Source organism: Dyadobacter sp. 3J3, assembly GCF_009801115.1.
GTDB lineage: Bacteria > Bacteroidota > Bacteroidia > Cytophagales > Spirosomataceae > Dyadobacter.
The window spans coordinates 57,672-115,342 of the sequence record NZ_VTOL01000008.1; the positions used below are offsets into that span (position 1 = coordinate 57,672).

52 protein-coding genes (2 of these 52 cut by a window edge) are annotated in these 57,671 nt (G+C 39.6%); 16 read left to right on the top strand and 36 right to left on the bottom strand.

Translation table 11 applies throughout. From position 1 onward, the window contains the following. Positions 1-232, top strand: partial view of an SDR family oxidoreductase gene (locus FZF08_RS17725; protein ID WP_159471184.1) — the 3' end only. 590 nt of this gene lie to the left of the window's left edge; 232 of the gene's 822 nt are visible here — the last part of the coding sequence; the start codon falls outside the window, past its left edge; its stop codon occupies positions 230-232. Positions 233-486: 254 nt separating this feature from the next. On the opposite strand, the gene FZF08_RS17730 is transcribed toward FZF08_RS17725, so the two are convergent. The 9 genes from FZF08_RS17730 to FZF08_RS17770 form a co-directional block, all read right to left on the bottom strand. Next, a complete protein-coding gene (locus tag FZF08_RS17730; RefSeq protein ID WP_159471186.1) occupies positions 487-684 on the bottom strand; it encodes a hypothetical protein in 198 nt (65 codons plus the stop codon). 27 nt (positions 685-711) lie between these two features. After that, positions 712-1,056 carry a hypothetical protein gene (locus FZF08_RS17735; RefSeq protein WP_159471188.1) on the bottom strand — a complete coding sequence of 115 codons (345 nt, stop codon included), beginning with the start codon at positions 1,054-1,056 and terminating at the stop codon, positions 712-714. A 509-nt stretch (positions 1,057-1,565) separates the two neighbouring features. Next, a complete protein-coding gene (locus tag FZF08_RS17740) occupies positions 1,566-3,962 on the bottom strand; it encodes a GAF domain-containing protein (protein WP_159471190.1) in 2,397 nt (798 codons plus the stop codon). Positions 3,963-3,966: 4 nt separating this feature from the next. After that, complete coding sequence (locus tag FZF08_RS17745) at positions 3,967-5,223, bottom strand: NAD(P)/FAD-dependent oxidoreductase (RefSeq protein WP_159471192.1); 1,257 nt, start codon at positions 5,221-5,223, stop codon at positions 3,967-3,969. Between the two features lie 11 nt (positions 5,224-5,234). Further along, complete coding sequence (locus FZF08_RS17750; RefSeq protein ID WP_159471194.1) at positions 5,235-5,831, bottom strand: TetR/AcrR family transcriptional regulator; 597 nt, start codon at positions 5,829-5,831, stop codon at positions 5,235-5,237. An 18-nt stretch (positions 5,832-5,849) separates the two neighbouring features. Then, positions 5,850-8,984, bottom strand: a complete 3,135-nt coding sequence (locus FZF08_RS17755) for an efflux RND transporter permease subunit (protein ID WP_159471195.1) — start codon at positions 8,982-8,984, stop codon at positions 5,850-5,852. Positions 8,985-9,048: 64 nt separating this feature from the next. Next, the gene (locus tag FZF08_RS17760) at positions 9,049-10,143 is read right to left on the bottom strand and encodes an efflux RND transporter periplasmic adaptor subunit (RefSeq protein ID WP_159471196.1); all 1,095 of its coding nucleotides are present in this window, start codon (positions 10,141-10,143) and stop codon (positions 9,049-9,051) included. Positions 10,144-10,166: 23 nt separating this feature from the next. Continuing rightward, positions 10,167-11,498: a TolC family protein gene (locus FZF08_RS17765; protein WP_159471197.1), complete on the bottom strand. Its 1,332-nt coding sequence runs from the start codon at positions 11,496-11,498 to the stop codon at positions 10,167-10,169. Between the two features lie 154 nt (positions 11,499-11,652). Next, positions 11,653-12,270, bottom strand: coding sequence for a TetR/AcrR family transcriptional regulator (locus FZF08_RS17770; RefSeq protein ID WP_159471198.1), 618 nt, complete (start codon positions 12,268-12,270; stop codon positions 11,653-11,655). A gap of 391 nt (positions 12,271-12,661) precedes the next feature. Here FZF08_RS17770 and FZF08_RS17775 point away from each other — a divergent pair, with 391 nt between their 5' ends. Further along, the gene (locus FZF08_RS17775; protein ID WP_159471199.1) at positions 12,662-13,357 is read left to right on the top strand and encodes a hypothetical protein; all 696 of its coding nucleotides are present in this window, start codon (positions 12,662-12,664) and stop codon (positions 13,355-13,357) included. Next, the gene (locus FZF08_RS17780; RefSeq protein ID WP_159471200.1) at positions 13,272-13,937 is read left to right on the top strand and encodes a hypothetical protein; all 666 of its coding nucleotides are present in this window, start codon (positions 13,272-13,274) and stop codon (positions 13,935-13,937) included. Before FZF08_RS17775 ends, FZF08_RS17780 begins: the two co-directional genes overlap by 86 nt. A gap of 138 nt (positions 13,938-14,075) precedes the next feature. Here FZF08_RS17780 and FZF08_RS17785 read toward each other — a convergent pair whose 3' ends face one another. From FZF08_RS17785 to FZF08_RS32335, 17 genes are all read right to left on the bottom strand, one after another. Next, entirely contained in the window at positions 14,076-14,912 is an 837-nt protein-coding gene (locus FZF08_RS17785; RefSeq protein WP_310590605.1) for a virulence protein RhuM/Fic/DOC family protein, read from the bottom strand. Between the two features lie 422 nt (positions 14,913-15,334). After that, positions 15,335-15,478 carry a tyrosine-type recombinase/integrase gene (locus FZF08_RS32325; RefSeq protein ID WP_200837119.1) on the bottom strand — a complete coding sequence of 48 codons (144 nt, stop codon included), beginning with the start codon at positions 15,476-15,478 and terminating at the stop codon, positions 15,335-15,337. Positions 15,479-15,564: 86 nt separating this feature from the next. After that, the gene (locus FZF08_RS17790; protein WP_200837120.1) at positions 15,565-16,380 is read right to left on the bottom strand and encodes a site-specific integrase; all 816 of its coding nucleotides are present in this window, start codon (positions 16,378-16,380) and stop codon (positions 15,565-15,567) included. Continuing rightward, on the bottom strand, positions 16,377-16,580 hold the full coding sequence (locus FZF08_RS32330; RefSeq protein ID WP_159471736.1) for a helix-turn-helix domain-containing protein: 204 nt from the start codon (positions 16,578-16,580) through the stop codon (positions 16,377-16,379). The genes FZF08_RS17790 and FZF08_RS32330 overlap by 4 nt, the downstream gene beginning before the upstream one ends. 12 nt (positions 16,581-16,592) lie before the next feature. After that, the gene (locus FZF08_RS31595) at positions 16,593-16,841 is read right to left on the bottom strand and encodes a helix-turn-helix domain-containing protein (protein ID WP_200837121.1); all 249 of its coding nucleotides are present in this window, start codon (positions 16,839-16,841) and stop codon (positions 16,593-16,595) included. A gap of 1,292 nt (positions 16,842-18,133) precedes the next feature. Beyond that, positions 18,134-19,000, bottom strand: coding sequence for a nucleotidyl transferase AbiEii/AbiGii toxin family protein (locus FZF08_RS17805; RefSeq protein WP_159471201.1), 867 nt, complete (start codon positions 18,998-19,000; stop codon positions 18,134-18,136). Next, on the bottom strand, positions 18,997-19,653 hold the full coding sequence (locus FZF08_RS17810) for a hypothetical protein (protein ID WP_229216583.1): 657 nt from the start codon (positions 19,651-19,653) through the stop codon (positions 18,997-18,999). Before FZF08_RS17810 ends, FZF08_RS17805 begins: the two co-directional genes overlap by 4 nt. A 590-nt stretch (positions 19,654-20,243) precedes the next feature. After that, positions 20,244-21,278: a PD-(D/E)XK nuclease family protein gene (locus FZF08_RS17815; RefSeq protein ID WP_159471202.1), complete on the bottom strand. Its 1,035-nt coding sequence runs from the start codon at positions 21,276-21,278 to the stop codon at positions 20,244-20,246. Positions 21,279-21,400: 122 nt separating this feature from the next. Continuing rightward, positions 21,401-23,431 (bottom strand): protease Lon-related BREX system protein BrxL, encoded by a 2,031-nt coding sequence (gene brxL / locus FZF08_RS17820; protein WP_159471204.1) that lies wholly within the window; start codon positions 23,429-23,431, stop codon positions 21,401-21,403. Positions 23,432-23,440: 9 nt separating this feature from the next. Next, on the bottom strand, positions 23,441-25,954 hold the full coding sequence (gene pglZ / locus FZF08_RS17825; RefSeq protein WP_159471206.1) for a BREX-1 system phosphatase PglZ type A: 2,514 nt from the start codon (positions 25,952-25,954) through the stop codon (positions 23,441-23,443). Beyond that, positions 25,954-29,346 (bottom strand): BREX-1 system adenine-specific DNA-methyltransferase PglX, encoded by a 3,393-nt coding sequence (gene pglX, locus FZF08_RS17830; RefSeq protein ID WP_159471208.1) that lies wholly within the window; start codon positions 29,344-29,346, stop codon positions 25,954-25,956. Before pglX ends, pglZ begins: the two co-directional genes overlap by 1 nt. An 89-nt stretch (positions 29,347-29,435) precedes the next feature. Next, positions 29,436-30,068, bottom strand: a complete 633-nt coding sequence (locus FZF08_RS17835; RefSeq protein ID WP_159471210.1) for a hypothetical protein — start codon at positions 30,066-30,068, stop codon at positions 29,436-29,438. Next, positions 30,055-31,341, bottom strand: coding sequence for an AAA family ATPase (locus tag FZF08_RS17840; protein WP_159471212.1), 1,287 nt, complete (start codon positions 31,339-31,341; stop codon positions 30,055-30,057). Before FZF08_RS17840 ends, FZF08_RS17835 begins: the two co-directional genes overlap by 14 nt. After that, entirely contained in the window at positions 31,338-34,877 is a 3,540-nt protein-coding gene (gene brxC / locus FZF08_RS17845; protein WP_159471214.1) for a BREX system P-loop protein BrxC, read from the bottom strand. Before brxC ends, FZF08_RS17840 begins: the two co-directional genes overlap by 4 nt. Beyond that, the gene (locus FZF08_RS17850; protein ID WP_159471216.1) at positions 34,861-35,454 is read right to left on the bottom strand and encodes a DUF1788 domain-containing protein; all 594 of its coding nucleotides are present in this window, start codon (positions 35,452-35,454) and stop codon (positions 34,861-34,863) included. Before FZF08_RS17850 ends, brxC begins: the two co-directional genes overlap by 17 nt. Continuing rightward, positions 35,447-36,085 (bottom strand): DUF1819 family protein, encoded by a 639-nt coding sequence (locus FZF08_RS17855; protein WP_159471218.1) that lies wholly within the window; start codon positions 36,083-36,085, stop codon positions 35,447-35,449. The genes FZF08_RS17850 and FZF08_RS17855 overlap by 8 nt, the downstream gene beginning before the upstream one ends. A gap of 19 nt (positions 36,086-36,104) precedes the next feature. Next, on the bottom strand, positions 36,105-36,419 hold the full coding sequence (locus tag FZF08_RS32335) for a helix-turn-helix transcriptional regulator (protein ID WP_159471220.1): 315 nt from the start codon (positions 36,417-36,419) through the stop codon (positions 36,105-36,107). 177 nt (positions 36,420-36,596) lie between these two features. On the opposite strand from FZF08_RS32335, the gene FZF08_RS17865 reads away from it, so the two are divergent. The 4 genes from FZF08_RS17865 (at position 36,597) to FZF08_RS17875 (ending at position 38,851) form a co-directional block, all read left to right on the top strand. Then, a complete protein-coding gene (locus FZF08_RS17865; protein WP_159471222.1) occupies positions 36,597-36,947 on the top strand; it encodes a helix-turn-helix domain-containing protein in 351 nt (116 codons plus the stop codon). A gap of 397 nt (positions 36,948-37,344) precedes the next feature. Then, positions 37,345-37,473 (top strand): hypothetical protein, encoded by a 129-nt coding sequence (locus FZF08_RS32060; protein WP_255463645.1) that lies wholly within the window; start codon positions 37,345-37,347, stop codon positions 37,471-37,473. Positions 37,474-37,510: 37 nt separating this feature from the next. Then, entirely contained in the window at positions 37,511-38,200 is a 690-nt protein-coding gene (locus tag FZF08_RS17870) for a HupE/UreJ family protein (RefSeq protein ID WP_159471224.1), read from the top strand. Positions 38,201-38,212: 12 nt separating this feature from the next. Next, the gene (locus FZF08_RS17875; RefSeq protein WP_159471226.1) at positions 38,213-38,851 is read left to right on the top strand and encodes a hypothetical protein; all 639 of its coding nucleotides are present in this window, start codon (positions 38,213-38,215) and stop codon (positions 38,849-38,851) included. A 365-nt stretch (positions 38,852-39,216) separates the two neighbouring features. Here the strand turns inward: FZF08_RS17875 and FZF08_RS17880 are convergent, their stop codons facing one another. The 10 genes from FZF08_RS17880 to mnmE all read right to left on the bottom strand — a co-directional run bounded on the left by FZF08_RS17880 (position 39,217) and on the right by mnmE (position 47,777). Next, positions 39,217-39,768 carry a hypothetical protein gene (locus tag FZF08_RS17880; protein ID WP_159471228.1) on the bottom strand — a complete coding sequence of 184 codons (552 nt, stop codon included), beginning with the start codon at positions 39,766-39,768 and terminating at the stop codon, positions 39,217-39,219. Between the two features lie 240 nt (positions 39,769-40,008). Next, positions 40,009-40,536 carry a hypothetical protein gene (locus FZF08_RS17885; protein WP_159471230.1) on the bottom strand — a complete coding sequence of 176 codons (528 nt, stop codon included), beginning with the start codon at positions 40,534-40,536 and terminating at the stop codon, positions 40,009-40,011. After that, entirely contained in the window at positions 40,529-41,227 is a 699-nt protein-coding gene (locus tag FZF08_RS17890) for a hypothetical protein (RefSeq protein WP_159471231.1), read from the bottom strand. The genes FZF08_RS17885 and FZF08_RS17890 overlap by 8 nt, the downstream gene beginning before the upstream one ends. Next, on the bottom strand, positions 41,224-41,580 hold the full coding sequence (locus FZF08_RS17895; protein WP_159471232.1) for a hypothetical protein: 357 nt from the start codon (positions 41,578-41,580) through the stop codon (positions 41,224-41,226). The genes FZF08_RS17890 and FZF08_RS17895 overlap by 4 nt, the downstream gene beginning before the upstream one ends. Before the next feature lie 286 nt (positions 41,581-41,866). Further along, positions 41,867-43,075, bottom strand: a complete 1,209-nt coding sequence (locus FZF08_RS17900) for a virulence-associated E family protein (RefSeq protein WP_229216584.1) — start codon at positions 43,073-43,075, stop codon at positions 41,867-41,869. A gap of 107 nt (positions 43,076-43,182) precedes the next feature. Then, positions 43,183-43,521, bottom strand: a complete 339-nt coding sequence (locus tag FZF08_RS17905) for a helix-turn-helix domain-containing protein (RefSeq protein WP_159471233.1) — start codon at positions 43,519-43,521, stop codon at positions 43,183-43,185. A 51-nt stretch (positions 43,522-43,572) separates the two neighbouring features. Next, a complete protein-coding gene (locus FZF08_RS17910) occupies positions 43,573-44,670 on the bottom strand; it encodes a hypothetical protein (RefSeq protein ID WP_159471234.1) in 1,098 nt (365 codons plus the stop codon). 3 nt (positions 44,671-44,673) lie between these two features. Further along, on the bottom strand, positions 44,674-45,801 hold the full coding sequence (locus tag FZF08_RS17915; protein WP_159471235.1) for a site-specific integrase: 1,128 nt from the start codon (positions 45,799-45,801) through the stop codon (positions 44,674-44,676). Position 45,802: 1 nt separating this feature from the next. Further along, on the bottom strand, positions 45,803-46,153 hold the full coding sequence (locus tag FZF08_RS32340) for a helix-turn-helix domain-containing protein (protein WP_159471236.1): 351 nt from the start codon (positions 46,151-46,153) through the stop codon (positions 45,803-45,805). Between the two features lie 268 nt (positions 46,154-46,421). Continuing rightward, positions 46,422-47,777 carry a tRNA uridine-5-carboxymethylaminomethyl(34) synthesis GTPase MnmE gene (gene mnmE / locus FZF08_RS17925; RefSeq protein ID WP_409012664.1) on the bottom strand — a complete coding sequence of 452 codons (1,356 nt, stop codon included), beginning with the start codon at positions 47,775-47,777 and terminating at the stop codon, positions 46,422-46,424. 280 nt (positions 47,778-48,057) lie between these two features. Here mnmE and FZF08_RS17930 point away from each other — a divergent pair, with 280 nt between their 5' ends. The 9 genes from FZF08_RS17930 to FZF08_RS17970 all read left to right on the top strand — a co-directional run. Further along, positions 48,058-48,639: a 7-carboxy-7-deazaguanine synthase QueE gene (locus FZF08_RS17930; protein WP_159471742.1), complete on the top strand. Its 582-nt coding sequence runs from the start codon at positions 48,058-48,060 to the stop codon at positions 48,637-48,639. Further along, positions 48,639-50,540, top strand: coding sequence for an OmpA family protein (locus FZF08_RS17935; protein WP_159471238.1), 1,902 nt, complete (start codon positions 48,639-48,641; stop codon positions 50,538-50,540). The genes FZF08_RS17930 and FZF08_RS17935 overlap by 1 nt, the downstream gene beginning before the upstream one ends. A 182-nt stretch (positions 50,541-50,722) precedes the next feature. Beyond that, the gene (gene trxB / locus FZF08_RS17940; RefSeq protein ID WP_159471239.1) at positions 50,723-51,691 is read left to right on the top strand and encodes a thioredoxin-disulfide reductase; all 969 of its coding nucleotides are present in this window, start codon (positions 50,723-50,725) and stop codon (positions 51,689-51,691) included. Positions 51,692-51,776: 85 nt separating this feature from the next. Continuing rightward, entirely contained in the window at positions 51,777-52,853 is a 1,077-nt protein-coding gene (locus tag FZF08_RS17945) for a M23 family metallopeptidase (RefSeq protein WP_159471241.1), read from the top strand. Positions 52,854-52,919: 66 nt separating this feature from the next. Beyond that, on the top strand, positions 52,920-53,651 hold the full coding sequence (bshB1, locus tag FZF08_RS17950) for a bacillithiol biosynthesis deacetylase BshB1 (RefSeq protein WP_159471243.1): 732 nt from the start codon (positions 52,920-52,922) through the stop codon (positions 53,649-53,651). A gap of 257 nt (positions 53,652-53,908) precedes the next feature. Beyond that, on the top strand, positions 53,909-54,466 hold the full coding sequence (gene msrB, locus FZF08_RS17955) for a peptide-methionine (R)-S-oxide reductase MsrB (protein ID WP_159471245.1): 558 nt from the start codon (positions 53,909-53,911) through the stop codon (positions 54,464-54,466). A 313-nt stretch (positions 54,467-54,779) separates the two neighbouring features. Continuing rightward, positions 54,780-55,952, top strand: coding sequence for a DUF4856 domain-containing protein (locus FZF08_RS17960; protein ID WP_229216585.1), 1,173 nt, complete (start codon positions 54,780-54,782; stop codon positions 55,950-55,952). Between the two features lie 76 nt (positions 55,953-56,028). Further along, on the top strand, positions 56,029-57,177 hold the full coding sequence (locus FZF08_RS17965; protein WP_159471247.1) for an imelysin family protein: 1,149 nt from the start codon (positions 56,029-56,031) through the stop codon (positions 57,175-57,177). Positions 57,178-57,189: 12 nt separating this feature from the next. Next, on the top strand, positions 57,190-57,671 hold the 5' portion of the coding sequence (locus tag FZF08_RS17970) for an HTTM domain-containing protein (RefSeq protein ID WP_159471249.1). The gene runs 868 nt beyond the window's last position; the window shows 482 of its 1,350 coding nt (coding positions 1-482); it begins with the start codon at positions 57,190-57,192; its stop codon lies beyond the right edge, outside the window.

Below are 57,671 nucleotides of genomic sequence, written 5' to 3' on the forward strand. Positions count from 1 at the left end.
AGATTATGACATCATAACTTCAAAAGTTGAAGCTACACTTAACGCTGCAAAAAAACAGGGAGCGACCGCCAATCCAATGACTGTTGTGAATACAATTTACGACCTGGCTTCTGGAAAAAATAAAAACTTTCGAACTATTGTGGGTAAGGATGCCAAGACAGTTCTGCTTTTACGAAAAGTCCTTCCAATAAAGAATTTTCTTAATTTACTTGGGAAAAAATTTACGTCTTAATAGTAAATACAGCTGTATATATACCGAAAAGAAGCGCAGCAGCTAACAGATTTTCTGCAAAAGTGGGGAATTTGTACTAAATTTGAGCATTGGATTTCTATTAAAAATTTGTGTTAAATTCAACTTTTGTGCTTCGATTTCCCCACGTTCGCAAAGCTCCAAAACAGGTAATGACCTAAAACGGGCTTGCTGACATTTTCAATATATTAAATATCAATTGATATGGCTTTAAAAGATTATTACAAATAAGTTTATTATTTGCCGGCATCAGCCTTGAAGCAGCGCTTTAAAAGTTCTGAATGGATGTGTGACCAATAAATTTTTAGCTCATCGTCTCTTTTACCGCGTCCTGGTTCTTTATGCCTGAAGAGTTTAAACAAGGCTGCCTGTTTGATCGCTGTGGTTAATACCGTTACCGTTATTTTCTCACCTTTTATATCTGTAATTTGCATGGCAATGGTATTTTGATTTCAGAAAAGTCAAATTTGTTGGTTATCACCTGATTCTGCCAGTGGTTCCAAATGAAAGGCAGGTTGACCGTCTGCGGTAAAAAGATACTCGTTCGCCATAATTGTTTCGGCCACGCTTTGTTCACTGGTCACATATTCATACTCCTTTTGCGGGTTCTTATACAAATAATCATTCAGTTCTTCTGCCGTCTTTTGAAACCAGCTTTCCAGATTGGACAAAGCAAGGTCGATGTTGGAGAGATTTTTGGATGATTGATAATTCCAATTTATCCCGGCTGCAAAGATCCAATCCCTGTATACCTGTATACGTCCGCTAAAATTTAAATGTTGCCAAGCTGCATTTCGAAGAAACAAAAGGCATATCGGTGGATAGCGAAAACAATAGCGCCAATGGCTGAATATACCAAAATTTAAACAAGGATCATGGCTTTTTCTCGTTTAAGCAGCGTAAACTGGACCAAACCAGATGTACCCTTTGCTTAGTTTGCAACAGGCTAAAAATTGAGTAAAGGCCATGAAATTAAGGATCAGACCTGTGTTTTGGGAAGAAAAAATACCCATTTAATCGTATTCAAAACAAACGCTTCTCTATGAAATCCTTCTGAATTACCTTTGTTGCATACCCTACTAAATCATCGGCAAATCTATTTTCTTTGTCCAATAACGCTAGCACTCGTAATGAATCCGTACATATTTTCGCGGTAATGGTAAACTTTGATTTGTGATTTAAGAACATGCTAGCGGAGAAAAATGATAGGTCAATGAGCGAGTCAAGCTTGGAAATCGATAAATAAGTTTTGGAAGTTAATACCTAGAGCCCAGTATTTTGAAGGATCATCAATTGAAAAATAATATTACAGTCATTAATGGTTAATTACAACACCAATCCGTAATGCTTTCAAACCGGAAACTCCTTGAAGTTCTTCAAGTTCAAGATACTCCAGATCGTCTAATAGTACATTCTTTGCCTGAAGGAAATGAACGTAGTCTAAATAATCATTGACTGCTTTTTCATTAAAATATACCATCGCAATTTTTCCTGGCTGTGTAAGCCGCTCTCCTGTTTCTCTGATGCGGACCTTATCAATCCTTTTTTTGATAACCTGGTAGCGAATATTATATGAGCCTTCTACATCAAAGCGTCTTTCATCTTCACGGAAACAAATGTCTATACAACCCGAATTAATAAAGATCAGCTGTGTCGTTTCGAGTGGCTCTTCCATTTCAGATAGCAGTTCATGGCTCATATTTACGATCGAGGACATAGAGCTCAACTGCCAAAGTTTCACATTTTCAAGATATAGGTTATTGAATTTCTTTTCGGGTTCGATAGACTGACCAATATAAATGTCGTATTCAACGCCATCTGTCCTGAATTTTTCAAAATATGCCGGATAAAATGGCTGTATCTCCGTTTTAAATTGGTCTAGCCTACCGCTTACCATAGCATTGATTAACTGCATTGATTTTTCAAAGGCTCTACGGTGTGCATAAGCTATTCCATTTTCTGGCACAAGACTCTCAAAATAATCTGCAACAATTCTTTTTAACTCATCAGATTTTATCTTTTGTTTTTTATGATTTTTGATCTGGGACGAGGGATTGTCTTTGATAAAATGATGGAGAAAAGGGTGTATGTCACTATCAAGAAATTCATTAATCCTAGTCTCATCAATTTGACTCGTATTCAGCGAGATTTCGTCCAGTATTCCTTTGCATCGGAAGGCCAGATGGTCAGCGAGTGGCAAACCGGGCTTTCGGTTCAACCTGAAAAAAACTGTGATTAGCATATTAAACTGCAACACCATATCCTGTCTGAGCACTTTGTTTCTTCCGGAAGTCGAATTTTTTATATCAATTGCTCCGTACAATGGATATACATTTTTAAACGTAATTTTTTCATTCGATACCGTAAAATTTGCGTTGCTATCTCTGAGAAATTGCCATGCTGTTTCCTTGAATTTCCATTGGACCGACTGCTGAATGGAGGTGTATTTTTCCTTTATGACCGCTTCTACCTTAAAGTCAAATTCATCAGTAACACTTTTAAATATCCTCGAAATCAGAGGAGTTGCAGGATGAAGCCTGGATAATATCCGCTCGTCCAATAAAATTTCGTCTGTTGAATATACCTCAAGTAAGCCAACAACCTCTGCATCATTATAAATAGGCATTATAGCATGTGACTGTACCCCTGTATTTTTCATCGCTGCAACATATGCTTCCATCTGGTTATCGAATGTAATATCCGATAGGAACATGATCCTTGGATTTTCGATAAAATGCCTGGCAGACAAAATGTAAAACTCCTCAGTATCCTCATCTGGGATATCAACAGAAATCTGCTTGCTATGAAAGATAGTTTTCCTGTCAATTATCAATTTGCCATTCAGCCGCAGAACGGGAATAAACCCAAGATGTACGCGCTGATCCCCTATCAGTATCTTCAAAGAATCTGTGACGCGGCGGTAAAAGACACTTTTTTCAAGATTCTGATTTTCAAATATAGCAGTCTTGATAGCCTCAATAGTATATTCAACTGTAATATCCATCAAACTGATAACAGAAATGCCTTCAAAACGAAACAGGTCAAGAGGAAGATACGCTGAAAGCAGGACAATATCCTGATCATCATGCCATAGCTTTTGTAGGACGTCAGGGCTGACATCAGGAAGTTGTCCCACCGCAAATACCTCCGTGAAGCGGTTGTCAATGTTAACTCGGAAATACCTTGGTAAGCCGTTTTTATTTTCGTGAATGGTGATGACAAAATGGGTGTCCTCCAAAGGTACTATTCCAAATAAGTGTTCAAGTATAAACGCGTAAATCATGAGCAGATTATCCCTGTCAGGAAAGCTGACTGATGCATCGCTGATCATTTCGCTTTTGACCTTACCTGTTTGCTGATCTGTAACCAGGTTATAAAAGCTGTCTGTTCCGTAGAAAACAATGGGGCTCAGGGGTACACCGATAGCCCATACAATATTTTCCTCCTGGGAAAGTGATGGCAGCAGCAAATTGTAAACAATTTTAAGCTGTTTTTTAAATTCCAGTGTCTGTTGAATTGGCAGAATTTCTAAAAATCCAGCTTCAGCCGTAAGCAATTCAACGGCCGTTTCAAGATAAAGGTTTCGTAGAGAAGGCTCGCCTTTTGCCACGACCTTGACCCAGTTTATAAATTTCCGAAAACAGACCGAAGAAGCTCTGGAACTACCTTCCTGGGCAGAGCTATTGGATATATCCAAAGTGATAGCCATCATAACGTTAATCGTTTTTAGGTCTGATAATCATTCTTAGCGACTGGTCCTTTGTGAAAAATGCTATGGCCCAGTTAAACAGGGTTTTTGCTCGGTTTCTACGATGCGTTAAGGAGAATAAATGAATAACCAGCCATATGATCCAGGCAATAAATCCTTTCAAATGAAGCCTTGGCCTGGAAAGGTCTACGACAGCTTTGCTTTTGCCAATCATAGCCATTGAGCCTTTATCAATGTAGGTGAATGGAATCAGGCTTTTTTGCTCGATAAGGTTAATAAAGTTATGACCCAGGTTCTTTCCCTGCTGGATAGCTACCTGCGCTACCTGTGGATGCCCGTTAGGAAATGAATAGTCTGAGGTTTGCAGGCACGCATCTCCAATGGCGTAGATATCAGGTGAGCCAATCAATTGATTATAGGCATCCACCCAAAGCCTGTTGCCACGGCCATAGGCTTCCTGAGGGATTCCCTCAATTTTTTGCCCTGTCACACCCGCAGCCCAAATTAAGTTAGAGCTGGCTATGCTTTCACCATCCGAAAACATTACCCAATCGTTCTGATAATCAGTTACGTGACAATTCAGTTTGACTTTGACTCCCATCTTGGTTAGGGCTTTGTAGGTATCCTGTTGAGATTTCGGGCTCATCGGTGAGAGCAGGGCTTTCCCACCATCAACCAGGTAAATTTCGGCGTTGATGTCTTCCAGCTCAGGATAATCTTTCTGAATGATACTGTTTTTCATTTCAGCAAACATCCCTGATATTTCTACACCGGTCGGGCCGCCACCAGCAACTACAATAGTGAGCAGTTTTGTTTTCTCCGCCCGATCGGTGGTGATTGAAGCCTGCTCGATGCGTTGCAGCAGTTTGTTGCGCATATCCAATGCATCGTCCAGGGTTTTCATCGGGATCGCATTAGCCTGCACATTTTTCATATCAAAGAAATTAGTGACTGTCCCACAGGCAAATATCAGACAATCATATTCGAGCTCACCACTAGTTAGCAGGACTTTATATTGGTTGGGAAAAACCTTTACAAGTGTACCTAACCGGAAGTGAAAATTCTTGGTTTTCCGCAAAAACATCCTGAACGGGTAACTGATGCTGGAAGCTTCCAGAAAGCAGGTGGCTACCTGATAGATCAGCGGCGAAAAAAAGTGATAGTTGTTTTTGTCTACCAACGTAATTTCAAACCCAGTTTCGTTACTTAACTTTTTGGCGAGGTTGATGCCAGCGAAACCTCCACCGATGATTACGATTTTCATATAACTGAATTTTAAATCTGCGAGGACATTTCTGGCTCCGTAATAATAATGCTTCTATCTTTTAAAATCCCCAGAAGAAAAAAATGCCCGATATAACGAAAGATTTGTTCCCTGTTTTCCTGTGGCAAACTTTTATCACTGATCGCATTCTGCATTTGCCAGCAGTAAAGATTAACCAGCATCCTGCTATCCATACTTCGTACGAATACATTTTGATTTTTGCCCGACTGAATCACTTCCATCATTTTTGAGAGGAATTCCGTTTGGATAAAATGACTTAATAGCCGGAACGCGTTATGGTAGTACTTTTTTAGACCATGGAAAAAGGGCGTTGAAAAGAGCTGCGCGATTTGCTGTGCACTTTTCAACAGATTCAGCATTTGTGTAAGAGGCTCCTGTTCTTTTAGTGCAGTGCCCAATAGCTGCCCACTTTTATCAATCAGACTTTCTACGACCGCCTCAATCAAAAGATCCTTGCTTTCAAAAAGCTGGTAAAGCGTTTTCTTTGAAATACCGCAGGCCGATGCAATATCCTGTGTCGACACAGCCTGCGTACCCATTTGGTTAAAGAGTACGCAGGCCGCGTTTATAATTTGTTGTCTTCTCATAACACAAGACCCGATTTGTTAGTGAGCAACTGCAATCTTGCTAACCGTTTCTTCTTTTTTCGGAAACTTTTCCCGCCATTTATCTCCAATGCGGTCAACACAGTAGTAGACAATCGGAACCAGAAAGACCGTCAGACAAAGGCTGGTTGAAAGACCTCCGATGATTACCCAGGCCAAACCATTTTTCCATTCACTCCCAGCCGTACCGCTCAGCGCTATCGGAAGCATACCGATCACCATCGCCAGAGTGGTCATCAAAATCGGGCGCAGCCTGGTAGTTCCGGCAGAGATCAACGCAGTCCAGGTGCTGTCACCATGTTCTTTTCGCTGATTCGCGAAATCAACAATTAAAATGGCATTTTTAGATACAAGACCCAGGAGCATGATCATTCCCAGAATTGTAAAAATACTCATCGACGATTTTGTTAACGCCAGGATAAGAAATACCCCCAGAAACGCCACCGGAATGGCAAACAATACCACGAATGGATAAATAAAATTGTTATAAAGTGCAACCATGACCAGGTACATCAAAAGAACAGCAGCAATGATAGCGACAGCCAATGAGCCAAAGGCATCGCCCTGGCGTTCTGCATCTCCACTCCACCGTATATCAATACCTGCCGGTAAAGGTTTCTGCACCAATGATGTTTTGATGCGCTCGACCAATACTCCTGATGTTAAACCCAAAACTCCGCTTTTCACTGTCACCGAAGTGCGTCTGTCTTTGCGTTCCAATACGCTTGGGCCACTTCCCTGGGTAACATTTGCGAATTGTGTAAGCTTGACAGATTTGCCCGAGTCATTAATGAAATTGATGTTTTTCACATCTTCGACATCGTGCTTGTTGAAATCATCGAACTTGACCCTGATGTCATATTCGTTGTTACCGAAACGGTATTTGGCATCATCGTTTCCAGCGTAAGCATTCTGGATGGCTGCGCCAACATTGTAAATGTTCAGTCCCAGCTGTCCCATTTTTTCGCGGTCAATGTTGACTTCTACTTCCGGGTTTCCGGATTCTACGCTTAAACTTGTATTGATCGCTCCGGGCATAACGGCGATGCGTTTTTTCAGATCATTAGCCGCTTCCATCAACTGCTGCGCATTTTCTCCATTCAAAACAATCTGGATCGGATCACCTCCATTCACCATGCTCACCATGCTTGGGCTTACCTTTACACCTGCAAAATGCCGTGCAATGTCCTGACTTTTATCAAGCATCAGTTTTTCTGTTGAAGTACTTCTTAGGGTTTTATCAATCAATGTAACGGTGAGTTCAGTTTTGTAATCAGAGCCGACACCCGCGACGATTGAAGAAGTACTGCTGCCGGCCACGTTACTGAAAACGGTAACCACATCGGGCTGTTTGCGCATGTAATTTTCAATTTGAAGACTGCGCAGGTTATTTTGTTTGACAGTCAGGTTTTTGTCAAATTCCATTGCAAGACGGAATTGGCCCTTATCACTCTGGGTCACAAATTCACTCCCGATCACACCCATATTCATCACCACGCCGATCAAAATAAAAAGCGAAATCACAAAAGCGCCCATGATCATTTTGTGTTGTAAACTCCATTTCAAGGCACTGGTATACCAGCTTGTCAACCCTTCAAGCAATTTTTCAAACCATATCAGTGGCTTGTGAAGCCATTTTTTGTTATCCAGAATCGTGATTTTCCCGAAACGGGAAGAAAGCCAGGGAGTAAGCGTGTAACATACAAATAAACTCATCAGCGTAGCAACGACAATAGTAAGTGAATACTGGCGAAGCACAGAACCTATCGTGTTTTGGATCAGGCATAACGGCCCGAACACTACGACGTCAACCATGGTGATGGCCATTGCCGAAAAGCCGATCTCATTTCGTCCGTCCAGTGCAGCCGTCCGCTTGTCTTTGCCCATGTGCAGGTGCCTGTGGATGTTTTCGAGCACCACAATGCTGTCATCGACCAAAATACCGATTACCAGCGAAAGTGCTAAAAGTGTCATCAAATTCAATGTAAAGCCAAAAAAATACATGGCGATAAACGTCGAGATCAAAGAAGTTGGTATAGCGACAAGTACAATCAGCGAATCTCGTATACTGTGTAGAAAAAGCAGCATGATGGCCGATACGAGCAGGACGGCAATGACCAGATCATGTACCACGCCATCAGCTGCGTCCAGGGTATAATCTGCTGCATCGTCGGCGATGATAAATTTGACACCTTCCTTCTGATATTTTTTCTCAATGTTCACGATTTTTTTCTTTACCTCGGCACTGATGGCTACGGCATTGGCGTCTCCCTGCTTTTTTATCAGTATACCAATTCCGTTCAACCCATTGTAGCGAAAAATGGAAGCCGGATCTTTTGTCACGTCAGAAACGGTGGCAATCTCACTGAGTTTTACCGGACTTCCCGCCACAGGAAGCGAAACGGTCAGGTCGTTTAACTGGTCAATTGATGTAAATTTTCCGGTTAGACGCACTGTCATTTGTCCATCCGTTTCCGATTTTACTTTCCCAGCCGGAAATTCAACATTGGCGTTATTGATTGCCTGAGTCACATTCAGAATTGAGATCCCATAGTAATCCAGTTTATCCTTCTTTACGTTCACCTGAATTTCCCGCTCCTGACCGCCGATAAGCGTGATTTCACCAACGCCGGAAATCTGCTGAAGCTGGGGATTAATCTCATTTTTCATGACATCATAAAATGCAGCATTGGTCAGTTTTGAGGTGGTAGCAAGCTGCATGATTGGAGAATCACTTGGCGTGATTTTGGAAATGCTCGGTGTTTTCACCTCGCTGGGCATATCCCCCAAAATATTATTGATCTTGCGTTGCACTTCCTGTTCTTTGTCGCTGATTTTACTACCCACAGTGAATTCGGCCGTGATAATTGAATTACTTTCCAGCGATTGTGAAGAAACAGTTTTTATCCCATCTACACTACTGAGGACATCTTCAATTTTTTTGGTTACGGTCTGTTCTACATTGACAGGAGCAGCACCGGGATACCGGGTTATGATGACCAGTGCCGGCTGGCTCATATCCGGCAGCAGTTCATAGCTGAGTTTGCCGTAGCAAAACAGCCCGCCTCCAATAAGGACCGTAAAAATTACGATGATCAATGAAGGACGTTTGATTGAAATTTCTGTTAATGACATTTTTCTATCGTTTATTGACTTTATAGAATTCAAATTTGATCACCACACGAGGCTGTGTCTCCCGTTATTTTCCTATGGTTACTTTCGAACCATTCGTTAGATTAACCAGACCTCCTGACACTACAAGCTCGCCCGGTTTCAGCCCCTGGATTACCTCGATACGCGTTTCGTTACCGCTACCAAGTTCAATGTCAGTAAGTTTTGCAACTCCGTTTTCCAGCACATAAACCTGCGGTTTAATGGATGACCCTATCAGCGCAGACCTCGGAATAGTGAGTGCACTGGCAGAAACATTATGGTCTAATGAAACGCTTCCGTACATACCTGATTTCAATGCTGATTTGCCATTGGCAACCAGTATTTTGACGGTAAAATTGTGTGCGGCATCTGCCTTGGCAGCGACCATATCCACTTTCCCTGTAAAAGAAGTACCCGGATACACATCCGAGGTAACGTTAATGACTTGCCCGTTATGGAACTGCGAAATGTTTTTTTCAGGCACGTTGATCTCTAACTTCAAGGCACTGATATCGGTTAGTGTTGCCATTTGCGCGCCCGGCGAAACGATAGCGCCAAGGTCAAAGTTTCGGCTGGTAACAATGCCGCTGAATGGAGCTAAAATGGTGTATTGACTGATCTGTTTTCTGAGTTCTTCGATCTGGGCATTTGTTGTAATGATATCAGTTTTCGCATTATCCATTTGCAGACTTGTGACACCGGATGGTGCCTGTTCGTAACGTGCCAATGTGCCGGCAGCCTTGTCATAACTTGCCTGCGCCGAATGAAGCTGCGCCTGAAGTAATCCATTATCTAGCTGTGCGATAATGCTTCCTGATCTGACAAAATCACCCTCCTGAACGTTAACCTTGATGACTTTCCCGGATGTTTCCGAGCCAATAGTAACTTCCCTGTTTGGGCTAAACGAGCCCGTGAACGATGTATTTTGTTCAAAGGCTCCTGCCTCTACGGTATCTACCTGTACCAAAACTGCTGTGTTGACATCCGGATGATATACCTTTGCCTCCACTTCTTTTTTATTGTTGGTCAGCGTGAAAGCCACCAGGGCAACCAGACAACCTGCCACAACAACAGTAAGGATGATTTTCGTCGTTCTGTTCATTTTATTATTGGGAATGGTTTGTATTTTGGAAAATTTCAATTTTAAATAAGTTTGGATACCTCTTACGGAAGTAAAGTGCCCTGGGCCTTTTTGAGATTTAGCTCTGCTTGTTTGATGTTGATAATCGCTGTCACAAAATTGTTTTGCGCAGTTTGCAGATCTGTTGTCGTATTAATCACATCACTTACTTTTACCAGGCCACTTTTGTACTGCTGGTTTATATCTACCATGACTTTCTTTGCAAGTGCCAGGTTCCTTATTTGGTTTTGATAAGTGATTAGATTGCTGCGAATATCTGCATTGGCGTCTGCGACATCTTTCTCACTTTGCTGAATAGTTTGCTCTGCCTGCACATCGTACTTCTTAATTTCAATCTGTTTCTGACGCGCCCGGTATTTGATACTGAACCCATCAAAAATCGGATGACTGAACTTGATGCCAACAGCGGAGGACTGATAAAACTTGTCATTTATATTTTTGAAAGGGTTGGCATTCACGTAATACCCCGAAAGCCCGGAGTTGGCATAAAGCGAAATGGTCGGCAGAAAGCCCGATCTGATATTTTTGTATTGCAGCTCAGCCACTCTTCGGTTCTGCATCACTTGCAAATAATTCGTCTTTTGCATGGCGTTAAAATCTATAGCAGTTGCAGCCGTCAACTCGCTCTCGCCAAAGCTGTCCACAACCAAAGGCTCGCTTAGCGGGATATTCATCAGAATTTTTAAAGCATTGTAATACTTTTCCTTGCTATTCTGCATTCCTTCAAGATTAGCCTTGCTGTTGTCGCGTGTAACAGTCAGACGGTCTACATCTGTTTGTGTTGCAAGTCCTGCTCTTAATTGTTCGGTGGTACTGCTCAGTAATGCTTCGGTATTGCTTAGGCTTTGACTGGTCAGTTCCTCCTGTTTCAAAAGTGACTGGATGTTGTAGTAAGCAGCCGCAACATTATATACAAGATCTTCCTGACTGCTTCTGATCTGAAGCTGGTTTCCGTTTACAAGAATTTTTGCGGCCTTCAATGCAATGATTGCCGACGGGTTGTATATATTTTGCGTCAGTTCGGCAGTGACAGATTTCGTCTGTGCAACCCCAAGACGTGCCGCAGTATACGTTCCGGCTGGTCCACCAAAAGTTTCTGCCGGTATCACCGTCGCCTGTACCTGCGGAGCGTACTGGTAAGAGCCTTTTGCACTGATATTGGGAAGTAAAGAGCTGTAAGCCTCACCAATGGATGCATTGGTTTTATCCAGGTCAAGCGCGTCTGCTTTAAGTTGAAGACTTTGTTTCAATGCAATTTCGGTACACTGTTGAAGCGTATAAGTCTGCTGTGCGCTAGCGATACTGGGCATGACTAAAATGTATGCGACAGCGATATTTACCAATTGTTTTATCATGACTTTTTTGTTTGATTTTTAATTTAGACTTTTTTGTCGAATTGGTATTACAGTAATCCGGCTTAACGGAAAATTAAAATTGATTTACAGGGATTTAACTAATAGTAAATATTGATATTTTTGTTCGACATTTTTGTCGATATCAAGGCAAATTTTAAGGTTTGAACGCGGTTTCCAAAAAATTAAGCACGTAGACTTTGCGATCACGCAGCAAATTAAGGTAGGCCTCATCCGAAAGCTCCAATATAGACTTGAACATGGCCATCCCTGCAAAAGGAAACATGCATACTGACAAGAGCGTAACAAAAATCTGCTTAGGATCTCCAACAATTTCACCTGCTGCCACAGCTTTTTCAATAGCAGAAGTAAGTACGTTTGCCGGATCCTCCATAGCAGTGGCACTTTTAATGATTTCTTTTAAGATACCTGTGTTGTTATTAAACTCATTCAGCATGAAAATGTCAATTTCCGGATTCTCAATGGCGCTGTCCATGTAGTTAGTTGCGAAAAACTGCATACGCTCCGTAATGGTCATATCAGTATCGTGACTTTGGATAATCCTTTTGGTGACCTCTGCAAAAAACTCTTTCCACACTTCCGAAAACAGTTTTTCCTTGCTTCGAAAATAATAATGAAGGGCAGTACGTCCTATGCCAGCTTCATCAGCAATTTCCTGCAGCCTTGCACCTGCAAGTCCCTTTTTTAAAAACACTTTTTTTGCAGCGTTCTTAATCAATGTCTCTGTGTCGATACTTACTTCGTGGTGCAACATATTTGTTTGACATTTTTGTCGAACACAAAGGTGATTTAAATTTTTGACTTCTCCAAATTTTGTCAAAATAAAGTTGGGTCCTGAGAAAATAAAATATCAAGGTGTTTAAAATCAGCAACTTGTTCAGTTCTTCTCATAAAACGTTAAGATCAATTTTTTGCAGATATCAACTGAAGACTTCTATCGTATTCAAAAGAAAAAACTGGAAAGTTGTGCAGATACTGCTTACTCAATTCCAGAACATCGCTGGCCATCGGCCGGGAATTCATTTTACCAGTGTAGAAGGTGGAGTAGTAAATGGTGATGGTGATGACCCATTAATTATCACGCAAAAGTCAGTACCAAAAAGCAATACAGACTTTTCCAAAAAAATCCTCCGTCCAAACACTTATTGTCTAGTAAAGAAGTCATATTTCAAAGCGAAACCTTGGTTAAGCAGTTTTTGGTTTCCGGTCTCATGTCGATGACAAGAATTCAGCCTAATGGCAATCCAATGCTCAACGAACAGGTCTGGCCCAAGTTTTTTTCAAAGCCATGCAATGAACTGGTTAAAAGCGATTTTAGGGACAACTCCGATTTCACATTTTTTGTATCAGGCAAAGCTCAGGGGCACTTTCTGAGTGACAGTCCCGCTTGGGCAGACATTTCTGATCGCCTGAGTGACACTTCAGCTGTGGATAGAATCGCAGGGCTACTGCTCGATGATCAAAAAGAAAGAGGTGAAACAGAATTTTATTACTACACATTTAAAAAAGATGTCAATGATCTTCAAAATGTAATTGAGCGGAATTTGGTTCGGTTTTATGCATATGGAAAGGTAACAGTACTTGCATCTGAGGGGATCGAGTATTCCGGAAAAGCCTATTTTATGAAAAGTACATTAAGACTGTCTTTGGTGAATCAACTTGGCGGTTTTCTCGAAGTATTTCTCAAATTAAACGGAGATAAATCTAGTATGCAACGTCCTGATATATTATATGGAGCGTCATTGTGGCATTCAGATGATCGAATACAGGCTAAAACCGTGGTTTTGTCCAGATCCGGAGTCAGTAAATTTGACCCTAAGGCCAATTTTTTTTGGATTTGATGAAGAAAAACACTTTAAAGATCTAAAGGCAGAGGATGTCTTAACGGGAGGTTTGATCAGCTACATTCGAGGTCAGTACAACAGATTTTTGCACTCACCAAAAGAGCCTTTGCCAAATCTATTTCGTCCTCGGGATAAAACATCTAGGCAGTTTCATTTTTTTATAGCTTGTTTTTATGGCTATGGTTTAAACTTGCATCTGGGTGAAAAACCCTATATAGATGATGAGGAGTTCCAAATCATCCAGGGCCACATCAAAAATGCATTTATTCATGGTTACAGTGTACGCTTCGCAGGACTTGAAAATTCAAAAAATATTGATTTGAAAAGCCCAGCTTCTATTAGAAAAGCCTATTTAAATCAATTTTCCCCTCAGGAATCGCAAAATGGTAAAAGAGACCAACTTGCAAAAAGTGCTATCAAAAAGATCATTTCCCAAATTCAGGAAATTGCAGAGGAGCAGGAATTTTTGGTTTCTGCTTTTAACTCGGGTGGACCTCTGGCTAACGAGGAGTTGTACGGTTATGCCAGCTTATTATGGCCAAGTTTACTGCCCAAACGGGACGAAACTGAATCCTAACCGGTACATAGTGATATATACATCAGTCAGTATTACATTTTTAATAGTGCCCGGTTTAATTATCAGGCTTGTATGCGTTTATTTGTATACTGATATTCACGCATTTGAAGCCTCCCCTAGGTTTTGAGTGAGAAAAAATTAGTGCTGATTTCTGTTTAATACACTGATAATAAGTTTTTTAACAGTATCCATTTCTTCTGCTTTGCTTGACTCGGCAAAAAGGGTCAAACTGGCAAGTGCTTCATTACTTACTATTGGATTACCATCAATCGACTGTAACAAGCCATTTTCTTTTAGAAATAGCAAAAAACATGCGGCTGCAATTCGTTTATTTCCATCTACAAAAGCGTGATTTTTTATAACCAGGTAAAGTAAGGTCGCAACCTTTTCTTCAATCGATGGATAAAAATCGACTTCGCCAAAACCCTTACTTACTTGTGCTATTGAACTTTGAAAACTATCATCTTTTGCTTTTCCAAAAATGGTGGAGTCAAATTCAGTTCGCATCGAAATTATTATATTCTCATAGTCTGACACATCAGGAAACTTTGCTACCCGTCTGTTTATACCCCTTTCATCCAATCGCTCATGGTCATAATCATCTAATAGTCCGAGTCCTTTTGAAAACTCAGCAAGCCATTTAAAATCTGTCTCGCCTGCCTTGGTTTCTATGACGCGGCTCAGTATTCTGATTCCATCCTTTAAAGTCTGAACTTCCTTTTGCTTTCGGGCTAGTCGTTTTTCGTTGACTGCATAACCATGAAAAAGATAATCTTTGAGACGCTGCGTAGCCCATTGTCTAAATTGTGTGGCTTTTGCAGAATTTATCCGGTAGCCTACCGATATGATGACATCCAGGTTATACAAATTCATCTTTCTTTTTTTCCCATCAGCCGCAACCTGTTCCAAAATGGAACAGGTTGCGGCTGGGTCTAATTCATTCGCCTTATATATATTATTGACATGCTTAACAATAGAAGGGCGCTATACAGTAAAAATTTCAGCAATAGCGTGTGCATCCAACCAGACCGTATCTTCTCCAAAACTTACCGATATTTGGGTTTGACCGTCGTTATTTCGATATATTTCTATTTAATTTCCCATCTAATAACAGATAAACAATTTTACAATAGTCAAAGGGCAATAATGTCGTCAGAGCTAAACTGGGGTACAATTTTCATAATTCCGGGGAATCTTAGTATACCAATTTCATCATAAGTTAAAAGCAAAACGCATAGCTGTAAATCAGGTCACAATTAGCACCGAATCTAAATTTTCTGCATCTCTCACTTAGGTAAATCTCGATGGCAGCGTTAAGCAACGAATAGCCCGTCCTTTTCGAAATCTAGCTTAATTCTGTGTGATGCATCTCGTTTCAGTTTATCAACAATTTTCACTTAGATCATCGTGGTTTTGATATCCCGGTGTCCTAGCAGCTTCGAGACTGTTACAATATCTGTCCCTAAAACCAATTGAAGGGTTGCGAAGGTGTGCCGGAAACAGTGAAATGTAATATGCTTATTAATTCCGGCTGAACGCAACCAGTCTGGGAAGATCCCGTCGACAAGATAATACTTTAATCCCTTGAAAACTTTACCCTCTGCTTTTTGCCTAGTAACGAATAGGCCTAATCCGTAATTGGCAAAAATTCAGCGCTTCCTGTTTTGTCCGTAGAGAACTGGATGTAACGATTTCCCTCAGATCCCCTGAGTTCCTTCGATTCCAGCGTATTGATATTAGAAAACCTCAATCCGGTCAAGGCTGAAAAAAACGAAGCTTTTTTAACGACTTCTAATTCGCATTTGGTGTTGGCCAATTCTTGAAGTTCATCTAAAAACAAAAATTCACGATGCGTATCTTTCGGAGATATACTTTCAACCATTTCACCAACGTTGCTGGACAAAAGACCTTTTTTGTAAGCTTCCTTTAAAACGGTTTTAAATTTTGCGAAATAGCTAACCGCTGTATTTTTTGCAATCTTTCTCCCAGTCCTGCCAATACCCGGAGCCGACAATAAGTAGTCTGAATACTCTTCACAAAATGTCTCATTTATCTGCGGAAAAAGCACTTTCTCTCCCGCAAAGCTTTTAAAATAATTAAGAGCCATCCTCCAGTTCTCAGAATAAGTAGATTTCCGCTTTGCCTTTTGATCTTCAAAAAAACTCACGAAATCACCATTGCGCATTCGTCCCGATAAGAAATCGAACCGCCTGTTTTGGACTTCCAGCTGACGACGAGCCCGTATTGTTTCGGCCAGCTCCATCGTTTCCTTGTTATGCAGCTTTTCAAGCTCGGTTTTGGGCTTCTCGTAAACGTAAATTTTCAAATAATGCTTTCGGGTCAACACCCCGGTATCAGGATGAACCACAGGAGGGTATATATCAAGAAACAAAGTGTTTCTGCCCTTCCCAATTGCTTTTCGTCTTAGTGTTACCTTGCTCACTTTCCACCTCCCTTCGCTAAACGATACGCCTTATCTATATGACTTTTGGAAATGTAGATTTCCTTCCCCTCCTGAAATTTAGGATTTTTTTTCCTGTTTACCATACTATAAACAGAGTCCCTGGAAACACCAAAAGCAGATATAATCTCCTCAACAGTGTAGCAGTTAGTTTTGGATAACTGCTCTTCAGTCGATTCAATTTTCTTGACCGCTCATACGGCCAATTCCGGAAGGTCAAAAAGAGCAAGTATTACACTTCGTGAAACTCTGGTCTTTCTTAATCCTAAATTTATCGCCTTTAACCTGCCGGATCTTATCATGAGATGAACAGCCTTTGTCGAGCACCCTAAAATGAAAGCAGCATCCTTTGCTGTCAGCAACTCCTTGTTCAATAACTCGGTTTTTGGCTTGTCTTTTATTGACTGAGTTTCTTTGTTGCTTGCCAAGATCTTGGTTTTCATTTTTTCATGCTTGGCATTTCTTCGGCGCAATTTATAATTACGCTTGGCACAATCAACCCCGCAAAACCGCGTCACTGTCGAGCATTGCCGTAAATTCTTTACTGCAATGCTCGCAGATCCTTGTGATACTAATATTGGAGCTCATAGGATGACATAAGGCTATCTAAGAGTAAATAAGATGATTTAAGGGTAAATAAGGGAAGTAATCTCTCCCCTATTTGTTACTTGTCAAAATTTTAAATCTTGAGAGACAAATAGGGGACAAAAATAACAAAATTGATGCAAAAATCCAAAAAGAAAGGATTTGAAAATTCTAGCTAAATAGCTAATTTTCAAATCCTTATATAGTTTTATTATGTGTTATTTAGGCTTGTTTTAGGCTTTCACTTGCCGATACAATATGTATTAGTCCCTAATAATGAGATATTTAAATACAGTAAGGTACAAATTAGGTACAAAACAGGTTTAAAGGCGTATTTTTCTCTTCATGTATTATCTGACATTTGGTCTAAAATTACATCCCTTATGTCGGATTTTTGAAACTTAACTATTCATCAGAATGGAGCTTACTCTCAAATGTAATGCCATTCTGTGTGTTATTTTTCGTTGATTAGCTTTATCTTAAATTTGAGAAGGGCACTGTTTGGCTTACACAAAAGTTGATGGCTGACCGTTTCAGTCAACAGTGCCTAATACTAATATGCACTTTGGCAATGTATTCGATGACGGTGAGCTGACAGAAGTGGCAACTATTAAGGATTTCTTAATAGTTCGAATGGAGGAAAAAAGGGCAGTAGTATGGAAACAGGAATATTTTAAATGATCAAGAGCTTATACTGAAAGCAACTATTCCCATTTTGGGAATGGCTTAGATTGAAGAAAGCGTTGGATCGTTAGGCAATTGGACAATTTTTAATCTGGAAATTATTCGATCAATTGAACATAGATTAAATTCCAGTAAAACCACGAAGTTTAGAATTTAGGCGACCTAGCGACTTATTCCACAAGTACACTTATATAATCGGATTACTATAAAACATAATAATGAGGAAGTGCTGGAAGCAATCGAACCACCGAGGATTTCTCGGTGATTCGGCATAAGTAAAAGACAAAGTCAATATTTACCCTCAATGACAAAACTGCTACGCAGCGTGGCAGTTTTGTATCTGCCACTTGATATCTTTCAAAGAGAATTTTTATATTCCTCAAATTACGTGGGAAGAAACCGATCTGGAAATTCCATTTTCAAAGCAGCAAAAAGGGGTTTAAATTCACCTCAGCCAGTTCCTTTTTTAATTTCCCTTTCCAGAATCGACTTTAATTTGTGAAGTCAGATCATGAAAATATTGTGCGTTCCATATATCTAAAACACTTGAATCAGATATAAATCTCCGGATGTCATCCTTGATCCTCAAAAAATTTACCGAATCTATTTTGTCGTTTAGTAACGGCTGGAACTGGGATTCATTCATTACCTCTTCATTCCAGTCACCGCTGTCTCTTGCTCTGGACGCCAAGTGCGTTAGATTCAACTTTACTCCCTTTCTGATATACCATTCCATGTCATACCAGTCACGGCCCTTTACATTGTCCTTCCACTTCCTGTACAGCAACGCATGCATTTTACCGGCAAAAAGGTCCGAAATACTGAAACACTTTACATAAAAAGAAAATGGTTTAAGCAGAAGCTTTTCTTCCGTTTCAAAACCCAGAGGCGGCATCGTATCAACTTCCAGCTTGATTTTAATATTTGCAGTTTGCCCCAATCCCTGCTGCGGCACAACACTTTCCAGGACGAGCTCTTTCCAAATCGTTTCAGATTTTAGGAATGCCGAATCAATATTGGTTTTAACTGCTTTCTGTTTTTCTTTGATTGATACCTGCATCCCCAACGCTTCGAACTCCTGGACAATTGCCGGAAGATATCCGTTGATCGAAAAGTTTGGGTTAGCCTGAAGAAGCGAAAAATCCAGATCCTCTGAAAATCGGTTTAAGCCATAAAAGATGCGGAGTGCCGTACCTCCGTAAAATGCTGCCTTTTCAAAAAAACCTGCCCGGTAAAGGCCGGCTAAGGCCACTTCCTGCATGATTTCTCGCAGTGCCTGTGTTGCCTGTTCCTTGTTAGAAGGGCTGTAACTATCCAACCAATCTTTGATCATAATGTCCTAATTACGCTAATAATCATTGTCAAACTTTCCCGTTTAGGTGAATCTTCCAGCCATGTTTCCATCGTTTCCGTATCCAGGTGTCTAAGCTGATCTTCATCCATTCTCAGATTTTCAATAAGGTAATCGCCTGCCAAAGTTTTGCTTCTCAACTTTAAGCCTGTAGTATTGATTACTTTGTCAAATAAAGCTTTTTCCGGCGAGGCGATCAGGATGTTCTGGTTTTCTGCGATCTGAACCTGACGAATTCCAAAACTGTAATAAGGTAGCAGCAAACGTGTATAGCTGAAAGTTCCTGACAATGTATTAAACTGGCGTGAGGCTTTGGTTGTTGCAGATGATATTTCAAAGACCTGTTCAGGAATCAATCCATAATAAGATAATGCACTGTCAAATGACACGTAGCTTGGCCCCAGTAGGTGATTTGCCAGTAGAAACGGCTCCGTTCTTTTTGAGCTGAGCTTCGCAGTTGGCAGGTAAATTCCCTTCTTAACAGATTCAATAATTCCTGCCGAAATCAGCTCATGTATTTTATCGTTGGGCCGCTTATAGCCTTTCAACAGCGACAACAAAAGTTGGTGGGTTATTGGCTGGGCAGAAAACTGTCTTATGCTTTGTAGCAGATCCATGTACAAATATAGTAACATAATCGGAAATATTCCGATTATCGTGACTTAAATAGACAATTTATATTAATAATCGTTTTTTTTATAAAAACCGTATTTACCATATATTAAAAGCTTCGGCGACATTGCCGGCTTAATTCTAGATCGTCTGGTACATACTTCTTATAGAACCGAAATAAAGGGGGACCCCGCTCGGGGAGATATTTAGAAAAAAAAACGGCAAAATTGTCAGTCCATCAGAATCTCCAGGACCAAAAACTAAATTAGGGGGCAGTATGCCGGGTACCGGGGTAAGCATGACCGGACTGTCCAACTTTCAATGAATTAGTCACTTTACAAACATTTTTTAGTTAAGCTAAGTAAATTGCCATACTTCAATATTAGTACACTGCAAAGCAGCAAGGATATTAGAACATTCGTATCTAAGAATATCGATTTCGAATATTAAGCTAATATGAACATAAGTTACTGACTATAATAAATTTAACACATAATCTATTCAACTTTTATGTCACAAATACCTAATATTTTTGTGACATAAATACCACCATTTTTAAAAGGAATAAAAAACTATCAGCGCGCAATCTGAAAGTATGAAAACAGAAGATTATCTATACAATCCACCTAACTCCTTCTTTCTCTGTGTCAGCTATGTAACTCTTAAAAATCTCAAATTGTTCTTTAAACCAGTTACCTATTACAAGCTCAGCCTCTTTTGAATTCAGTAAATCGGAAATCTTTCTATGGAGAAAAATTACCATTCCGTTGTCTATCTTCAAGACCGACAAGCGTTTGCGATTGGCAATTCGCTCCATTTTTTCGAAATTAGTATTCGTCTGATCGACCCATATGTCTACAAAAATGCTTGGAAGTTCAAAATCGAATCCAAATTTCATATCGGAATACCCTTGACCTTCTAAAACCCTTTCGTACCGGTAAAAAACTTTGTTTTGGCTGAAAACCTCCTTCAATTTTAATCCGTTGATTGGAGATTTGCCTTTATTGAAAGATTCAGAAAAATGCGATTTAGATTTTTCCAAATGCTCTCTCAAGACGCTCATTGAATCCCGGATATTTTTATATACGACGAAGTCTTCCGCTGAAAAAACCATTCTTTGACTCATACCTTTTGCTTGAAGTAATTTTAAAAAATCATCTACGTACATATCCTCTCTGAACTGAAACAACAATTCGTAAATCTCGTACCATCTTAATTGCCTAAATGTAACCTTCCAATCTTCTATTTTAGGATCGTAGTTTTTTGTGCAGTACACGAGTAATCTCTGACCCTTAATCTGATACTCTTTTTCAAAAGTTTTTTCATTTAGCAGAATGCTTTGGTAGCTATTTAATTGCCTTTCATTCTCCACGGAGTTTACCTTACTTTCAAAAAAACATAGACTATCTGTTTGTTTCCCTTTTAACACAATGTCGATAATACGTGGGAGATCATTAATTGGATAATACTTCTTTTGTGTCGCTACTTGATAGTCATCGTCAGACAAACCCAAATGATTGGTAAATACTTTTTGAAAGCCTTTATTTCTATCAAGTATTTTGGCAAAGATCTCAGTGACGAAATCTTCCAACGGAGTTCGCCCAATTCTGCTTTCTTTTTGATACAGAGAAAGGAGGCCATTGAACATAAAGTATGAAAATAAAATTGTGGTACAATTCGGTAACGCCTACATTTGGGGGCTCAAACTAATTAACCGTACTATCTCTCTTTGTTTATCTTTATATGAATCGTTCAATCATATATTTGTCCCTACCCCAGCCCCATTGCCTTAAACGCAGCATCAACTGGATCTGAATACACAACCAAGCTAAATTTGGAAATTAAATCTGCCGGAACTTTGCCAAGCTGAACCATGTCTACCACAGGTATCAATATTTTTTTTGCGCCGCTGTCTGCTGCAACTTGCAAATGTTCCCCCAGATTATCGGAGCCTATAATTGCTCCTCCTATACTCATTGACCCTAAAATAACCAGCTGCGAAAGCAATGGCCGCTCTGTAATCGAGGATATGATCGAAAGCAGGATTGCAAGTTCCAACCCTTTTGTATTACCAATTCCATTTAAATCTGATGCTTTCAAGTGGAATTCAAAATCACTGTACTTTGCGGTTTGTGTAACACGGTTCAAATTGGAACGAACGTAGTTCACTGCTTCTTTAAGTTCTTCCTTGATGGCCGTTCCGCCGCCAAATCCGGTATCACTGATTTTACCGTTTCCCGGCATTCGCTGAATATCCAACCGGAATAATCCCTTATGACCCGAATCAGCATTTTGTGCTACGGCATACACTGTGCCAGCTGGTAGGTCTCCTTCCGGAATCAATGACTTTCCACCACTTTCTGGCACACCTACAAAATGTTCTTCATTATCTTCCAGATCTATAAAGCTGAAATGGACATCGTAAAACTCCATCCCTCCTATCTTTTTCAATTGCTCTTTGATCCTTCTTCTCCCTACAAGAGCATATTCCAGGCATTTCCTAAGCTCGTCTTTGGTAAATTTACCATCTGGAAATAAGAGTTTCACCAAACCACTCACCGTACGCTTGACCGCAATGGAGTCTCTCTGGTTCAGATCTTTGCCCAAGCGGAAATATTGGCTGATAACATCTGAAAAGTTATGTTTACGTAACTCTCTGAGACATTCCGCGTAGTAATCAGATATGAATCCGTAGGCATTGGTGAAAAATTCTGGACGCATTTTGGGAACCTCCCAGCCCGGAAGGTAATGATGGAAGCGGTCAAAGAATGCTGAATCAATCATATCTTTTGGAAATGGAGCAAGTAGATGGCTGGTTTTTACCAGGTTCTCGATTGAGCCGTTGATGTTTCCAACAAATACCATGGATGCATCCGCATTGATACTTTCCTTACCTCTGCTGAACGATCCGTTGGCCATAAATCCTTTCATGATCTGGATACCGTCTTTATCCTTCATGCTGATACCCGACACTTCGTCAAAAGCGACCACATCCCACATCCCTACCAAACCCACCGTACGGCTGCTCATGTTGTAAAACAAATTGGCAACCGTTGTTTGCCCGCCAGAAATTAGAATAGAGTATGGAGAGATCTCATCATATACATAAGACTTCCCTGTCCCTCTTGGCCCCAGTTCACAGATATTATAATTCTTTTCAACAAAAGGAATCATGCGGGCAACCAGATGCCACTTGGTCTTTTCGTCCAGGTTGACAGGCTCCATGCCCACACTTCGGCAAATCACATCAATCCATTCTTCTAATGTAAAGTCTTTTCGATGCTGTAAAAATTCAGTAATGTCCGTCTCCGGCATTTGAATCGGTTTAAGCTCTACAATTTTGAAAGGGGAATCTTTGGAGTTTTCATCATACCAATATTCCAATGTGAGGATACACCAGATCCCGCCTGACAAAAGCTTTTCATATTTGCGGATATAACCGTCGTCAATGATTACGTTTTTCAGATTAATACTTGAAAGCCATCCATCATACCGGTCTGCTTTCTCATTTAATTTGGCAGAAACCTTATCTATGATCTTAAAACGGCCTTTTTCCTTAATTTTGGCTTTTATTTTTTCCGATTCATCCGGACGCACATAATTCTCAGAAAGTATCTTTTTTACCTTTTGAATACCATCCTGAATCGTAGCTTCATCATCCGTCGCACAATACATTCCGAGCAGGTATTCTAGTACATAAACCGGAACATTGGCTCCTTCCTTTATCTGTTTTGTTAAATCTTTCCTGACAACCTTACCAGTAAACGAGTCATTCAGCTTGCGGTCTAATGCATCCATCATTCTAATATTTTAAAATTCATCAAACTCACTGCTGAATGCAATCAGCATGCGGTAAGGAAAATTTCTGTATGTTTTAAACTGATTTGTTCCTTCTATTTGCTCTTCCAGTTTCAGCGAAACATCTTCTCCATTATGTTTTGACGCTTCCGGAGTAAAGAGAAATCCTTGCCTTTTTTCCCTTGCAATGGTATCATTATCTGTACTATTAAATAACAAAGTGACAATTGTTGAAAGCAATTTGTCAGATTTCGAGTAAAATCCGGCTCGTATTTGTCGGGACTGCACTTTATCGGCCACTGGTTGCTTTTGGTAAAAGTTAACAGCAAAATTATTGCTGGTGATATTAGACGACCCGCTGATGATGTCAACTTCCACCTGTTCAATATCACTTTTACGTGCTTTGTTAATTTCAAGTACTGGAATCACAATTTCCTGCAAGCTAGACCCGCCATGCACAAAACGGCTACCCGCTCCTTGGATTCGAATGCGGTTAATGGACTTTGGTATCAGCACTTCAGTGTCATCAGCCAATCCGATTTGACTACCCTTCCATTTTTGTACAGATGGGTGTTCAACCAAATCTTTTCCGATAACAAATCTCCTGCTGCTTTTATATACATTTCCTGCGGGTATGAAACTGGTAAAGTCCGTTTCATCCAGCCGGTTATGTTGGTACAAATAACCATGATCGGCCGTCAAGATCATGTTGTAACCATTCATATTATTGATATGCTTAATGATTTTAAACAAATAATCGAATTCGGTTGCGGTGGCTTCAAAAACTTTACTTTCTGAGGTCTTATCATCCCCTATTTTATCAATGTGGTTACTGTAAATGTATACCACATTATAAGGTTTAATAAATTCTCGACCATCTGTGTTCTTCATTTTTAGCAAATCTTCGGCACTTATAGCTATTGTACCTTCATGATTTTTTTGAAGGATCTTGATTCGATTGGCCAGTCCTTGCGTGCTAATACCATCTGCATATACTATTTCAGATGGTTCATTGTACGTCAGTGACTTGTGAGGTAGCAATGACGCCATGCCTAGCTGTGTATAAGAAGGCAAAGAACCCAAAATAGCATTAAGCGTTGCGGTGTAGCGATCTTGCTTCAATAGTATTTCCCTAAATTCCGCGGCGGACTCATAACGCAATGCGTCGGAAATAATGACAAATACGCGCTTATCTCTCCCATGATACGGAGTAATCCACTTTTGATAGAAATCTTTCTGCTGAATGGTTTTTTCAATACTCCACTCTTTCATACCATCAATGACTTTCTGCCAGTTATCCCCCAATGTTACCAAGAAGGAATTACCATAAGCTTTTTCCACTTGGCTGGTAAGATCTTTTAAAACGCTCTGGTGCTCCGCTTGTTCACTGCATAAAATGTAGTTCCGGTATAACCGGTCTATTCTGTACCATTGTTTTCCATATTTTTCAAAGCCATCTTTCGGATTGTCAATGCTCAGATCCATCTTTCGGATTTCATCCAGTAAGGTAGATGCATGACTTAATGCTTGGTAAACTTGCTGATAATCTGTGTAGAAAAATTTAACTTTCCTTTTTTCAATCCATTCCTGCAAGATGTAATTGGGCAGGGTGTTGTGGGTGATATGTTCTCTGGCTGCCAGTATGATTTTTTTGTCGATGACTGAATAGGTATCTGCACCCAATAAATTCTCTGCTACCAACGGACGGATCGAATCTTCAATTGAAAGGTCCTGTTCCAACTGTAAACTCCAATCATAAAAAACCCGGCTGGCTTTTATATTTTCTTTCCAGCGGTTTACAAACAAATAGGCATTTTTGTTTAATGTCGATTTACCTCCGGTTATACTACGCTCAAAATTATCCTGTATCAATTGCAGCAAGAAGTCCTTGATGGTGCGGCTCGGTGATTTATAGCCATACTTCGTTTCAACTTCTGTCCATAAATAGCTCCAAAGATTAAATTTTTCAATGGCTTTGTATTTATCCTGTACATTTTTCAGTTGCTCGCTAAACAAAACATATAATACTTTTTCCCATTCAGGTACACTGCCGCAAATAACGGCCAGCATTTTTAACCGTATTTTGCTTTCTCTATCGTCAGGTTCTAGTAAAACTTTGAGCTCATTAATCCGCTTTTCAACCTTGAAAAATTCTTCGTGCTCCTGAACAAGCGGTTTGAATTCCTGGGGCAGTTCCAGATCCTGCAAATAGAGCGACGATGCCTCTGTGTGAAATTCATAGTTGGATAAAAGAAGATCCAGTAACCAATTCTCACGCTCGTCGGCTGGTTTTTCCTTGGGTTGGTATAATAAAAACTTCTGTGTGGGCTGCTCGATTAATATCCTGTATTTGAGTCCAAATTCATTATTTTCTATTACTAGCTTCTGCACTTCCGGTATCATAAGACTCTCAAACAGCCCGGTCATTTCGGCTTTATCGTCGTACCAGAATACGAGCCGGTGCTGGTGAAATAGTTTCTCTAGCGCCGACTGCACTTTAGTATTTACAGCAAATAAATCTGTCATTATTCTTCCTCTTTTTCTAATCCTTTTATTAGTACCAAAACCGATTTAAACTTCTGATAGTTGACTTTTACGCCATCATCCAGATCCATGCTAATCTTTTGGGTGGCTAAGGTAAACAATGTTTTTTCGTACTCGCGGCAGTCTTTGAGAATGACATCTATTTTATCAATTTCCTTTTGTGCTGTGATTTTTTCGCGTGGAGCAATGTCTTCGCGTAATGATAACTGCGTTTGGGTTTGCCTGGCGGCTTCCAGTTTCGTTATAAAAGCTTGTAAGTAATCATTTAACAGCATACTACACAGATCCGGCTGGTAGCGGTGCATGTAAATAAGTGCTTTAAAATGCCCTTTGCCACTGCTGAACATCCAATAAATCGGCCGCTTTTTATACCGTTTGATATGGTCATTATAAAAATCCCTCACAAAGTATTTACGAATATCCTTGCCCAGCGTATCCTCTATAAACCGGAGATTTTCCTCGAAATGTTCTTCTCCAAATGCGGCTTTCAGAAATACTTTGAACCTGCCCACTACATCATCCGTAAACCATTCTCCATCCAGTACCGGAACGATGTTTTCTTCATCGGGCATGAAAGCGGGGTTGGGAATTTGTTGTAAAAAATCGGGTAAAGTATCTCCGGCATTGGCAAGGATCAGGCCAGGTTTATCTAAGCTGTAACGACCGAAAAGGTTGCCTACTGAGTAGGAAATAAAGTTTTGAATGCATTTTAATAAAATTTCTTCATCGTTGACTTGAATAATACCGTCAGCTGACTTCCATAAACCATATAGATTAATAGTAACTGAATCAGCAAGACCACTTTCATTAGGAATTGAGTATAAATTTGTAAAAGTCGAATTCAATTCCTTTTCACCATCATAAAGATTTTGAATGTGTGCAACTACACTTTTTACCTTATCAGAAAAATAATCTGAAATTGTTAAATTTTTTTCGACTAATTCTATTAGTCCTGTAAATTCATAATTTTCCTCCCAATATGTACTTTCTTCTTTGGCAATTTGAATATTAGTTTGGACTAAAGCTTCAATTTTAGATTTTATACCTTCTGTTGGGATCACAACTGGAATATTAGCGATATCCCCAACCTGAAAATTGATGGTCGGGTTTAACTTACTTAGCAGATAAGAACCAACAGCACTATTTATCAAGCCTAATAGCAACATTTCAATTTCTCTACTTACAAAGAGACCAGACCCCCCCACATCAAATAAATGACCTTCATAATACTTTCTTGCACAAAAACTTGTATTTCCAATTAAACTATACGTCAACCCTTGCTTAAAGTAAAAATCGGAATTTTGTGGCCTTGATCTTAACTTTCCTTTGGAATCAAAATTATGTTTAATTTGAAATCCATCATTTTCCCAATTAACAACGAATTGATTATTGCCATACCATTTCCGAAAATCTCCCCCTTTATTATAACAGTACCACTTATTTGTGGCCTGATTTGATATATATTGTTTTTTAAAAGAAACTTCTGACCAAAATCTGACGAATTGATCATTATCTGCCGTAGCTAACCCCTGTCGTGGCTTCGCTAATAAACCTATGGTTTTGTTATTTATAAAAATTTCCAGTAAGCTATCTGAAATTGAATATAAAATAGTATTGGACTGTACATTCTTAAACTTTTCAAAATCTTTTATAAGACAGTCATCTTCTTCTCGTTTCTTTTTAAAAAGAGATTCCTTATCCACACTATGTGAGTTTTTTATTGAATCTAAATCGAAACATATTGTAGTCCCATTATTTGTTTTATTCTGAATTTTAAATATAAATGAAACAGCTCTTGCAATTTGTGAATTCATAGAAGGGAAACTATTCCCGCCTACATGGACTAAACTTTTAAAAGAAAGATTTTCTAATGCCCATTTTCTTAATTCACTAAATGTTGAAATAAACATCCAACCATGTAAAGTAATCATTCCTGTTAAACCCATTTCATGAGTCAATGAAGAGCATCTCATTATGAATGCAGAAAATAAATCATTTGCACCCTCTGAATAATTAAAATCTAGCCAAGCCTTCAAATTATCATTCATATTCCTCGCACCTGTATACGGTGGATTCGTAACTACACAATGGTATTTCTTACTTAAAAACTCAGCCTGTAATTTCAATTTCAAAGGTTGTTCCTGCAAAAACAAATCGCCTTCCTTTGTTTCAATAGCCTTTATCTCTTCCGGTTCAATGGTAATTAATGAGCCAAAATTATCGGCTTGCGTAAGTTGGTAAAGGCTTAATTCATTATGAGTAACAATGCTTTTCCCATTAATAGTAACTGGTAATTTTACAGCTTGGCGGATGGTATCTTCCGTTACATTTTCAAGCGCAATCACATGTGGCTGTACGGGTTTTCGTAAAAAACGGGTATAATAGGCACGGGCTTTCATGGTTAAAGCAAAAGCGGCAAGCTGCGCTGCTCTTTCATCGATATCTATCCCAAAAAGGTTATTTTGTAATATCAGCGCAGGAATTTCATTGGTATTAAAGCCTTCTTCCTCATAAATCTTGGTAAACAAATCAAAGGCATATACCAAAACGTGTCCGCTTCCTTGGCAAGGATCCAGGAAAGTAATATCGGTTACGCCATTAATGCCTTCCGGCAATGGCGCAGGTGCATTTTCTTCGGGCGCCTCAATGTAATAAGGCATGTGTTCTCGCAGCTTGCTATCCGGCTTAAGTGTTAGCCAAAGTTTGCCAAGCGTGTTTTCCACCATATAACGCACAATCCAGCGTGGGGTAAATAGCTGCGTTGCGGCAGGAATATTTTCAGGCGTAATCTTTATCTTCTTTTTCAGTCCAGCAAAAACACTGTCTTTTTTATCAGCAATATAAAACTGGTAAAGCCAACCAATGATCTCTTCTTGTTTACAATCTTCGTCTGTCATTCCATTGCGGATGTCAGTTACAATACTGTATTCACTCAAAAGATCGTCCGGCAAAAGCAGTTCAGTATAATCACTAATGCGCTCAAACATAAAGGGCATTACCGTAAAAAGCTGGTTGCAAACTGCTATTAACAGCATTTTATAAGCTTCCGTATGTGCATCGGCAGTGGCAGTGCGGCCATCCAGTAAATCATCCAGCCGCTTCCGGTCCAGTTTTAGTTCTGGTTCAATGTGTCCGGCCAAGGCATTTTGCAATATCTCCGGGTTGCTCATACCTTCCAGCGGCGTTACCACTTTCGGTATCGTGTACCCATTGGCATCCATAAAGCGCAAAGCCATCAACCGGTTAAACCAAGTATACGCCACATTTTCTACCAGTTGCATACGGCCAACCTGCTCTATTTTTTTCCTAAGCTGTGCAATTTCCTTTTCTTTTCCACGTAGCCCGGCCGTATCCTGGCTCAGTACAAACTCCACTTTACGTTCAACCTGGTCAAGTAATTTTATGCGCGCTTCCTTTGCAAAGCGTTTGAGGGAGTTGGTATTCATTAAATTTTATAAAATTATTAAATGGCGCGATTTCTTTTTTCTAAAAAGGCTATAATTATTCCGCAATATGGTTTCATTTTCCCATCTTTATCTGGTGTTTTCCATTCTTCGATAATTTGTTGAATCACAGCCACTTTCCAATGTTTTTTATCCAATAACTCGATAATTCCTTTAAGAACACTGGTTCTGTTAGCCTTTAATCTCTTATTGTTTAAGCAAAGAATTTGATTGATATCTCTATCCCAATCTTCACGGTTAGATCTTATTGAACCATCCTTGGAACCATAGGTAATACTATTCTGTACATTTGGATCAAAAGGAGAAAAAGAGATTTCCTGGCTTTTTTTGGATTTATCACAATGATCGTTTCCATCTATACAGCCAGGACAACAAATGACCATATTGTCATAATCTAGCTGCTCATCACTATGAAACTCTCTTGATTTGATATGTTCAATTTTAGAAGTCTCAGAAAGATTAATGTCACGTTTACTTAGCGGAATTTCACGCATACAGTATGCACAAATATTCCCCTGTTCCTTAAGAAGAGCCTTTCTTAGTTTGGGTATTGGTTCGTATTCCTTAAATCCTTCTGTTTTCTTCTTAGCCGTCCACTCCCTCGGCTCTCTACCTTTCCTAATCGTGATCATTGGTGCCTGTTAAAAAGTTTAACATAGCTTCCGCTTTTGCCAGATCGGGAAGTTTGTCCCCCAAATCTGCTTTTAGCTCTTTCAGCTTTTGAGATGCCCTGGTATAATCCTCCTTATCAATGAAAGAGAATAGAATTTTAAGCCGATCGTCCACATCCTTAAATCGAGGAACAACATTTAATTCGGTTTCCAGAATAGTCGTTGCATCAAGACCATAGAGCTCAACTTCAGTCGCTGTGTAATCTTGTGTGGGGGAATATTCAAGCTTATAAATGATATTACAATCATCCGCTGGAATACCAGTCATCACCATGGGTGCATGAGAAGTAATGATAAATTGTAATCTCGGAAATGCATTCGTCAAACCTTTTACCACAACAGATTGCAGCGTCGGATGTAAATGCAAGTCAATTTCATCAATTAAGACAGTGCCCTCTGTTAGCTCATAAGCTGATTCTCCATAAATACCTTTGTTTAAAAGCAGGCATCTAAAAGCGATATCAATCACAATGTTTACCAATCTCATCAATCCGTCTGATAAATTATCGGTATCAACTTCCCGTCCATCAGAAAGCATATAATAAACCTTACTCTGATTATGCCGTATTTGAAGATCGCTTATGATATTGCAACCTTCTGATCCGAGGGCCTTTCTTAGGGCTCTGGTGACCCCATCAATTTCAATTCCGCCCTTATTTGCCTCTTTAAGAACCAAAAGGCGTTTAGTCCAGTAAGGAAGCAGTCCATCCCCTTGTAAACATTCATAATAACCGAAAGATGGCTTATGTTCATATCGAATGAAGGGAGAAGGAGACAATTTCCTGCTAGAATGAATATCTGCGGTTGAAAAATTAGCAAAAAGAGGTAAAGCTCCGCGGCGAGAATGTCCTTCAAAAACTTCCTTTTTTAGAGTTTTACCTTTCTCCGCAATTGGTTTAAGAGGCCCTTTTAAAGTGCGTCCCTTTTTGGAATGCCGTTCAAGCGTCGCTTCCGTACCCAAATTTTTAAAATTTACCTTTATAGGCAGTTCATCCGCCAACCCTGTTTCAGACTCATAAATCGTAAAATCGTCCTTTAAACCTACAAACTTTGTATTATCATCACTGAATCCAGTAAAAAACGAGCTTAAAACAGTACTTAGAGCACGAATAACAGTGGTTTTCCCACTGGAATTATCACCAATAAGCAAGTTCACCCTCTCCTTAAAAGCCAGATTCAGGTGTTTAAAACATCTGTAATTTATCAGTTCAATATTTTCTAAGTCACTTCTCATAAAGCAATTCGTTTGTCTTCATCAATTATACGATAATATTGTTCTTTCAGTGCTGTAAGGTAAGCTTCCACGTCTTGCCTGTTTTCCAACGCATGTTTAGAAAAGGTAATTTTCACATTTTCCTTCCTTATATATACAATCCTTGGAACGACTGGTTCCGGAACTGCCGAGCCTGACAAACTTACTGGCTTAGGCGGATTTGCCAGCCGGGTCATCCGGTCTAGTTGCTTTTGGTACACATCCGTAGTAATCCGGTAAGCCTTATTACGAATATTTCCGATGTACCTTTCCTTTTCAATTTCACTCAGACCTGCTTCGAAATCAGCCAGAATTTCTAACTGCTGCCTGCTGTCTAATTTCTCAAAATCTGCAAATGATTTTAACTTTTTAATACTTTCAGAGATTGCAAGTACGGCAGTCGCACGCTCTGTTATTTGCTGTTCTGAAACTTCCTTCTGTATCGAATCCAAAGTAGCCTTTGCTTCTTGCATCATTGCCCCTTTATATGGAACGGCGCTCTCGGCCACCATACGCAATTTCCCTATGTCGTCTCCGCTTATATAATCAAAATTGGCATTGTTACCTTCCAGATATTTCATTAAAGTTTCGAAAATGGCAAACTGCGGCCCCTTCATAAACTTTTTAACATCATCCAGCACGTTCTCCTTGTCATTCAGCAGTTCGTCCTCATACTGATCAAACGCTATAAAGAAATAAGGATGATCCTTCTCCCATACGTGCTTCAGCCGCCTAAGTGGTTCGTCTAGTGCTTCCAGGAATTTAAGCCGGTTTCTCTGTAAAAAATAGATATTTAGGTCATCAATCTCTGTTTTCAGGCGTTGCTTGAATAACCGCGAAACTTCTTTTGGTTCGTTTCCTAAGTTGGGCTCGTGAAAATATTCCTGGTAAAAATCTTTTACCTTTTTGATCTGACTGGACTGTATCTCCTCTTCCAGATCGATGATCGTGCTACTGTATTGGTTGTTTCGTTGCAAAGCAGCGAGTACACTTCTATCATCCAGGATGTTACCATCAAGCTTCAAACTTATTTTATTTCGTTTGAAAAGTTTAGCAATTATGCACAAAACAGCCACCTGATACCAGCCATAAGGACGCGCACCAAATGTATCAAGCAGACTTTTAATCGTCGTCCGTTCATGATTAACCTTATTACGCTGTACACGGCTCAAAACTTCAAGTTCTATTTCATGCAAGGCAGTCTGAAACAATACATCATCCTGGCTTTGAATGATCTTAGTTAAATGCGCCTCAGTAAAATCTACCGTAAGCATTTTCAGACTGGTAAAAATGGTTTTTATCAGCTGCTGAACCCCTTGTGTAATTTTGGTTCGCGGATCTTTGGTTGTAATATCTGCTAGCTCAGAGCCATTAAGATACATTTTGGCCTCGCCGATATACTCTCTTAACTGATTAACAATGGCTCTTTTTCTGTCATGATTTTGTTGGGCTTTTTCAGAAAGTATCCGGCTTTTTACCGTATCAGAACCATCTGTTGTCTGGAGATATATTTCAGTCTTACGAATCAGTTTTAAATCTGCTATCAGGCGACTGTCTTCTTTTAAAAAGATCACCAGATCATTGGGCCGCCCAATAGAGAACATGCTCACATTGGATGTAGACACGGAATTACTATTTAACGGCGTGATAAAATTTACGTAGAAATCTTTCTCACGGATTAATATCCGATCATCCAACTTCTTTCCGAATTCATACGGCTGATTATTGTTATCGAGTTTGACTTTTGAGTCCCTCAAAATATCGTCAAACAGATATCCTGACAGCAATTCGCCTACAGCAGAAGGATCGATTTCTGTGCTCTTGATTTCGTCTTCAATATCCTTTTCCTGATTGGTCAGGTATTCGTAAAAGTTACCCGCTGTCCTTTGAATATAGGTTTCATTTTCCAGCAAATTCAGAGCTTCCTGGATTTTGACATGGAATGCAGCAATATCTACATCAAACTTCGGCAATAAAAGGATAGCTATGTTCCCCAAAGATGCGTGAAAACCCTTGATGTATTTGACTAAAAATAATGCTTTCAGGATATCCTTTGCTAGTTCGGAATCGACGCTCCTACCTGCCTGAAGAATATCGCTTTGGATCTTGCTTTGCAGCACATCCTTTATTCCTTCATACATGTGTGCAAAGGAAACCAGAAATGAAATGTCCTTTTCTGCATAGCTTTTGGCCACCTGCTGAAACACGCCCAGCATAGAACGTTCACCGACTGACTGTTGGCTGCCTATGAATGCATTATGATCCGACAATGCCCTAATAGAAGCCTGAAATAAATCGAATTGATAAGGGATAAATGGATAGGTACTAACAAAATGGTCTGAATTACGGTATTTCTGATAGGTCCTGGAACTATCACCAAATGTTAGTAAGGTCTTTACATTATGTTGTTCCTTGTCATAAATGCCAGATAACAATATCCCCGATTGGTCATTTTTAAGCAGTAATCTTTTCTGGATTACTTCATCCGCATTTGCGCTGGTTAAGGGTATTTTGATTTCAAATCGCCCTTGAATTCGCGAAAAATCGTGAGCCTGTGTGGCATTCATGTCTCCGATGGTCGCATTAAGATCATTCTGCGATGTAACAATCATAAACGATTGCCCATCGGTTTTAAATGAAAGCGTTTCGGCAATCGTTTGAAGGCTTAGCATCAATCGTACATTTCCCGCTATGAACTGCCCGACCTCATCGACGCAAAAAACAAGCCGAAATCCAGGTGGTTGGGCTTGAATGTAATTTAATATCAGATCACCGAATCCGTTAATATCAAGCTTGTAGTTATTGATCAAATTATCAATATACCTATTGGCGTCGTCAGCTGTAATAGACTTTATTTCGGCAAATACATCTGCTATTTCATCTTGATTAAGTAATGCTGCCTTTCTGCCTGCTTCCCATGTTTTCAAAAAGCGTTTTTCATACTGGGATTTAAAATACGTGTATTGCCCGATACTATCTAAATGCCTTTCAATTTCTGCTATTTCGGGATACACAGGATCATATCCGAGCAGTTCGTTAAACACTTTAAGAAAAATACTCAAAACTGGGTCCGTATCGGCACCCATGCTGGTTACACCATCAGATTTTGCAGCAATATTGAAAAGAATGGCTTGTGTCGGAATCTTCGCAGCCTTTTTAATATTATGTTCAAACTCAAAATCATCTACTTTTTTTGCGAATAAGTCTGCACATTTATCGTCACCAATTTCTTTATTCTCCAAAACGAGAGACAACATCTTTAGCAAGTGAGATTTCCCAGATCCAAAATATCCAGATATCCATACACTGCTCTTAAAATCCTTTCCTCCCAAATCGGCAAACAAACCAGGCAACATTTTGTTCCTGTTAGCCTTGCCCATCAACTCGTCAGTCAATACATATTCATCTAGTTCATTAAGTAAATGCCTGTCGTCATTGGCCTTAATAACTCCCTCAATCGGGCGGTTGATATCTTTGAAATATAATTCCTTTTGCTTCATTTCAGATTTGGTATTCATTAAGATTATGCGCCCGATAATAGTTGTCGTCTTTGATCAGGTTAAAGAGGGTTAATGATCTATTGTTATACTCACCTGCAAAAAACATAACCAAGGGCAAGTCATCTACAAGGGTTTCTAAATTATTTAATATGCTGTGAGAGCGTATGACGGGAAAAGCAGCTTCAATACCAGTAATAAAAATGATCTTTGCCGATGTTTCTGCCAATCTTTTGTGAATTTCAGGAATGACCACTGAATCTATATTTAAAGGTCCGCTCAAATTTTTCAGTAACCGCCTCTTTGGCATTCTACTTTCCTGCTCCACCACTTTATCAAAGTAACCCTCCCTTTGTAGAATATCAATAATAGTTTTATATAGATTCACTTCACAAATTTCTATTCCGAAATTTTGTAATCTTTTGACTAAAAATGGCACGCTATGGGTCACCTCAGTCAATTTATCGACAGGATATGAATGAATAAAGAATGGCAATTCCCCACCCAATCCCTCCTTGCGTAAAAACCTTTGACTTGAAAGAATCGAGTATAGATTCTCAAAATTCTGAGATGTGTTATATTTCTTTGTTCTAGACATTTTTATAATTACTTGCTAACACTCTTATCTCATCATTTGAAAAAAGAAAACAGTTAAGTAAAAACGGATCATCTTCTACAATTGCTTGAACCGCATAATTACTTAGAGCAGGCTTAAGGATAACCGGAATTTTGGTATTTGAGAATAAATAAACCTCTTCCAATATTCTAAAAATAACCTGTTTGATCTTTTTCTTGGTGGAGTCAGTCAAATTTTCCAATTCCGAGTGAAAAAGAACCTTCGAGTTAAAAAATTTTATGTAGTCTATGTCATGCAAAGGCTTATCAAAAACTAAATACTTATTACGAACCACTTCAACGATAAAATCCTTTAAAAAATGATAGGTTTTAACCAAACCTAGTAAAATCATTGCCCGCACATCATCGGAGCTCCCATTGACGAGCAAACTTAATTGCCCATCAGTAAGCAGCATTACTCTCTTTTTAACCTCTGTGAATTCTCGCTTTATCGTCGCCTCTTTAACTTTGTTCAATAAATTCTTATTCATAACCGACTCCCTAACTAGGGTCCAGTCCCTCAACCTATCATACTCCTCACTAATGACCAGTGTCTCAGGAATCAATGCAGATGCAGCAGTGAATGAAAATGAATATTTTTTGTAGTCTACCACCTCTGAAAATACTTATTAACTAAAATGTAACTGGTCTTGCTTGTAGAGACTTTATCTCTTCACATGCGGCTGACAAAATATCTTGAGCATACAATTCATTAACCAACTGATTAGCAACATAATGACTCATAAATTTAATTATTAACTCCTTTTCATCCAGATGAAAAGTTGTTGCAATTATGGGTAGCACTTGCCTATTCACTGGTCTTTCACCCCTTTCGAGTTTACTTAGTGTGCTTTGGTCAATGTCCATTATCGCCGCTAATTTCCTCAGAGGCATCCGGGTCTCCTCACGTAGTTGCCTAATATACTCACCAAAGCTACTCATGCCCATTTAGAAATTTTTTGTCTTGACATAATTGTCAAATATAAAATAAGAATTCGAAAGTATTGTATTGTGGAAGTAAATATGAAGCAAGGAATCAAAAACAATAAAACATAGAAGAAAATGCTATCAAATATGGTACTAGTAGCAATATAATTTTCACATCAGCTCTTTAAAGAAGCAACCATGAATCAACATTCAAATGAAATCACCAAGAAAATTATCCAGTTGAAAAGATCAAACGGAATCAAACCAGAGCAAATGGCTTCCGTACTGGAAATATCAGCGGAACAATACAAAAAACGGGAACGAGGGACCGGGGAGATTACATTATCACATATCTTCCGGATTGCAGAAATTTTCAACATTCAAGCCGGAAGCCTTTTTGACGAGGGCGAGCGCGTAGCTCACATCACTGCTTTTAAACGGCCTTCCATTCTCATCCGAAAACTCAAAATGGACAAACCACTTCCTATAAATCGCCTGCGCTGTCTCTTCCAGCTTCTGTATCAGTTTCTGGTTAAGCGCTATATGTAATTTGGCGAACGTTGTTCGCCATTTGTTTTGCCCCGAAAGGCCGGACCTTATTGGCACTTTTGGGATACAGATGCATCGTTATTGTCAATAGTGTTCATTGTATGTTCTATAAATTTTTATTCGGCCTCCAACGAAATATTTGTTATCGGTAAAGTGCTTGTCAGTAACGATCACATCTTTGCAGAAATAATTCGAAATTTATCCTGAATGCTGATGCCTTCAATAATTCCGGAAGTAGCTGGGTCACTTACACTATAAATCAAATAGTTGAACCCTGGCTGCTTTTTATCATCATAATACTATTTCTTTGCTGTCTTTTGGCATTTTAACAGCCTGTTCAAGTAAATTCGAAAAAAGTAAACACACGCACGAAGTCGGTCCTGAGCATGTCGAACATGTGGATTCTCGCAAAGCGGCATCTCCCGGAACTGCTGACAAGGAGCACAGTCACGACATTGCCACGGGCGGAGTTAGCCATGAAAAGTCGCAGGCAGATACGACTCCTAACAGCCACCATAGGCCATAATAGAACTTAAATCGTACTAAAAACTCATCTTACTTATATGAACTATAAAAAATCGTTTCTCTTAGGCCTATCATTGCTTCTCAGCATGGTCGCCGTTAGCGCCTTCGCCCATGTTGTAGATGAAAAAACAAAATCATTTCTGATGGGCAATGACGGTTCGGCATTTGTTCCGTTCCTATACATTGGGGCTAAACATATGATAACCGGTTACGACCACATTCTATTTTTAGTTGGAGTTATCTTTTTTCTTTACAAGCCTAAAGACATCCTGATCTATGTTAGTTTTTTTACGATTGGGCACAGCCTGACACTGCTGCTGGGAGTCCTTGGAAACATTTCGATCAATGCCTACCTGATCGATGCGATCATTGCCTTTTCCATTGTTTACAAAGGCTTTGATAATCTGGGGGGCTTTAAGAAAATCTTTGGATTCCAGCCAAATACAGGAGCGGCTGTTTTGATCTTTGGGTTGTTTCACGGGTTTGGGCTAGCCAGTAAACTCCAGGATTTCAACATTGGGAAAAAAGGGCTAGTCACCAACCTGATCGGGTTTAACATCGGCGTTGAGATCGGGCAGTTCTTTGCTCTGATTTTAGTTCTTTTGATTATCAGCGCGTGGCGGTACAGTGATAGTTTCAAACGGTTCTCCACCGTAACCAATACGCTTTTGATAGTTGCCGGCTTCCTTTTGATCGGCTATCAGCTGACAGGATATTTTTCACAATAAAATCTAACACTCATGATCGATAATAATCCACCACTTCTAGAAACCAAACAAATCGTCAAAGCTACAATCTTCGCACTCCTACTGGGAGGTGTGCTTTTTGTGACTGCGGTGCTACCCGCCGAATATGGATCAGATCCGCTGAGAACCGGAAAGTTACTGGGATTCAGTCGCCTTTATCAACCCTATGCACCTGTCCTGATTGCAGGGGCTGAAACAGGTGGATCGAAATCCTATCCAGTTCTAAAACTCGAAGAGCTTGGATCAGGGCCGAATGTCCCTGTTCCAAAAGAGGTTTACAATCCTGCGCCTTCCAAACAATTTCAGATGCGCCAGGACAGTGTTACCATCCGCGTACCGGCTGGTAAAGGGCTAGAATACAAAATGAATATGCTAAAATATGGGGCAGTAAAATACGAATGGGTCACTGATAAAGGTGTTCTTTACTTTGATTTTCACGGAGAACCTACACAAGCGAATCCAGGAAAAGATGAATATTTTGAAAGCTATACGGCGGCTTACTCCAACAACATGATTGGCACTTTATTGGCTCCTTTTGAAGGTCGTCATGGCTGGTATTTCAAAAATAAGACGGATACCGAAATTGTTGTCAGCCTTCGTATTAAGGGACAGTATATGCTTGATTCCAAGTAGTCAATTTAAAAATATAGGGGGAATGTGCGTTACCCATTCCCCCTGCACATACTTGATAACCCTTTTGCCCTGATGTAGTATTTCGAATGGCTAACATTCATAACCTGCTTCCCGTTTTTAAAAACCTTAAATCCGACTTGGTGATTTCAGACGAGCCATTGTCTTCGATTCGCATGAGCATGTCTAATTTGCCAGCGACTCTTTCCGTTTCGACTAGTATCTGGGATTCGGAAGGTATTCATTTAAGGATACCTCAAAGATAAAAATTGGGATTAATTGGATACGCTGGTGGAAAGGTTTTTAGAAGATTGATAAATGAACAAAAGGGAAAGAAAATCCCTCTCCCATTTGTTCAAACTGTAAGCTCAGTCCCCTGAAATACCGTATTGTCCTGCAAATACGTTCATCCTCTCCTCAATCTGAGTAATACAGTTTAGTAAGTATAAGATAACATCAATGTCTAACGATTCCTTTTGTAATTCTAAAATGGACTTTTTTAAATCCTTGACGTGCCGGATCAAATTTGGAACCAAACTTTTTGTGAGCACAAGTTCATTAATGTTGTAATTAGCTTTTTGGATAGCCGTTCTCAACTCGGCTGCCATTTCCAAAAATTCTTTGCTTACCAGCACATCATATTCGGTTCGTTTCGCTATTAACAACAAACTGCCTGTCATTTTCAATAAGTTTGTCATCGCTGCCCTTACTTCAGGATCTATCGGTTTAGATAATGTTATGGCTTCTCTATCCAACAGCTTTTCCCGGAGGAAAACACCAAAGTCCACTAGATAACCTTTGTGCTCCCTCCGAAGCTGCTCTACCTCCAATGGTGTTAACATCAGAGTCACGTTGTGCCTTCGTTCTTCTTCTGGCAACCTGGGCCTTCCGCCCTTTTTTCGAAATTTCTTTTGTTCCATAATTATTTACAATGAGCCGTAGGGCGAATTGACTCCCAAAGGGCAAGCGGTTTTCCCGTGGACAGAATATGCATAGCGATATTATGACCATGGGAAAACATAGCTTGCTACTTAAGGAAATCCCAAGAAATTAGAATTGTATCGAAATCGCCCGATTCCGGTCGAAAATGTTAGAAAAATATTGAATTGATTTGAAAACGATTAAAAAAAGCACAAATGGGATGAAAATTTGACTCCCGCCTACTTTCTGCCTAATGGAATCAGTATTTGGCCGGATTTACCATCCTTTACATATTCCTTCCCGATCAGAATATTGCCTGATTCTAGATCCGCCAAAGTTAAAGCCAGGCATAATTGCTCCCCATGTTCTACCACTTGTCCGTATTGCATCAGTCGTGCATAAATGGGTGCATTCTGATAATCTTCTATGATTTGTTTACGAACAGTATATTCCCTGGTAGTGGTGCTATACCATAAAACCATGACTGATATTATAGTCCCCATGGCTGCAAACGGAATTGATAGCCCTAAGCCGAATCTTAGCGCCTCCTGATTATTACGAAAATTTATCTGGCTTACCTTACCCTTAATGTTCTCAGATGCTTCTTCAATTGAGCTGATTGATGCATTCATCTGGCCGGCAAAAAGCATGAACTGCTGGCTGATTTCTGTCATGACCATAGCAGACCAGTCATCCATCTCAATTCCATATTTTGCGGAGAACTGACCTTTAAGCCTTACCATTTGCTCTTTGCTAATTTTACTCATGACCAAAATTCTCTTTAAGTTCTTTTTTCATACGAATCCTTGCACCCGGTGAATAGTCACTAAGTGAATATCCCCTCCGAATGCCGTCTAACACTTGTCCTCCAAGTAATGTTGATGGCTCAAAGTCTCCAAATCGCTTATAGAGCAAGCCCATTCTTTTACAATTATCTGCCAACTCTGCTGACAGTGCCGGAAATTGATTGAAACTTGTGATGTTCTCCCAAACGATAATTTTAAATTCATCATTCAAAACAGATACGATCTTTTGGAGATAATCGACAGATGCTTTGTATGCTCCACCACCGCCGATGACAACATTAAATACAACTTCAAAGTTAAGCTCATCACAGAATTCACGAAATGGAATATCTCTTTGGATGAGCGCCGGAATTTGCTCAGATTCCGGAGCCCCAAAGTCCATGAATATCCTTTCGAAAGGACTTTCAGCCAGACTTTCCATATATCCCAGGAATTTATCCCGAACTAGAACATCCCGGTTATCCAACAAAGAAATTGTTTCCAGTCTTTCTGCGCCCAGAAATTTAAGTTGCCGTGTAGATGTCTGCGTGGAGCTGTCCACGTCGACAAAAAGCGAATGTTCATCAGGCACTGATAAGGCACGGCAATAAGTATGAAAACTCTTTCCTACCCCACCCTTAGATTGCAGGGTAAATTCTATAATACGACTCATTGTTTTGAAAATTTAGATTTTATTATTTGATTTTGACTAGTGTCCAATTCGTCTGGATCAGTCCATTGAACCAATGATCCCGATGGTTTCAATTCTTCGACCCTTTTCCCAGCAGTTACCATTGGCGAACGAATTCTGTTAGCGGCTTTAACCTTACCGTGGAAATAGAACCTACAGTAGTTAATATCCTCAATTGAAACAAGGTCAGGCATACCCAAATCATCATTGATCGACTGAGCGATAAATAGTGATGATAATCCAGGCTCAAAGTAATATTGATAAAGACTGTAAAGTATTTTCCTGCGTTTTCTGTCCTTCTTCTCAAAAAGACGGATTAAAATCTCGTTATTCATAGCGTTTAATTTTGCTTACAACTCACTGTAAATCAATTATTTAAAACAGGTTTTACGTAAAAGTGTTTATATTACGAAAAATGGTGCTACTACACCTACTACTTACTACACTGCTTCCTATCTTATTGAAAATCAATACGATATACTCATTTTCAAAAATATGGTTCTTACTACATATAAAATCTTCTTACTTCATTGTTATTTGGATCACCTTTGTAGTAACTTGTAGTAAGATAAAATAGACCTTCTTACTACACATAACTTTCAAACTATCAACACTATAAAGCTATTTGTAGTAAGTAGTAAGATCATTATGTAAAATATAATATCCTTTTACTGGAAATCTCTGATCTTCGTGACCGCGTTTCTGTGACTGAATGTAACCCAGAAATTTCAACGCCTTGCCTATTTCAACCGGACTGATCTTTAATTTCCCATTGGTTTTATTTGTCAAGTCCTCACAGAAATCCGTGGCTGTGAAGAATTGATCATAATTGTCCTTAGTACCCGAAGAGTAATATTTCTGGATCAATTCAAATTCAATTGTGGTTGTCTTATACTTACTGTTAACCAGTTCGTTATCCTGAATTTCCTGAATGGTCATTTCATATTTGAATCCAGATTTGTAGAGCTGGTAGGCTTGCGACCACACAATATTAATGTCAATATCAGATTTGTATGCCCAATCTATCTCCCGAACACCGAAGCACAACCAGCGTACACTACCCGTTTCATCAACCAAAAACTCCGCCTTATTCGTTGAACCCCAAATAGAGGCTCTTCGAGGTTCCATTTTTGGCTTACGGTCGTATGGGTGACGTACCTTTATATACGACTTGCTCATCAGGGTCTTTTGAGCGTTGATTTCTGTTTTGGACAGCGTTGATAATTCATCCTGAATGACACCGAAATTCTGGCATAAGGCGATAAGACTATCTTTATCCACTGAAATATTCTCAGCCTGATAATCTTTCAACGCTTCCGGAATCAAGAACCTTGTTAATGTGGTCTTTCCGCTGTTTTGATTATCCTGGACAAATATCAAGGCTTGTTTGTTAAAATAATCATCATTTAGTGCACAAACAACGCATCGAACAAGCCATTTCTTAAACTGGGTTACAAACCGTTCCGGATCTTCAACCTTTATGTACTGAGCAAACTTTTCAATATAGTCTCCATGTACTTTTTCTTGCCATAGTTGCTTAGAATTGTCAAAATATGCTTCAAACGGATTAATTATTGAGACATAATCTGAACACAAAAACGTATTGATCTCTCCTACACTCGTCTTATAACCGGCCTCTCTTGCTTCAATGTAGAGTGTATTCAGGTTTGCCGGGTAATAATCTGACATACCTTTTTCTCTTACGAGGATTTCATTTAAAATGACATTGTTCATAAATTCGTACTTAGAAGACAAGAATCTAATCATTTTAATTGTCGTACTCTTTGAAGTCTGGCCAATAGATTTTACTCCCTGATGTTTTTTCATCATTCTGTATTTGATATTGATTATCAGAAACAGAAATGGTATATTTGTCTCACCACAAGCACAATACCATTTCAAATAGTTAGCGAAGCGAATCTTTCCAGGTTCGCTTCTTACTTTTTCGCTCTGGCTGAATGTCTGTTTGCGACATAAGACCTGGCCTCTTCTTCGATTTCGTCCAAAGTCTTTTTTCTACCTGACTTTAACCAGTTAAGAAGTTCACTACGGGAAAAATACAAACGTTTCGACTTCTTCATAACCGGAATTTTTCCAGAAGAAACCAGATTGTAGACCGTGGGTTTAGCAAGATTGAGCAGTAAAACAGCTTCGTCTATTGATAATAGATCAACAGTGTTTGAAGGTGGAGATTGAGAACCTTTTGATTTCAGTTCTAATACCAGAGACTCGATTCTTTCAAGTCTCTGGTCAATTAAATTAAACGGATTTTCCATGTGCAGTAATTTTTGTTTCTGCAATGTTAGAGCCCTTTTCTTTCCGTTTTTTCACTTTTGTAACATATGTACACTTTGTATTTCAGATTTGTATTCATTTCTTATGCGTGTTAATCTATTGTTCGTAATTGTTCGAAAATTGTTCTTCACTTTCTTAAAATCAAATCCCTCAAAATGATCAGTTAATAACTGTAAATACTTAATGCTCGCACCACTTTTATTTTCGAATAATTCATCTCCGGCTTTCAGCATAAATTGATGAAAAATTTCCTGAGTGATTCCAACTTCAAATCGATCTAATCTGATTTTCTGTTTTACCGGATTACCTAAAAACCCCATTTTAAGAAACGCAGTAAAATCTTCCATCTTCATTTGTGGAATATCTTCTTTACAAGCAGCACAACACATCACAGAGAAAAAGTCAATTACCTCCACCATAGAAAATCCATTAAATTGATTTTTCTGCTCGCTTAAGTGAAGTAAATCTTCTTGAAAAGCTGCAAATGAATAGTTTTCAATAGCAATGGTTTTTTCTGGAATCTCATGGTTGACAGTTATCACCGATATCTCTCTGTTAACAGCGGTTTCTGAGCTATCATCGTAAAATGAAATTTCTGATCCCTCATTGCTAACAATATTTGCTAGGCTTGAATAATTACTAGTGTCAAATTCGCCTGCCAGGAGTTTTTCCTCAAGAATTTTAAAACTTGCATCATCATCCAGCGATGCCTTTTTTAGTATAGCAAGGAATTTAGAATTTTCTAAAACTTTGGAAGTGTGTAAGAAATTGTTTCTGGTATTTCTATCAAGAAATAACGTCTTAACAATGAACACGCCAGCTACTACCATAATACCAGCAGAATATTCCTTTAGAAAAAAGAATAATACGAAGCCGAGAATTACAAAAAAAGACATTATTAGATTGACAGTCTTCTTTATCCTTGATTGCTTTCTATTATGAAAGTCCACAAACAGATAATCAGGAAGCCTATTATTTGAAAAAATTTGTATACCACAAGCAAGGTACTTTAATCGTCTAGGCAGATTGTTAGTATCGTCATAAACACCTAAATACTCATTTAAGGTATACCAGTTAATATTCATCTCTTCAACTGGGATGGGTTTCCCCTCTTTATTGATGATTTTCATGCTTCAAAGTTTTATTCGGTTTGCGGCCTCAATTTTCTTTTTGTCAATCACTTTCGCATAGATTTCTGTCGTCTTCAAATGCCTGTGCCCCAACATTTTGGATACCGTATAAATATCTGTACCTAATGTCAATTGCAAAGTGGCGTAAGTGTGACGAAAACAGTGGAAAGTTATTTTCTTGGTGATACCGGCAAAAAGTACCCATCGTGAAAGCTGAACGTTTGTATAAGCTGAATATTTAAGCCCCTTGAATACCCGCTCCTTATCGTCCTCTCTTTCTCCCATTTGTTCAAACGCCTGTTCCGGAATGTGAAGTGTCTCGACCCCTTTCGTTTTTTGCTGGGTGAAGCGGATATAATACCCGTCCATTTCTGAATGCTGAACTTCCTTCCAGGTTAGTTTAATCATATCAGACCAGCGAAGCCCGCTTAAGGCTGAGAAAATTGCTGCACGTTTTAGTACAGCATGTTCGCATTCAGTTGTATTAAGTGCTTTCAACTCCTCCAATGTTAAAAATTCCCTTTGAGATTCTCCCATCGGAACGCCTTTAACTCTTAGAAGTGGGTTAATTGCAAATAATCGATCTTCAAACGCTTCATTAATACATGCCCGAAATTTATTGTAGTAGCTATAAATCGTATTATCAGCAAGGCCAGTGTGTTCGGATTTTCTGGATTTGATTGAACGCAAATAGGTTTTGAATCCTTCACAGAACTTTTCATCAACCTGGCCGAAAGTACAACTATCCTTCGTGTACTGACACAGGTATTTATAGGTTCCATACCAGTTATCATAATTGCCCTTTGATTTATTCCGTTTCGCTGCCTTTTCCTTGAAATAGGCCAGAAAATCTTTTTTAGCCGTGAGCCTGTCTGCAAAATCAAAGTTCTGATTGATAAATTGTATCTCTCTTTCAGAACGAATGCTTTCCGCTTTTGCCTTGCTTATTCGGTTGTATTCCTTTTGTGCAGGGTTGGCCGGTTTATCGTGCAGATAAATCTTTAAAAATTCCCGGCGTGTTTCTTTTCCCGTCTCCGGAATATAAACTGCGGGATAGTAATCGAGATAAAGACTTTTTCTGCCGTCTGCTAATATTTTTTCCCTGAGTTTGACAGTTCTTGTACGTTCCATGTTATATAAAAAGTTTATCGATTGAAATTCTTGAAATGACTATGCGGCGGCCAAGTTTGACCGACTTGATCTTTCGGTCTCCTATCAGCCTCCATAATGTAGTGCGGCTAATCGTTAGCAGCGAGCATGCATCTTTGATAGACAAATAGCTCTTTGTTGCTACCTCCCTTGGTGGCAATTGTTTCTTTTCAATTGTCAACTTTTCGCTCTTCTCTACCTTGACTTTACGCGCCCTCTTTTTGTAGTTCCTCCTGTTACATTTCAAACAGCAAAACCGGGTCACGGTGGTCCTGGCAGTGAACTTATTACCACATTCCTGGCAGATTCTGATGGTTTCAATTGTTGAGCTCATAGTGCCTTGTTTCCTATTGTTTCTACATGTTTCAGTACGTTTCAGAATGTTTCAGAATGTTTCAGTTTGTTTCATCATTTCCCCCCTAAAACCCAAAAATTTGTACCTTTTTGTACCTCGTGCCAAAAATACCATAAAAGGTACAAATCGGTACAAAAAAACCAAATATTATCACAAAGCATCAAAAAAATAGAAAACCCTGTTAGTGTTTATCTAACAGGGTTTTAGTTATCTTTACTTACCTTTATTTATCGTTAATTACTACTATCTACTTGCCGATACAAAACTTACTAAAAATATTATCCAACAAATCATCCGTAACAATCGTCCCTGTAATTTCCCCTAAATGGTGCAAAGACAACCGGATATCCTGAGCCAGGAAATCGCCTGTAATTCCGGTATCCAATCCATTGATTACTTCATTCAAAGCATCCTGGGTTTTCAATAAATGTTCATAATGACGAAGATTTGTTACAACAGTATCCGTTGCCGATTGTCCATAGACGCGGTTCACCAAAACCTGTGTTAATGACTGTAATCCTTGCTGCGTTTGAGCAGAAATTCCGATAATTTCAGCGTTTTCGGATTTCAATTTATTGAAAGTTTCAGGATCAATATCAATTTTGTTATATACCCAAAGTAAATCCTTCCCAGATGCCAATTCTGTGGCAACCTGTTTGTTTTCCAGAAAAGTTTGTTCACTATCAAAAAGAAAAATCACAATATCCGCTTTTTCCATAGCTCCACGAGAACGTTCAATTCCAATCGATTCTACCAGATCCGTAGTTTCACGAATTCCGGCCGTATCGATAAATCTGAATTTCAAACCTTCCAACACCATCGTGTCTTCAATCACGTCACGGGTTGTGCCTGCAACGCTGGTTACGATCGCTTTTTCCTCATTTAAAAGCGCGTTCAGTAAGGTTGATTTTCCAACATTTGGCGAACCAATGATCGCTACCGGCACACCTTCTTTTATGGCATTTCCATAATCAAAAGATTCGATTAAGGGCGCTATTGTCTGGCGTAGTTTATTAATCAGTTTTCTTAAATCATCTCTTTCAGCAAACTCCACATCTTCTTCGCCGAAATCCAGTTCCAGTTCAACCAGCGATGCGAAATGAATTAATTCGGTACGTAGTGACGCCAGCTTCTTGGAAAAACCTCCTCTTAGTTGATTCAACGCTGTTTTATGACTTGCTTCTGAATCTGCTGCAATCAGATCCGCTACGGCTTCTGCTTGTACCAAGTCAAATTGTCCGTTCAAAAATGCGCGTTGGGTGAATTCACCCGGACGTGCTATTCTGGCTCCTTTTTTTATGAGAAGTTTTAAAATCTGTTTGATAATATAATCCGACCCGTGACAGGAAATCTCGACCGAATCTTCTTTCGTAAAGGATTTTGGTGTTTTAAAAACGGTTACCAAAACTTCGTCAATTAATTCAGTATCTGATTGTATCGTGCCAAAATGTGCGGTATGGCTCTCGACTAAATTTAGGTTTTTGCCTTTAAATATATCATTGACGATTGAAATCGAATCAAGTCCTGAAACGCGTATAACTGCAATTGCGCCAACACCTGAGGGTGTTGCCAAAGCACAAATTGCTTCCTGTTGGTGTATCATCGTATTATTCATGCTGCAAAGATCGTACTCATTACGCTATTTATTCAATGGCCCGAAAAATTTCATTCGTTTATAGTCAACACAGAATTTTAAAAATTGATTTTAAAGGTCAAAAAATTAAAGGACCAGCTAAAACAGTTATAATCTTGTACTGATTTCAAATTATTTACCGATTTCTTTTGTTACCCTTTATCTTTGTACTCATTTTATTTATTGTTTACCTACTTTTTGAATTTTGCTAACTGAAACATTACCCATCGTCACCAGCCAGCTTCCGGTTATGGAAGCCTTTTACACATTGCAGGGAGAAGGCCAGCATAGTGGAAAAGCCGCTTATTTTATCCGTCTTGGCGGATGTGAAGTAGGTTGTCACTGGTGTGATGTGAAAGAATCATGGGATGCTAATGCGCACCCGAAACAGGAAATTAATACCATTGTTGAAGGAGCTCTTGAATATCGTGGCCGACTGGCTGTGATTACCGGCGGAGAACCTTTGATGTATAATCTTGATGCGCTTACCGCCTCTTTGCAGGAAGCTGGCTTCCAGACTAATATCGAAACGTCCGGAGTTTATCCTTTTACAGGGCACTGGAACTGGGTTTGTTTTTCTCCCAAAAAATTCAAAAACCCACATCCGGATATTTACGAAAATGCAAATGAACTGAAAGCGATCATCTACAACAAGAGCGATTTTGAGTTTGCGGAAGAACACGCCGCAAAAGTGAATGAAAACTGTACATTATTATTGCAGCCGGAATGGAGTAAACACGAACAGATGCTTCCTTTGATAATAGATTACATCAAGGACAATCCGAAATGGAAAATGTCGTTACAAACGCATAAATATATGAATATTCCGTAATGCGATTCCTTCTTCTGACACTGCTTTTTTCAGGTTGGTTTTTTTCAACAAACAGTCACGCACAGGACGCACCTTTGTCGCGGCGTGGTAAAGAAACATTTGATAAAGCTCAGAAAGCGTGGCAGGCAAGGCAGCTGAATGAAGCGATGGTATTGTTCGAAAAAGTGGAAGAAACAGATCCGAACAATTCCGAGATTCATTTGAGGCTAGCGCAGATCTACGAACTTCAAAAGAAAACCGAACTCACCAGAAAACATTTTGCCAGGTTTATATCCCTCAGACCATCCGACCCGCAATCCTCTTCTGCATATCAATGGTTGGGCAGCAATTTGTTCAGGGAGGAAAAATACGATTCGGCGGTTGTTTATTTTGAAAAGGCGCTGGCTCTTTCTCCGCCGAAATCAGGATTAGCACGTTTGGCAAAAAAAAGCGCAGCTTCCTCAAAGTTCGCTCAAATGGCTATAAGGAATCCAATGAAAGTGCATAAACAATCTTTGGGAGACACGGTTAACTTTCTCAATTCACAATTTTTCCCGGTAATGACGGCCGATGATGAAACACTCATTTTCACCGGATTAACTGAAAATCGGGATGAAAATATTTATGTCACACATCGCATTCCCGGCGGCTGGGATGTTCCTGAGGAAATCTCGAAAGCAATCAATACTACCAACAATGAAGGAACTTGCAGCATTTCTGCTGACGGGAGAACGTTGGTTTTAACTGCCTGTAATCGACCTGATAGTTATGGTGGCTGTGATCTATACATTTCTCACAAACAGGGAAGTGACTGGAGTGCGCCGCAAAACGTAGGAGAAAATATAAATTCCAGAAACTGGGAATCCCAACCTTCACTTTCTGCGGATGGAAGGACGCTCTATTTTGCATCAGACCGTCGTGGCGGACAAGGCCGTTCGGATATCTGGTATTCTGTTTTGAAGGAAAAAGGACTATGGTCTGATCCGAAAAATCTGGGCCCAATAATAAATACGCCGGAAGATGAGAATGCTCCTTTTATTCATGCCAACGGACGCACACTTTTCTATGCTTCAAATGGTTTGACCGGCATGGGAGGTTTTGATATATTTTTATCCCAAAAAGCAGACACAACGTGGACCCCGCCAAAAAACATAGGTTACCCAATTAATACCCAGGCCGACCAGGTAGGATTATTCATTTCGTCAAATGGTAAAAAAGGATATTACACCGATGACAGTTCTGAAAAGTCTAAAGGTCGTTCCCTGTTATATACTTTTGATCTGCCTGATTCACTCCAAAATATGGTAACCCCTACCCGTTATGCAAAAGGAAAAGTTTTTGACAAAAAGACCAATAAACCTTTGGCATCCAGTATTGAATTATATGATCTGAAAAGTCAGGAAAAAGTCGCCGAGTTTTCGTCAGATTTACAAACAGGTAGTTTTCTTGCTGTGTTAAACAAAGGAAGCGAGTATGCCTTTTATGTTTCCAAAAGTGGTTATTTGTTTAAAAGTCTGACTTTTTCAGTAACGGATTCTGCGTCGTCACTCAACCTTGATATTCCTTTGGAAGCGATTGAAAAAGACAGGATTGAAGTATTGAATAACATTTTCTTCAATACCGGCGAGTTCACGCTCGACGATAAATCCAAAGTTGAACTGAACCGGATGGTTGATTTTTTGAAAAACAACAAACAGATCAGTATTGAAATATCCGGACATACGGACGATGTAGGCAGTGAACAGACGAATCTGGAATTATCGAAAAAAAGGGCGCTATCCGTTCTGGACTACCTTAAAAAATCCGGAGTTGAAGCAGAAAGACTTAACGCAAAAGGCTTTGGAAAAACAAAACCCGTGGCAAAAAATGATTCAGAGGAAAATCGTCGGAGGAACCGCCGCATCGAATGGCGGGTTTTGTAAGGAAATTTGCATTAAGAAGCTAAATTTTGCACTTTTGTAAACATGCATTTGTTATCCTTGCATAGGCGTGAAAATTACAAATCGCTCTATAATCAGACTCAAATATGGAACTGCAAAATTGCTGTTCTACTGTGTAAAAGTTTGAATTAAAGATTTTTGAATACTATAAGTAAGAAATTAACATGACATCTGAAAAAGTAGATTGCCTTATTATTGGTTCCGGCCCTGCCGGCTACACCGCTGCTATATATGCTTCAAGAGCTGGTTTAAATCCTGTTCTTTACCAGGGAGCTCAGCCTGGTGGTCAATTGACTATTACCACCGAAGTTGACAATTATCCAGGCTATCCTGATGGAATAACAGGCCCTGAAATGATGATCAATTTCGAAAAACAAGCCCGACGTTTTGGTGCTGATATCCGTTACGGCATGGCTACGGAAGTTGATTTTACGAGCTATCCACGCAAAGTGATCATCGACGGCAAAAAAGAAATTCTTGCTGATTCTGTTATTATATCTACGGGTGCGACTGCAAAATGGCTTGGTATTGAAGGTGAAGAAAGATTGAACGGCCATGGCGTTTCTGCCTGTGCGGTTTGTGATGGTTTCTTTTTCCGTGGACAGGATGTTGTAGTTGTAGGCGCTGGTGATACTGCTGCCGAGGAAGCGAGTTATCTTGCAAAATTAGTACGTAAAGTGTATTTGGTAGTTCGTCGTGACGAAATGCGTGCTTCCAAAATCATGCAGAAACGTTTGGCTACGCTTCCTAATATCGAAATTCTTTGGAACACAGAAACGGTTTCTTTGAATGGAGAAGAAGGTTTGGAAAGTGTTTTAGTTAAAAATAATAAAACAGGAGAAGAAACACTTCTGGACGTAACCGGATTTTTCGTAGCGATTGGTCACAAACCCAATACCGAAATTTTCAAAGGTTATATTGATATGGACGAAACGGGTTATATCAAAACGATAAAAGGAAGTGCCCACACCAATGTTTCAGGAGTATTCGCTTGTGGTGATGCGCAGGACAATGTTTACCGTCAGGCTATTACGGCGGCGGGAACGGGTTGTATGGCTGCTTTGGACGCGGAACGTTTCTTAATGGAACGTGAAGTGGAAGTGATCGCGGATGATATCCTTGAAACGAACTAAGAATAACCCAGAATAAATTTGACATTTAAGTCGGGCTGGCCATTGTGGAAATCACAGTGGCCAGCCCGATACAGTAATTATATTTATGAGAGAAAAGCTTATTGTTGGTTTGCTAATGGTCGTGTGTCTGATCCCCTGGAACACGCAAGCACAAGAGCGAGGAAAGTTCAAAAAAAACCCGAAAATCAATCAGGCCGGCAGTAATGCCAACGAAGGCCCAACCAAAGTAGGAACGCCTCAGCCCGAGGACGAATTTCAAGTTGAAACCTCTACTTTAAAATTCCAAAGCCAGTTTGAACCCGTAAAACCCCTTAATCCGGTGGTGAGCGAAGATACTTCAACGATCGACGAAGGAGAAACCGACGTTGTGGAAGTCGTAGACTCACTATTAGTTGGTGACGAATGGGTAAAATCCGCTGAATATTATGTCATCTGGGATTCCCGTACAATCAATCCTTATGGATTAAGTCCGCTCGAATTTGACGAACCTGTGGATCTTACTTTGTATAATCCTGCCCTCAACCGAATGTGGGCTACACCCATGACAGATACAAAAACAACTTCCAATTTTGCCTACCGCTGGGGTCGCTGGCATAATGGAACAGATCTGGATCTGGAAACTGGTGATACCGTAAGATCAACTTATGACGGAATGGTCAGGATTGTGGCCTTTGACGGAAGTGGTTATGGAAAATTCATTTTAGTCCGTCATTATAATGGATTGGAAACACTTTACGGTCATCTTTCCAAACAATTGGTAGAATCAGGACAAATGGTAAAAGCAGGTGAAGTAATCGGTTTGGGTGGAAATACTGGACGTAGTTCAGGTTCACATTTACATTATGAAAACCGGTACGAAGGAAATCCTTTTGATGCCAGAAATATTTTTGACTGGGATAATAAACAGATTAAATCCGATCATTTTCTGTTAACAAGCAGCGTCTGGAATCACTTGCGTGGCGGGCGGGCAACCAAAAGTGAATTTGAATCCGGTGATGCACCTGTGGCCTATACCCGATCTATTTTACATAAAGTACGTTCCGGAGATACCTTATCTTCTATTGCCGGAAAATACGGTGTTTCAATTTCGGCCATAGCCAAAAAGAACAGAATCTCTACACGTTCAACCTTACGTTTGGGACAAAAAATAAGAATTAAATAAATCTGAAAAATGGAGCTGGATTTGATTCAGCTCCATTTTTTTTTGAAAATATAAAATATTGATCTGATGAAACTTGATATTCTGGCCATAACGGCTCATCCCGATGATGTTGAACTTGGCTGCGCAGGCACTCTGCTCGCTGAAATGGCACTCGGAAAAAAAGTTGGAATAGTGGATCTGACACGCGGCGAACTGGGTACAAGAGGAACACCGGAAGGTCGTATCCAGGAAGCTGCAAATGCTGCCGCTGTTTTGGGAATTTCGGTTCGTGATAATGTTGGCATTGCAGATGGCTTTTTTGCCAATGACGAAGCGCACCAGAAAGCGATCATTCCCTACATTAGAAAATATCAGCCTGATATCGTCATTACCAATGCTTTCGACGACCGTCATCCGGATCACGCCCGTGGCGGAAAACTGGTTTCTGACAGTTGTTTTTATTCAGGATTAAGAATGATCGAAACTTTCGATAGTGAAGGAAATAAACAGGAAGCGTGGCGACCACGCCTGGTATTCCACATTATTCAGGATAGTTACATCAAACCTGATTTTGTTGTGAATATCACAAATTACCACGATCAAAAAGTGCAGGCTATCCGCGCCTTTAAAAGCCAGTTTTTCAATCCGGATTATGACGAGAACAGCAATGAACCGCAAAGCTATATTTCCTCGCCTGACTTTTTGAATTTCATCATTGCCCGTGCTCAGGAAATGGGCCATGCCATCGGTGCGAAATATGGTGAAGGTTTTACTACAACGAGAATATTGGGCGTTCAGGATTTGTCTTCGTTCATTTAGACTTTAATCTTCTTATTATTTTTTGCCACGAATACACGAATATTCACAAATGGATTAGTGGACATCCGTGTATTCGTGGCATTGTTCTTTTGGCAAACTAGTAAAAAAGTTATCCGCAGATTCTTCTCCAATAAATCAAAGAACAAAAAACTAACGACTATTTTGGATAAAACGGAACAAGGAAAAAATCTTGTTGGTTAAATCTCAAACAAGACGAACATCGTATATCAAAAATCAGGACTTCAAATCAATTAAATATGAAAATTAAAATAGTGATGCTCGTTTGCGGAATTTTGGCATTTGGGTTTCAAAGTTCATATGCACAAACAGCCGATCAAAAAAGTCCGGTTTATTCTCATACCGATACCAGTAAAGTAACAACATCAGAAACTGAATGGAAGAAAATCCTTCCCTCAGAAGTATTTCAAGTGGCGAGATTAAAGGGAACAGAACGGCCGGGAACCAGTAAATTTGAAACTTCGAAAGAAGTAGGCACATACTATTGCGCCGTTTGCGGAAATGCACTTTTCAAAAGTGATACCAAATTTGACAGCGGTTGCGGTTGGCCAAGTTTCTATGAACCGATCACTAAAACGTCTATCGTGTACCATACCGATAAAACATTGGGAATGGTAAGAACGGAAGTTACCTGTGGCAGGTGCAAGTCACATTTAGGCCACGTTTTTGACGACGGCCCTCCCCCAACCGGATTGCGGTATTGCATTAACGGTGTCGTCCTGGATTTTGAAAAAGCAAAAACAGCCGAGAAAAGTTATTCCAAAAAGCATAAAAAAGATGTAAGTGGTGGTAAATAATATGTAAGGTTTAATTCAGCCAACCTCTTTAAAACTCCTGAGAAGATCCTTTCAAACCGGATTTTTCTCAGGAGTTTTTTTATTGGCAAAAACCAAAATATTCACTGGTTAATAGAAGGTTGACAATATTCTTTCCTGTAAAATGACAAATCCAAAGCAAATTAATAATAGCTAATAAGGAAATAATTTGTTCTAATTCTAAATAATACATATGTTTACAGCACCATTTGGTATTAGTCTAAATAATTACATCCAAATGCATCTTACATCCTAATAAAAACTTCCATCACGAATGTTGAAAAGTAATTTTACAATGAGATCGCTGTTGTTCACGGCAATAGTAGCGGTAAGTCTTTCTTCATGCAGCGACGACGACGATACACCTGTGACACCACCTGTTGTAGCTGACCTGCGTACCAAAATTGACTACGCAAAAGTTACCACAACCACTCCTTACAAAGCACTTTTTATCGATGCAAAAGGAGACACAACGGTTGATCTTTCAACGGGTAACAACCGTTACAGAATGTTCCAGGGGCTAAATTATTACTTAGGCTCAGCCGTAAGAGATTCCGCTACACTGGATGCAACGGTCATGAAAAACATGTTTGCCAACACATCTAATCCTTTTGTTGATGTACCTTCTTTGAAAATCGTTGGTGCAACATTGAATTCTTCCGGTGTTCAGCTTAAAGACAAAACAGCTTCTTCAAAAACTGCGGCAGAAATCACAGCGGCGAACACCTATCTTGAAACAAGTTTTGCAGCGATGGCAGATGCCAGCAAATCGGTAAAAAAAGCAGCTTCAAAAGGTGTTGCCGGAAAATCAGGTACTTATCTTCTTGATGCCAAAGGAATTGAGCACGCTCAAATAATTCAGAAAGGTTTGATCGGAGCTCTTCAGCTTGATTATATTTCCAACGTACTGCTTGTTAAAGGCCTGGAAGCTGACAATAAATCCTTGGTATCAGGTAAAAATTACACAGCTTTGGAACATAACTGGGACGAAGCCTATGGTTTGTTAACTTTAAGCCCTGTTTATCTTGCCGGTTCTACCGACGCTGTAAGAGGAACATCAGAATCATTCCTTGGATCTTATATCTGGGAATATAACAAAGAAAATTACGCAAAAATCCAGCCTGCATTTGTAAAAGGTCGTGCTGCAATCGTAAACAACGATGCTGCGGAATTGAAAACGCAGGCAACTTTTATCAGAACGGAAATGGAAAGAGCCATCGCAAAAGCCGCAGTCGGCTATTTGGGCAAATGGAAAACTTCAACGACGGATGCTGCACGTGCACATGCTATGGGTGAAGGTCTTGGATTCATTTACTCTTTGCGTTACGCGTCGATCAACGGAGCGGATGCAGCTTTTTCTGATGCTATCCTGGTTGGACTTGTTGGTTCTGCAAATGGCTTCTGGGACTTGACTCCTGATAAAATCAATGCAGCTGCTGACGCCATCACAGCGAAATTCAAGCTTTAAGATTTAATAAATTTCGTTATTTATTTCCTGGTGGACTGATGTGCATATGCATCGGTCCACTATTATTGTTTAAAAAATGATACTACTAAACTTCAAAAAAAGTGCCCTGATCTTGTTTTTAACAAGTTCACTATGGGCGTGTTCAGGTTCAGGAGGCGGAGATTCTCCGGCAGAAACCATTGATGTCAAAGACAAGAACAGAAAAGATATGTTGACGAATCTGGCCGACAATATCATTATTCCGTCATACGCCAGTTTCCAGACAAAATTTGACTTGATGCTAGCCAAACGAACTGCTTTCATTGCAAAACCTGAGCAGTTGGAATTAGATGCATTAAGACAAGCCTGGGCCGATGCTTATGTAGAATGGCAAAAGGTTGAGCTTTTTGAATTTGGTCCGGGTGAAAAATATTCAATCCGAAATTATTTCAACATTTATCCTGCCAATGTAGCCGGTATCAACAGCGATGTTTCCGAGCTCGCTCCAAACTTTGAAGTCCCTGCATCTTATGACAGACAGGGTTTTCCGGCTTTGGATTATATGATCAATGGTGTGGGCGCGAATGACGCAGCCATTGTAGCATATTACAGCGAGCCAACGGAAGGAGCTAAACGTCTAGCTCATTTGAATAGGCTTACCAACAGAATGGGCGGGCTAATCAACAAAGTAAGAACTGATTGGGCAGGTACCGCGCGTGAAACTTTCATAAACAAAACGGGATTGGATATCAGCTCTTCCTCTTCTTTGATGGTAAATGCTTACGTGCTTCACTATGAAAGATATATCCGGTCAGGAAAATTTGGAATTCCTTCCGGTGCGATGTTAAACGGAATTCCGTCGGCTGAAAAAGTTGAAAGTTTTTACAAAAAGGATTTATCATTAACCTTGGCAAAAACTGCTCAGCAATCTTTTGTTGACTTTTTTAACGGAAAGAATTTCACAACAGGCGTTGAAGGAGCATCTCTAAAAACGTATCTGAACGCATTAGGTGCGAAAGATAGCGCAACCGGAAAAACTTTAAGTGAAATATTGAACACCCAGTTTGAGGTGATCAAAGCGAAGCTGAATACGTTAAAACCAAGTCTGTATGACGAGGTAAAAAGCAACAATCAGGCGATGAAAGATACGTATACCGAAATGCAAAAAGCCGTACGTATGCTGAAAGTTGACATGACTTCTGCGATGAGTATTACAATTACCTATACTGATAACGACGGAGACTAAAACCTTGTCAGTGTGCTGAAAATTTTACGATCTTATACTTCTGCGGCTCCTCTGGTTGTTTTCAGGATTGCTTTTGGAACGATGCTATTTTTGAGCATAATCCGCTTTTGGAGAAAAGGCTGGATTGAAGATCTGTATATAAAACCTAAATACTTTTTCCCTTTTTACGGTTTTGAATTCATAAAACCGTTGGGAGAATACACTTATTTTCTCTTTGCAGTTTGTGCCATTTGTGCTTTGCTGGTTGCATTGGGTTTATTTTACAGAATCGCAAGTATTGGACTATTCCTAACCTTTACCTATATCGAGCTGATCGACAAATCCACTTACCTCAATCATTATTATTTCGTAAGTGTTATCAGTTTTATGCTGATTTTTTTGCCAGCCAATGCTTATTTCTCTTTTGACGCATACCGAAACAAAAATTTTCAGACGGATCAGATTCCGGTATGGTGCATTTTTGTCATTAAAGCCATGGTCTGCATCCTCTATTT

Coding starts and splice junctions, on each gene's coding strand:
- FZF08_RS17730 (WP_159471186.1), bottom strand. CDS start 684: ATGCAAATTACAGATATAAAAGGTGAGAAAATAACGGTAACGGTATTA.
- FZF08_RS17740 (WP_159471190.1), bottom strand. CDS start 3,962: ATGATGGCTATCACTTTGGATATATCCAATAGCTCTGCCCAGGAAGGT.
- FZF08_RS17745 (WP_159471192.1), bottom strand. CDS start 5,223: ATGAAAATCGTAATCATCGGTGGAGGTTTCGCTGGCATCAACCTCGCC.
- FZF08_RS17750 (WP_159471194.1), bottom strand. CDS start 5,831: ATGAGAAGACAACAAATTATAAACGCGGCCTGCGTACTCTTTAACCAA.
- FZF08_RS17755 (WP_159471195.1), bottom strand. CDS start 8,984: ATGTCATTAACAGAAATTTCAATCAAACGTCCTTCATTGATCATCGTA.
- FZF08_RS17765 (WP_159471197.1), bottom strand. CDS start 11,498: ATGATAAAACAATTGGTAAATATCGCTGTCGCATACATTTTAGTCATG.
- FZF08_RS17770 (WP_159471198.1), bottom strand. CDS start 12,270: ATGTTGCACCACGAAGTAAGTATCGACACAGAGACATTGATTAAGAAC.
- FZF08_RS17780 (WP_159471200.1), top strand. CDS start 13,272: ATGATCGAATACAGGCTAAAACCGTGGTTTTGTCCAGATCCGGAGTCA.
- FZF08_RS31595 (WP_200837121.1), bottom strand. CDS start 16,841: ATGAAAACCAAGATCTTGGCAAGCAACAAAGAAACTCAGTCAATAAAA.
- FZF08_RS17805 (WP_159471201.1), bottom strand. CDS start 19,000: ATGATCAAAGATTGGTTGGATAGTTACAGCCCTTCTAACAAGGAACAG.
- FZF08_RS17810 (WP_229216583.1), bottom strand. CDS start 19,653: ATGTTACTATATTTGTACATGGATCTGCTACAAAGCATAAGACAGTTT.
- FZF08_RS17815 (WP_159471202.1), bottom strand. CDS start 21,278: ATGTTCAATGGCCTCCTTTCTCTGTATCAAAAAGAAAGCAGAATTGGG.
- brxL (WP_159471204.1), bottom strand. CDS start 23,431: ATGATGGATGCATTAGACCGCAAGCTGAATGACTCGTTTACTGGTAAG.
- pglZ (WP_159471206.1), bottom strand. CDS start 25,954: ATGACAGATTTATTTGCTGTAAATACTAAAGTGCAGTCGGCGCTAGAG.
- FZF08_RS17835 (WP_159471210.1), bottom strand. CDS start 30,068: ATGATCACGATTAGGAAAGGTAGAGAGCCGAGGGAGTGGACGGCTAAG.
- FZF08_RS17840 (WP_159471212.1), bottom strand. CDS start 31,341: ATGAGAAGTGACTTAGAAAATATTGAACTGATAAATTACAGATGTTTT.
- brxC (WP_159471214.1), bottom strand. CDS start 34,877: ATGAATACCAAATCTGAAATGAAGCAAAAGGAATTATATTTCAAAGAT.
- FZF08_RS17850 (WP_159471216.1), bottom strand. CDS start 35,454: ATGTCTAGAACAAAGAAATATAACACATCTCAGAATTTTGAGAATCTA.
- FZF08_RS32335 (WP_159471220.1), bottom strand. CDS start 36,419: ATGGGCATGAGTAGCTTTGGTGAGTATATTAGGCAACTACGTGAGGAG.
- FZF08_RS17865 (WP_159471222.1), top strand. CDS start 36,597: ATGAATCAACATTCAAATGAAATCACCAAGAAAATTATCCAGTTGAAA.
- FZF08_RS17870 (WP_159471224.1), top strand. CDS start 37,511: ATGAACTATAAAAAATCGTTTCTCTTAGGCCTATCATTGCTTCTCAGC.
- FZF08_RS17875 (WP_159471226.1), top strand. CDS start 38,213: ATGATCGATAATAATCCACCACTTCTAGAAACCAAACAAATCGTCAAA.
- FZF08_RS17880 (WP_159471228.1), bottom strand. CDS start 39,768: ATGGAACAAAAGAAATTTCGAAAAAAGGGCGGAAGGCCCAGGTTGCCA.
- FZF08_RS17885 (WP_159471230.1), bottom strand. CDS start 40,536: ATGAGTAAAATTAGCAAAGAGCAAATGGTAAGGCTTAAAGGTCAGTTC.
- FZF08_RS17890 (WP_159471231.1), bottom strand. CDS start 41,227: ATGAGTCGTATTATAGAATTTACCCTGCAATCTAAGGGTGGGGTAGGA.
- FZF08_RS17895 (WP_159471232.1), bottom strand. CDS start 41,580: ATGAATAACGAGATTTTAATCCGTCTTTTTGAGAAGAAGGACAGAAAA.
- FZF08_RS17900 (WP_229216584.1), bottom strand. CDS start 43,075: ATGATGAAAAAACATCAGGGAGTAAAATCTATTGGCCAGACTTCAAAG.
- FZF08_RS17905 (WP_159471233.1), bottom strand. CDS start 43,521: ATGGAAAATCCGTTTAATTTAATTGACCAGAGACTTGAAAGAATCGAG.
- FZF08_RS17910 (WP_159471234.1), bottom strand. CDS start 44,670: ATGAAAATCATCAATAAAGAGGGGAAACCCATCCCAGTTGAAGAGATG.
- FZF08_RS17915 (WP_159471235.1), bottom strand. CDS start 45,801: ATGGAACGTACAAGAACTGTCAAACTCAGGGAAAAAATATTAGCAGAC.
- FZF08_RS32340 (WP_159471236.1), bottom strand. CDS start 46,153: ATGAGCTCAACAATTGAAACCATCAGAATCTGCCAGGAATGTGGTAAT.
- mnmE (WP_409012664.1), bottom strand. CDS start 47,777: ATGATACACCAACAGGAAGCAATTTGTGCTTTGGCAACACCCTCAGGT.
- FZF08_RS17930 (WP_159471742.1), top strand. CDS start 48,058: ATGGAAGCCTTTTACACATTGCAGGGAGAAGGCCAGCATAGTGGAAAA.
- FZF08_RS17935 (WP_159471238.1), top strand. CDS start 48,639: ATGCGATTCCTTCTTCTGACACTGCTTTTTTCAGGTTGGTTTTTTTCA.
- trxB (WP_159471239.1), top strand. CDS start 50,723: ATGACATCTGAAAAAGTAGATTGCCTTATTATTGGTTCCGGCCCTGCC.
- FZF08_RS17945 (WP_159471241.1), top strand. CDS start 51,777: ATGAGAGAAAAGCTTATTGTTGGTTTGCTAATGGTCGTGTGTCTGATC.
- bshB1 (WP_159471243.1), top strand. CDS start 52,920: ATGAAACTTGATATTCTGGCCATAACGGCTCATCCCGATGATGTTGAA.
- msrB (WP_159471245.1), top strand. CDS start 53,909: ATGAAAATTAAAATAGTGATGCTCGTTTGCGGAATTTTGGCATTTGGG.
- FZF08_RS17960 (WP_229216585.1), top strand. CDS start 54,780: ATGAGATCGCTGTTGTTCACGGCAATAGTAGCGGTAAGTCTTTCTTCA.
- FZF08_RS17965 (WP_159471247.1), top strand. CDS start 56,029: ATGATACTACTAAACTTCAAAAAAAGTGCCCTGATCTTGTTTTTAACA.